The organism is Paenibacillus sp. J22TS3, assembly GCF_018403205.1.
GTDB classification, from domain to species: Bacteria; Bacillota; Bacilli; order Paenibacillales; family Paenibacillaceae; genus Fontibacillus; species Fontibacillus tuaregi.
This window is the reverse complement of record NZ_BOSF01000002.1, coordinates 749,562-807,232: the sequence shown is the minus strand read 5'-3', so window position 1 is coordinate 807,232 and position 57,671 is coordinate 749,562. Positions and strand designations below refer to the sequence as shown.

The 57,671-nt window shown below is 50.6% G+C and carries 49 protein-coding genes and 1 pseudogene (1 of these 50 only partly in view); 5 read left to right on the top strand and 45 right to left on the bottom strand.

Going from position 1 to position 57,671, the window contains the following annotated elements:
* Positions 1-66: 66 nt before the first annotated feature.
* A complete protein-coding gene (locus KJS63_RS09595; RefSeq protein WP_213618878.1) occupies positions 67-1,323 on the bottom strand; it encodes an MFS transporter in 1,257 nt (418 codons plus the stop codon).
* Positions 1,324-1,585: 262 nt separating this feature from the next.
* The gene (locus KJS63_RS09590; RefSeq protein WP_213618877.1) at positions 1,586-2,026 is read right to left on the bottom strand and encodes a GNAT family N-acetyltransferase; all 441 of its coding nucleotides are present in this window, start codon (positions 2,024-2,026) and stop codon (positions 1,586-1,588) included.
* Positions 2,027-2,166: 140 nt separating this feature from the next.
* On the opposite strand from KJS63_RS09590, the gene KJS63_RS09585 reads away from it, so the two are divergent.
* Positions 2,167-2,469, top strand: coding sequence for a putative quinol monooxygenase (locus KJS63_RS09585; RefSeq protein ID WP_213618876.1), 303 nt, complete (start codon positions 2,167-2,169; stop codon positions 2,467-2,469).
* A 217-nt stretch (positions 2,470-2,686) separates the two neighbouring features.
* Here KJS63_RS09585 and KJS63_RS09580 read toward each other — a convergent pair.
* The 7 genes and pseudogenes from KJS63_RS09580 to KJS63_RS09550 form a co-directional block, all read right to left on the bottom strand.
* A pseudogene (locus KJS63_RS09580) lies at positions 2,687-4,215 on the bottom strand (choice-of-anchor Q domain-containing protein).
* Positions 4,216-4,274: 59 nt separating this feature from the next.
* On the bottom strand, positions 4,275-5,171 hold the full coding sequence (locus KJS63_RS09575; protein ID WP_244862549.1) for a carbohydrate kinase family protein: 897 nt from the start codon (positions 5,169-5,171) through the stop codon (positions 4,275-4,277).
* A gap of 50 nt (positions 5,172-5,221) precedes the next feature.
* Positions 5,222-6,523, bottom strand: a complete 1,302-nt coding sequence (gene melA / locus KJS63_RS09570; RefSeq protein ID WP_213618874.1) for an alpha-galactosidase — start codon at positions 6,521-6,523, stop codon at positions 5,222-5,224.
* A 20-nt stretch (positions 6,524-6,543) separates the two neighbouring features.
* Positions 6,544-7,368 carry a carbohydrate ABC transporter permease gene (locus KJS63_RS09565; protein WP_213618873.1) on the bottom strand — a complete coding sequence of 275 codons (825 nt, stop codon included), beginning with the start codon at positions 7,366-7,368 and terminating at the stop codon, positions 6,544-6,546.
* Positions 7,369-7,385: 17 nt separating this feature from the next.
* On the bottom strand, positions 7,386-8,321 hold the full coding sequence (locus KJS63_RS09560) for a carbohydrate ABC transporter permease (protein WP_213618872.1): 936 nt from the start codon (positions 8,319-8,321) through the stop codon (positions 7,386-7,388).
* 15 nt (positions 8,322-8,336) lie between these two features.
* The gene (locus KJS63_RS09555) at positions 8,337-9,626 is read right to left on the bottom strand and encodes an ABC transporter substrate-binding protein (RefSeq protein WP_213618871.1); all 1,290 of its coding nucleotides are present in this window, start codon (positions 9,624-9,626) and stop codon (positions 8,337-8,339) included.
* A 69-nt stretch (positions 9,627-9,695) separates the two neighbouring features.
* Positions 9,696-10,499 (bottom strand): DeoR/GlpR family DNA-binding transcription regulator, encoded by an 804-nt coding sequence (locus tag KJS63_RS09550; RefSeq protein WP_213618870.1) that lies wholly within the window; start codon positions 10,497-10,499, stop codon positions 9,696-9,698.
* A gap of 403 nt (positions 10,500-10,902) precedes the next feature.
* Here KJS63_RS09550 and KJS63_RS09545 point away from each other — a divergent pair, with 403 nt between their 5' ends.
* Positions 10,903-11,949 (top strand): SIS domain-containing protein, encoded by a 1,047-nt coding sequence (locus tag KJS63_RS09545; RefSeq protein ID WP_213618869.1) that lies wholly within the window; start codon positions 10,903-10,905, stop codon positions 11,947-11,949.
* Between the two features lie 96 nt (positions 11,950-12,045).
* Here KJS63_RS09545 and KJS63_RS09540 read toward each other — a convergent pair whose 3' ends face one another.
* Positions 12,046-12,888 (bottom strand): aldo/keto reductase, encoded by an 843-nt coding sequence (locus KJS63_RS09540; RefSeq protein WP_213618868.1) that lies wholly within the window; start codon positions 12,886-12,888, stop codon positions 12,046-12,048.
* A 375-nt stretch (positions 12,889-13,263) separates the two neighbouring features.
* Between KJS63_RS09540 and KJS63_RS09535 the strand changes: the two genes are divergently transcribed.
* Positions 13,264-13,839, top strand: coding sequence for a PadR family transcriptional regulator (locus KJS63_RS09535; RefSeq protein WP_213618867.1), 576 nt, complete (start codon positions 13,264-13,266; stop codon positions 13,837-13,839).
* An 18-nt stretch (positions 13,840-13,857) separates the two neighbouring features.
* Here KJS63_RS09535 and KJS63_RS09530 read toward each other — a convergent pair whose 3' ends face one another.
* From KJS63_RS09530 to KJS63_RS09460, 15 genes are all read right to left on the bottom strand, one after another.
* Positions 13,858-14,844, bottom strand: coding sequence for a dihydrodipicolinate synthase family protein (locus KJS63_RS09530; RefSeq protein WP_213618866.1), 987 nt, complete (start codon positions 14,842-14,844; stop codon positions 13,858-13,860).
* A 14-nt stretch (positions 14,845-14,858) separates the two neighbouring features.
* Positions 14,859-16,154: a beta/alpha barrel domain-containing protein gene (locus tag KJS63_RS09525; protein WP_213618865.1), complete on the bottom strand. Its 1,296-nt coding sequence runs from the start codon at positions 16,152-16,154 to the stop codon at positions 14,859-14,861.
* Between the two features lie 39 nt (positions 16,155-16,193).
* Positions 16,194-17,447: a M20 metallopeptidase family protein gene (locus KJS63_RS09520; RefSeq protein ID WP_213618864.1), complete on the bottom strand. Its 1,254-nt coding sequence runs from the start codon at positions 17,445-17,447 to the stop codon at positions 16,194-16,196.
* Positions 17,434-18,780, bottom strand: a complete 1,347-nt coding sequence (locus KJS63_RS09515; protein WP_213618863.1) for a helix-turn-helix domain-containing protein — start codon at positions 18,778-18,780, stop codon at positions 17,434-17,436. Before KJS63_RS09515 ends, KJS63_RS09520 begins: the two co-directional genes overlap by 14 nt.
* Positions 18,781-18,806: 26 nt before the next feature.
* Complete coding sequence (locus KJS63_RS09510) at positions 18,807-19,637, bottom strand: sugar phosphate isomerase/epimerase family protein (RefSeq protein WP_213618862.1); 831 nt, start codon at positions 19,635-19,637, stop codon at positions 18,807-18,809.
* Positions 19,624-20,607: a Gfo/Idh/MocA family protein gene (locus KJS63_RS09505; protein WP_213618861.1), complete on the bottom strand. Its 984-nt coding sequence runs from the start codon at positions 20,605-20,607 to the stop codon at positions 19,624-19,626. The genes KJS63_RS09510 and KJS63_RS09505 overlap by 14 nt, the downstream gene beginning before the upstream one ends.
* 12 nt (positions 20,608-20,619) lie before the next feature.
* A complete protein-coding gene (locus KJS63_RS09500; protein ID WP_213618860.1) occupies positions 20,620-21,444 on the bottom strand; it encodes a carbohydrate ABC transporter permease in 825 nt (274 codons plus the stop codon).
* 39 nt (positions 21,445-21,483) lie between these two features.
* Positions 21,484-22,437 carry a carbohydrate ABC transporter permease gene (locus KJS63_RS09495; protein ID WP_213618859.1) on the bottom strand — a complete coding sequence of 318 codons (954 nt, stop codon included), beginning with the start codon at positions 22,435-22,437 and terminating at the stop codon, positions 21,484-21,486.
* Positions 22,438-22,828: 391 nt separating this feature from the next.
* Complete coding sequence (locus KJS63_RS09490; protein WP_374706276.1) at positions 22,829-24,157, bottom strand: ABC transporter substrate-binding protein; 1,329 nt, start codon at positions 24,155-24,157, stop codon at positions 22,829-22,831.
* Between the two features lie 617 nt (positions 24,158-24,774).
* Positions 24,775-26,844, bottom strand: coding sequence for an alginate lyase family protein (locus KJS63_RS09485; RefSeq protein ID WP_244862548.1), 2,070 nt, complete (start codon positions 26,842-26,844; stop codon positions 24,775-24,777).
* A 6-nt stretch (positions 26,845-26,850) separates the two neighbouring features.
* Positions 26,851-27,765: an L-serine ammonia-lyase, iron-sulfur-dependent, subunit alpha gene (gene sdaAA / locus KJS63_RS09480; RefSeq protein ID WP_213618857.1), complete on the bottom strand. Its 915-nt coding sequence runs from the start codon at positions 27,763-27,765 to the stop codon at positions 26,851-26,853.
* A gap of 24 nt (positions 27,766-27,789) precedes the next feature.
* Complete coding sequence (gene sdaAB / locus KJS63_RS09475; protein WP_213618856.1) at positions 27,790-28,455, bottom strand: L-serine ammonia-lyase, iron-sulfur-dependent subunit beta; 666 nt, start codon at positions 28,453-28,455, stop codon at positions 27,790-27,792.
* Positions 28,445-29,524 carry a dihydrodipicolinate synthase family protein gene (locus KJS63_RS09470; RefSeq protein ID WP_213618855.1) on the bottom strand — a complete coding sequence of 360 codons (1,080 nt, stop codon included), beginning with the start codon at positions 29,522-29,524 and terminating at the stop codon, positions 28,445-28,447. The genes sdaAB and KJS63_RS09470 overlap by 11 nt, the downstream gene beginning before the upstream one ends.
* Positions 29,524-30,540 (bottom strand): NAD-dependent epimerase/dehydratase family protein, encoded by a 1,017-nt coding sequence (locus KJS63_RS09465; protein WP_213618854.1) that lies wholly within the window; start codon positions 30,538-30,540, stop codon positions 29,524-29,526. The genes KJS63_RS09470 and KJS63_RS09465 overlap by 1 nt, the downstream gene beginning before the upstream one ends.
* A gap of 208 nt (positions 30,541-30,748) precedes the next feature.
* The gene (locus KJS63_RS09460) at positions 30,749-31,189 is read right to left on the bottom strand and encodes a VOC family protein (RefSeq protein WP_213618853.1); all 441 of its coding nucleotides are present in this window, start codon (positions 31,187-31,189) and stop codon (positions 30,749-30,751) included.
* Positions 31,190-31,782: 593 nt separating this feature from the next.
* Between KJS63_RS09460 and KJS63_RS09455 the strand changes: the two genes are divergently transcribed.
* Positions 31,783-35,574, top strand: a complete 3,792-nt coding sequence (locus KJS63_RS09455) for a S8 family serine peptidase (protein WP_213618852.1) — start codon at positions 31,783-31,785, stop codon at positions 35,572-35,574.
* Positions 35,575-35,766: 192 nt separating this feature from the next.
* On the opposite strand, the gene KJS63_RS09450 is transcribed toward KJS63_RS09455, so the two are convergent.
* From KJS63_RS09450 to arfA, 20 genes are all read right to left on the bottom strand, one after another.
* Positions 35,767-36,414 (bottom strand): MOSC domain-containing protein, encoded by a 648-nt coding sequence (locus KJS63_RS09450; RefSeq protein ID WP_244862547.1) that lies wholly within the window; start codon positions 36,412-36,414, stop codon positions 35,767-35,769.
* Between the two features lie 80 nt (positions 36,415-36,494).
* Positions 36,495-37,019 (bottom strand): sigma-70 family RNA polymerase sigma factor, encoded by a 525-nt coding sequence (locus KJS63_RS09445; protein WP_213618850.1) that lies wholly within the window; start codon positions 37,017-37,019, stop codon positions 36,495-36,497.
* A 23-nt stretch (positions 37,020-37,042) separates the two neighbouring features.
* The gene (locus KJS63_RS09440; protein WP_213618849.1) at positions 37,043-37,993 is read right to left on the bottom strand and encodes a D-alanyl-D-alanine carboxypeptidase family protein; all 951 of its coding nucleotides are present in this window, start codon (positions 37,991-37,993) and stop codon (positions 37,043-37,045) included.
* A 222-nt stretch (positions 37,994-38,215) separates the two neighbouring features.
* On the bottom strand, positions 38,216-39,310 hold the full coding sequence (locus tag KJS63_RS09435; protein ID WP_213618848.1) for a sensor histidine kinase: 1,095 nt from the start codon (positions 39,308-39,310) through the stop codon (positions 38,216-38,218).
* Positions 39,300-39,995, bottom strand: a complete 696-nt coding sequence (locus KJS63_RS09430) for a response regulator transcription factor (RefSeq protein ID WP_213618847.1) — start codon at positions 39,993-39,995, stop codon at positions 39,300-39,302. Before KJS63_RS09430 ends, KJS63_RS09435 begins: the two co-directional genes overlap by 11 nt.
* 345 nt (positions 39,996-40,340) lie before the next feature.
* Positions 40,341-41,036, bottom strand: a complete 696-nt coding sequence (locus KJS63_RS09425) for an MORN repeat-containing protein (RefSeq protein WP_213618846.1) — start codon at positions 41,034-41,036, stop codon at positions 40,341-40,343.
* A gap of 198 nt (positions 41,037-41,234) precedes the next feature.
* Positions 41,235-41,972 carry a nucleoside phosphorylase gene (locus KJS63_RS09420; protein WP_213618845.1) on the bottom strand — a complete coding sequence of 246 codons (738 nt, stop codon included), beginning with the start codon at positions 41,970-41,972 and terminating at the stop codon, positions 41,235-41,237.
* Between the two features lies 1 nt (position 41,973).
* A complete protein-coding gene (locus KJS63_RS09415; protein WP_213618844.1) occupies positions 41,974-42,651 on the bottom strand; it encodes a sulfite oxidase-like oxidoreductase in 678 nt (225 codons plus the stop codon).
* A gap of 13 nt (positions 42,652-42,664) precedes the next feature.
* On the bottom strand, positions 42,665-43,540 hold the full coding sequence (locus tag KJS63_RS09410) for an ABC transporter permease (RefSeq protein ID WP_213618960.1): 876 nt from the start codon (positions 43,538-43,540) through the stop codon (positions 42,665-42,667).
* A 28-nt stretch (positions 43,541-43,568) separates the two neighbouring features.
* Positions 43,569-44,636, bottom strand: a complete 1,068-nt coding sequence (locus tag KJS63_RS09405; protein WP_068619040.1) for an ABC transporter permease — start codon at positions 44,634-44,636, stop codon at positions 43,569-43,571.
* Entirely contained in the window at positions 44,623-46,128 is a 1,506-nt protein-coding gene (locus KJS63_RS09400; protein ID WP_213618959.1) for an ABC transporter ATP-binding protein, read from the bottom strand. The genes KJS63_RS09405 and KJS63_RS09400 overlap by 14 nt, the downstream gene beginning before the upstream one ends.
* 90 nt (positions 46,129-46,218) lie before the next feature.
* Entirely contained in the window at positions 46,219-47,256 is a 1,038-nt protein-coding gene (locus KJS63_RS09395; protein ID WP_068619044.1) for a BMP family lipoprotein, read from the bottom strand.
* A gap of 342 nt (positions 47,257-47,598) precedes the next feature.
* Complete coding sequence (locus KJS63_RS09390) at positions 47,599-48,564, bottom strand: glycoside hydrolase family 43 protein (protein WP_213618843.1); 966 nt, start codon at positions 48,562-48,564, stop codon at positions 47,599-47,601.
* Between the two features lie 37 nt (positions 48,565-48,601).
* Entirely contained in the window at positions 48,602-48,781 is a 180-nt protein-coding gene (locus tag KJS63_RS26180) for a DUF6171 family protein (RefSeq protein WP_244862545.1), read from the bottom strand.
* A 100-nt stretch (positions 48,782-48,881) separates the two neighbouring features.
* Positions 48,882-50,363: an alpha-N-arabinofuranosidase gene (locus KJS63_RS09385; RefSeq protein WP_213618842.1), complete on the bottom strand. Its 1,482-nt coding sequence runs from the start codon at positions 50,361-50,363 to the stop codon at positions 48,882-48,884.
* A 23-nt stretch (positions 50,364-50,386) separates the two neighbouring features.
* A complete protein-coding gene (locus tag KJS63_RS09380) occupies positions 50,387-51,787 on the bottom strand; it encodes an arabinan endo-1,5-alpha-L-arabinosidase (protein ID WP_213618958.1) in 1,401 nt (466 codons plus the stop codon).
* 32 nt (positions 51,788-51,819) lie between these two features.
* Entirely contained in the window at positions 51,820-52,662 is an 843-nt protein-coding gene (locus KJS63_RS09375) for a carbohydrate ABC transporter permease (RefSeq protein WP_213618841.1), read from the bottom strand.
* A gap of 28 nt (positions 52,663-52,690) precedes the next feature.
* A complete protein-coding gene (locus tag KJS63_RS09370; RefSeq protein WP_068619050.1) occupies positions 52,691-53,635 on the bottom strand; it encodes a carbohydrate ABC transporter permease in 945 nt (314 codons plus the stop codon).
* 85 nt (positions 53,636-53,720) lie between these two features.
* Entirely contained in the window at positions 53,721-55,070 is a 1,350-nt protein-coding gene (locus tag KJS63_RS09365) for an ABC transporter substrate-binding protein (protein ID WP_068619051.1), read from the bottom strand.
* Positions 55,071-55,134: 64 nt separating this feature from the next.
* Positions 55,135-56,649: an arabinosylfuranosidase ArfA gene (gene arfA / locus KJS63_RS09360; protein ID WP_213618840.1), complete on the bottom strand. Its 1,515-nt coding sequence runs from the start codon at positions 56,647-56,649 to the stop codon at positions 55,135-55,137.
* 337 nt (positions 56,650-56,986) lie between these two features.
* On the opposite strand from arfA, the gene KJS63_RS09355 reads away from it, so the two are divergent.
* A protein-coding gene (locus tag KJS63_RS09355) for an ArsR/SmtB family transcription factor (RefSeq protein ID WP_068619053.1) crosses the window boundary here: on the top strand, positions 56,987-57,671 show its 5' portion. It continues 233 nt past the right edge of the window; 685 of the gene's 918 nt are visible here — the first part of the coding sequence; its start codon is at positions 56,987-56,989; its stop codon lies off the right edge, out of view.

The following is a 57,671-nucleotide window of genomic DNA, read 5'->3' as shown; positions in this document are numbered from 1 at the left end:
TGTGGCCTGGCATAACGGTTGTCAAACGCAATTTTAAGCCAGCCGCACCCGATTCAGCCCTTTTGTTTAAGCCAACTCATGATCCTTCGGCAGGAAGATCGTAAGCAGACCGATCAGCGGCAGGAAGGCGCAAATTTTCATTACAGTTTCAATACTCGTGGCATCGGCATAATGACCCAGTATGGCAGAGCCAATTCCGGCAAGACCGAACGCAAGCCCGAAGAATAAGCCTGATACCAAACCGACCTTGCCCGGAAGCAGCTCCTGGGCGTAGACCACAATAATCGAGAAGGCTGAGGATAGTACGAACCCGGCGCACACAACAAGCACTCCAGACCAAAACAGGCTGGCATATGGCAGCAGCAGTGAGAATGGCGCCGCTCCCAGGATGGACAGCCAAATGATTTTCCGTCTTCCATAACGGTCCGCAAGCGGCCCGCCGAAGAAGGTTCCAACCGCAGAGGAAGCCAGGAATGCGAACAAGAACCACTGCGCGGTCTGCTTCGAGATTCCGAAGCTGTCAATCAGGAAGAAGGAATAAAAGTTCGTGATGCTGACCATATAAACGTTCTTGGAGAAGACCAGCAGAACCAGAATAATCATGGCTCCAACCACGGCCGCTTTGGATAAGGCTCGTCTTGTGCCCGCATGTTCAACAGAAGTCTTTTTCTTACGGGGCTGTAGATCCTGAGCACTGTACCATTTGGCTACCCGGTATTGGATTCCGATGGCAATCAGCGCAGCGATGCTGAACCAGATCACGCTGAATTGCCCCAGCGGAACAAAGATCAACGCGGTCATCAGCGGTCCCAGTGAACTGCCGAAATTGCCGCCCACCTGGAAGATCGACTGGGCAAGCCCCCGGCGCGGCCCTGCGGCCAGATAAGCAACCCGCGAGGATTCCGGGTGAAAGACCGACGACCCAATTCCAATGAAGGTGACAGCTAACAGCATCCATATGTAACTTGGAGCAAACGCAACGAGCACAACCCCAAGCAGGGTGAAGATGACCCCGAAGGGAAGAATAAAGGGACGCGGCCTGATGTCTGAATAGACACCCACTACAGGTTGAAGAACGGATGCTGTAACATTCATGGCAAACGTAATCCAGCCGATCTGTCCATAGGACAGTGAGAGCGAGTCCTTAAGCACCGGGAACAGCGCCGGTATGGCGGATTGCATAGCATCATTCAGCAGATGCACGATACTGACGGCGAACAAAATTGGATACACTGTGGCCTGATTTACGGCCGACTTAACAACGGCAGCTGCCTTGTTCAAGAAATCTCCCTCCCATTCCTTCTCTCTGTAAATAAAATCCATAACAATGAACTTATGAAGGTTACCCTTTAGAAGCGCTGCGAAGCCGGGTGTTCTTTAAGGCCACTGTTGTCTCCGAAATGCTTGAACTAATATCCAAGTAGGGGCATTTCGGAGACAAAGGCGGACGCTCCGCTTCTTCAGAATCCCTCGTCCTCTCCGCTGAGATCGGTTTATTCTAAAGTTCATTTTATACAGCCTATTTTTAGGTTTAAATGGAATCATGCCACAAATTCACAGCAAAGAAAAGAGAAACTGTATAAATTTACAGTTTCTCTTCATTAAAATTTATTATCGCATTTAATGTTTTGGTAAAAATTATTTCCATCGGTTCGTTCTGGAGCAGCAGGCTCCCCGCATCCATATATCCAAGCTGCCTGTAGAAATGCTGGGCCTGCTCATTCGATAAGCTTGACGTCATCACGAGCCGGAATCCCTTAGCATACATCTCCCGTTCCCAGTGAGTAACCACGCTTCTGCCCATCCCCTGCCCCCGGTATTCCTCATGGATCCAGAGCATGTTCATAAAAGGGATGTTATCCCAGAAGTATCCATATCTAAGCCAGCCTATTACCTGATCTTCTTCATCACGAAGCATGTAGATTTCCTGCTGCTCGATCTTCTGACGGACCATCATTGGCGGAAGATGCCTATCATGCTCAAGAATATATGGAATATCCGATATCCCCGCAAGCTCTATTCTCATGGTGCTCCCCCTTTAACAATTGCCGTTTACAAAGAAGTTCTACACAGGGAGCAGCCACTCCTTCTGGAAGGATTAGGCTAATGATATAATACATAAGAGCATGCTATGATCCAAAAATTCTTAAGAGAGAAGTGACGATCATGAGTAAATATGGGATGAATGTGAAATTCACGGCTGTCCCCGGGGAACGGAACAATCTTGCCCAAATTCTTCTGAATGCGGCTGATTCCCTACAAACTGTACCCGAGTGCCTGATTTACGCGATTCATGTCACGGAGAATGAACCGGATACGGTGTGGGTCACCGAGGTCTGGAGCAGCAAAGTCGCACATGACGCCTCCCTGCAGCAGGAGGACACTCAAGCTGCCATCGGACGGGCCAAGTCCTTGATTGCAGGCATTGAGGCCGTGCAGCTGACCTCCCTTGGCGGGAAAGGACTCTAGCTGTAGCAGAGGGTTAATAGCTAAATGAGCAGCAGCGCCCCGGCGGTATTGGTTGGATTTATCCACCAATAACATCCGGGGCGCTCTTTTTTACCATAATAATTACATTTGAGGTGACCCGCTTATTTAGTGTGGCCTGAATCTGCAGCGTTCACGTCCATGTGTACGTGCACTCCACAGATGGCCGTGCATATCCTGTAAGCTCTATGAACGGAGCTTACTCGTAAGCGCCAATATTCACAGCGGTTCCCTGAACTCTAGGCTTCCCGTCTAAATCCAAATCTCCGATGATCGCACGGTCCGTGTCGCCTGCATCAACTGCCGGAGACGAGGATTGAAGATGGTAATCGTCCCCCGCTGCATTCACAAATTTAGGATCGCTGAACAAAGAATGCGCATCATTGCCGGTTCCCGTTTTATATGCAGAGAAACCTGTGTAGCTTTTATTTTTCCATGTCCAGATCGCTTTACCGCTTCCGCTAGGGGAGAAATATAAATTATAATCCACGATGTTCCCGGAATTCTTGGTGTAATCATTTTTGATAAGTATGTTTGTGGAACTGGCCACAAAGATGTTGTTCTTAATGATGTTATTTCTCGTATCATACTGGAGCAGCAGCTGGCCGTTCTCATCACCCAACGTATCATTTTTATACAGGGTATTGTTCACGATCTTGCAATCGGCCGTGGAGCCGCGCTTGGTGTCATATCCTCCCATGGCGATTCCAGTGACCCGGTTGCCCTTCACCAGGTTGCTGCGCACCGTTATATTGCTGGTTGATTTGCCGGCATGCTCGGAAGCCACCTCGATGCCAATATCGTTGTTGTAGCTGTAGTTCTGTTCAATGATGCTGTCTTTGCCGCCATCCACGTATATGCCGCCTGCCGACATGTCCTCATAAGAAGGGTTATTCTTCGTAGAAATATTGTAGATCCGGTTGCCCTTCACCAGACCGTTCCGCACCTGATCATAAGCTGTATTCGGGGCTTTCCCCTCGAAGCCGATAAGGTCGATTCCAATGTTGTCGTTATCATGTATAAGATTGCCGGTCACTGCAAAGGAGTCCACATTGCCATTCAGAACCAACGATTCGCTGGAGCCCAGCACAAGGTTGTACAGCTCATTGCCCGAGATTGTAATGTCGTGAATGGATTCAGGGGCTTTTGTTCCATATACAGCGATCCCATGCGCATCCCGGCCAAGCAAATCGCTGCCGGTCGGGGTGGCGGTGTTTTTGATGTCATGGATTTTGTTCCCGGATAAATCGATAAAACTGCCCGATCCGCGCACGTAAATGCCCACCGGCATCACGTTCTTGGTAGAAGTAGTATAATTGCGAACTTCAAAGCCCTTAATCGTAACATAGTTCACATCGGCGAGTTCGATCAGCCCCTCAATCCCCTTCACCGAAAGTCCAGTGCCGTCAAGGATTGGAGCCTCGTTGCCTTCATTCATAAAAACAATGGGACCTTGCGAGGCCGAGCCGGAACGGGTGATCTTCAGCTTCTGATTGTACTCCCGCCCCGGACATGAACCGTACTGCCCGCAGGAACTGTGTCAGCCGCATGCTGAAGTGTCTTCCATGGCGCGCTGCTCGTACCCGCGTTGGAGTCATTACCATTTGTCGCCACGTAGTAATCCGTGCTTGCTGCGGAAGCTGCTGCCGATAACCGCTCAGGCCCGGCTGCCAGGCCCAGCCCAACTACAACGCTTAATCCAAGCGCCAGCATTTTTCCGAATTTCATCGGTTCCCTCACTCCCTTGATCAACTTGATCCCGCAAATTTGAACCACGATTTCACAGATCATTCTCCGGCTTGCAGACGAAGTACAGCCTCTACCGTCGGCAGGCTGCCGGTGCCCCCAATGCCAAGCGTAGACAACGCCCCGCACGCATTGGCGAACCGCAGCAGCTCTTCGCCGCGCCGGCCGAGCAGATAGCCATATATGATCCCGGCATTAAAGCAATCCCCTGCTCCCGTCGTGTCTACAGGAGTCATGGCATACGGTCCGGCGGATATCGTGCTTCCATCAGGCTCACGAAGCGAAGCTCCTCTGGAGCCCTGCTTGACCACAATCAATCCTCCTGTGGAAGGAAGCTCGGATTCCAGCACATCGGCTACCCGGTCAGCCGGAAAGATATGCAGCAGTTCATCCTCACTCGGAATGAACAGATCGGTCTCCTTCAACACGGCAGAGATTCCCTCGCGATCCCATTGATTAGCCACATCCCATCCTGTATCAAAGGACGTGCTGATCCCGTCCGCACGCAGCCTTCTAAATAACTCCGGCCAGTGCGGCCTCATTCCGTCCTGCAAATAATAAGAGCCGAAGTGCAGGTGTGCAGCCTGCTGCAGCAGCGTCCTTGGAATATAATGCGGAGTCAACAGCGGGATGCTGCCGGCGTAGGTTAACAATCCGCGGTCTTCCGGTGTGGACAAGCTCAGGGTCACCCCAGTCTTGACACCCGGAAGCCGGGTTACATGCTCCGTATTGACTCCCATGCGCTGCAGCTCATCCGTGCAGAATGTACCGAAATCGTCGTCTCCCACCACACTCACGAACCTCACATCCGCTCCAAGGCTGGCAAGCGCACAGGCCGTAATGGCCGAGGATGATCCAAGAACGATCTCAAAGCCGTCAACCATCTTCTCCCGGTTCCATTCCGGCATGACATCCCTGCCGGATATAATGATGTCCACGTTAAGCTCTCCGGCGACGACAACAATTGGCTTTGATTCAGCGTTTTGCATCATTTCAACACCGGAATAAAGCCTTGTTCCGCCTCATACAGCTCTTCGAACATGCTGCTGATTTCCTCCAGGGAGCAGACGGCCGCAGATAGCGGGTCCACCATCAGCGCATGGCGGGCCATTTCCTTGTCCCTCTTCAGCACGGCTTCCACAGCAAGTTCAAAGAAAGCCATGTTCGAGCGGCACAGAGCAGCCAAGTGCTCAGGGAGGCTTCCGAATCTGGTAGGCTGCACGCCCCTGCGGTCAACCAGACAGGCCACTTCAACCACGCCGTTCTGCGGTAGATTCTCGATTAGCCCCCGATTAGGAACGTTGCCGTATATGACCTTCGGCTCGTTCTTCAATACAGCTTCGATGATAACCGCCGCATATTCATTGCTGGATTTCAGCTCAAGCGGCTGCCTGCCCTCCAGCTGTGCCAGGATCCTCTCATCGTTCTCCTTGCGCCAGATCGGCCAGTTGTCAGCGTAGAAACCCGTGGCGCCGTTGTAGCCGGAGTTGCAGTGCTTGTCGATCAGCGACTGGCGTTTCCGGTAATATGGAATATACTCCGAGAAGTGACCGCTGGATTCCGAAACGAAGGCACCCAAATATTTCATGGCGTCTAGACGGACCGGGTCCTGCTTCAGCAACTCGGGGTCCTTCATCTTATCGAGCAGAACGGGATACAGGTCTTTACCAGCATGGGACAGCTCGACAAACCAAGACATGTGATTGATGCCGCCGGCTTTCCAGTTCATTTCATTATACGGAACACCGGCATATTCTGCCAGCTGAGCAGACGTGTTCTGAATGGAGTGACACAGCCCGACCACTGGAATATCCGTGATCCGGGAAGTCAGAAGCGTTACGGCGGACATCGGATTGGTATAGTTCAGAATCGTGGAGTCCGGACACAGCTCTTCAATATCTTGAACAATCTCTATCCAGCTAGGAAGCGTACGCAGCGTCTTGAAGAGACCTCCGGGTCCCAGCGTATCCCCAATACATTGATTAACCCCGTATTTCAACGGGATTTCATATTCGTAACGAACGTTCTCCAGACCCCCAACTTCAATCTGGTTAATGACAAACTGGGAACCTCCTATGACCTCCCTGCGTTCTGTGGAAGCGATCACTTCCCACCGTTTCCCCGTCAGCTCCACAATCTTGAGCACCAGCTTGCGGGCAATCTCGAGCCGCTGTGCGTCGATATCTACCAGAGCAATGGTGCCTGCCTCCAAGTCTTCAATCATCAGAATATCCATAGCGATGTCTTGGGTAAACGCACTGCCTGCGCCAATAATTGAAATTTTAGTCATAACTCGTCGTCTCCTTACCTTTATTTCATGCCTGTCATAGTCAAGCCCTTAATAAATTGCTTTTGGAAAATCAGGAACATAATAATAACCGGTATGGTAATCATAACTGCCGCGGACATCACCACGTTGTAATTGACCTGATGGGTTCCGTTAAAATATACAAGTGCGAGCGGAACGGTCATTTTGCTCTCGTCATTCAATACGATCAGCGGCCACAGGTAATTATTCCAGGAGTTCATAAACGTAAAGATCCCCAAGGCCGACAGCATTGGCAGGATAAGCGGTGAAATGATGCGCAGCATGACTCTGAACTCCCCGGCACCATCCAATCTTGCAGCCTCCAGTAGTTCCTGAGGGATCTCCTCGATGAACTGTTTGGCCAGAAACACACCGTAAGAGCTGACCAGATTCGGTAAAATAATTGCCATGATGTTGTTAACCAACCCAAGCTCGGATGTAAGCAGATAGGTCGGAATCATAATGACCTGAAACGGGATCATCATGGTCGCCAGAATCAGGATGAACAACAGCCTCTTACCTTTAAATTGATGTTTGGCAAAAATATATCCGGCCACAGAGCTGGTAAGCAGAGTGATCACCGTAATAACCACGGAGGTCACCAAGCTGTTCAGCATCCATGTGACAAACGGCGCATCCTGCAGAACCGTCCGGTATCCCTCCAAGCTTGGCTGCCGGGGGAACATTCCACCGGAGCCAGAGACGATATCCATATTGCTCTTCAGGGAAGACAACACCATCCAGACATAGGGCAGCAGCATGATACAGGCCGCACCCGTTAATACGGCGATAAGAATGATGTCAAATAGACTGTGTTTACGGGGCATATCTTCCCCCTCCCCTCTCAATGTTCCCACTGCGTACGTCCCAATCTCAGCTGCAGCAGGGTCACCAACAGAATGACCACTAGAAACACCGTTGCCATAGCCGAAGCATATCCCATATTCGAATTGGAGAAGGCCTGATCATAGATGTGCAGCGACAGCACCCGGGTCTCGTTGAAGGGCTCCCCCTTCGTCATGATCTGGAATTGGGCAAAGGCCTGGAAGTAAGAAACAACTGTAGTTACCGAAACAAACAGCAGGGTTCTGCGGAGCAGCGGCAGTGTAATATGGAAAAATATATGCCAACGGCTCGCGCCTTCCAGAATCGCGGCCTCATAGTACATGTCGGGAATGGAATCCAGCCCGGCAATAAACAGAACGATGTTATAGCCGATGTCTGCCCACAAGGTCATCATAATGACGGAATAAAGCGCATAATGCGGATCGCTGAGCCACTGAACCGGTTCCATATGCAATTTGGCCAGCACCATGTTGAACAAGCCGTTGTTGTAATTGAACATCGTACTCCATACGATGGCTGTTCCTGCCAGCGGTGCGATCGTCGGGAGAAAGAATACGGTCCGGAACAAATTCTTGATCCATGGAATGCGAACCCGCTGAATAGCCGAAGCGATTATAAGCGTAATGACAATATTCACAGCCACGGCGATAATTACAAATTTGAAAGTTACCCATAGTGACTTCAAGAATATAGAATCCTGGGCCATGCGGATATAGTTGTCTGCTCCTACGAACAATGCAGTCGAGCTGAGCGGGTCATATTTAAATACGGACAAGCCCAAGCTCCACCCAATGGGAAGGAAAGCAAACACCCCGAACAGGAGCAGAATCGGCACCAGAGAGATGATGATGAATCTCCGTTTTGCCTTGTAGCCCGCCCCTCTGACGGCCGGTTCAATCTTATCCGCCTTCTTGGTTGATACAGATGTACTCATGCCCCAGCACCCCTATCACTTGTGTTGATCCTGACTTTCGTTGATGATCCGTTCGATATTCGCCAATCCATCCTCCACACTCATCTGTTTGCTGACCATCAACTGAAAATTGTCGTTGACCTGCTTGAAGAAGAGATCGCGATCCGCTACAGGCCCGATCCATTGGCCGAGCTGCAATATGTCCAGCGAAGCTTTGATCTGAGGATTGCTCTTCCGGAACTCTGGATCTTCGGCGATTTCCTTTTTGGCCGGTACGGTAAAAGTGTCCGTATTCCATGTTGAAAGATTGTCTTTCTCCGAGATGAAGCGGATGAACTCAAGCGCAGCCTCCTGCCGCTTGCTTTGCTTGGACACGGCAAGACCCCAACCAGATTCAGCCGCAAAGGCAGGCGGGTTCCCTGTAAATGACGGCACGGGGACGTACTCAAAATCATTTACTTTATAGTTGTTCAGTCCCGCAGCAATCGTCCAAGGGCCTCGATAGGTCATGGCCGAGTTCCCCCGGAAAAAATAGTCGGAGGTGTCCAGCTCCCCACCGAAGGTGGTCAGATCCGCCACCTTGTCATCGGCCACAAGCGACACCATGGCGGACATCGCCTTTTGCGCTTCTGGAGTGTGGAAATTCACATGTCCGTCATCTCCCCAGAAGCTTGCGCCTTGCTGCAGAATTAGCGATAAGAAGGTAAACGTGATATTGTCTGTCGATACAAAATCAAATCCCTTGACCTTGATGGCACTGCCCTCACGAACAGTCAGTTTTTTGGCGTAATCCACAAGTTCCGCCCAGGTGGACGGAGGATGATCCAGGCCTTTATCTTTCAGCATTTTCGGGTGAATCAGCATCCCGCCATTTTCAATGTTGTATTCCAGCGGAAGTCCATACAGCTTGTTATCGCGCATATATCCGCCTAGGGGTGCATCATAATAAGCCTTTTTTGTGTTCTCGCTATCGGGGATTTCAACGAGCAGCCCATTCTTGGAATATTGCGGAACCCAGGTGCCGAAGAATTCGGCGACATCGGGCGGCTTTTTCGCAGAGAATGAAGCTTTCAGCTTCTGATTATAGACATCATACGGGAAGGTCTGGTACTCAATAATTACATCGGGGTGTGAGGACTGATACTTGGAGATCAGCTTCTTGTATGCGTTTACAATTCCGTCTTCTTGATGGCTCCAAAAGACCAGCTTCACTTTGCCTTGCGGGTCTGTAGATTCGCTGCCGCTTGTGGAAGGGCTTCCACAACCTGCTACGGCAAATACAACGCAAACAGCCGCAATGAACTGCATAAACCTAGAAAACTGCATTCGCATATCCTCCCTTGATCCTGCAAAATTTCCAGCATATCTAGAGGAGATCAGCTTGAGAATAAAGCGTTATTGTATCGAAGCGGTGTGATCTCTGGCTGTGTGTATGGCAATCTGCTGCTCCCGGCACGCTTGCTCAAACCATCCCTCCAGCTGCATATCCGTAATTACCCCAGTTACCTGATTTAGGGGTACAATTGTAAACAAAGCGCTCTTCTCAAGCTTGCTTTGATCAAATACAGCATAGACCTCGCTGGAACGATCCATCATGAATTGGGCTATACGGGCTTCAAGCTCGGAATGCATCGTAAAACCGTGATTCTGAGATACGCCGTCCACCCCGAGAAACATTCTGGTAATGTTAATTTTATCAATTACGTTCTCCGCCAGCGGACCGCTTAGCTCATAGCTTTTGGCCCGCATTACTCCGCCGATGACTACAACCGTAATGTCTTCCGCATCGGCCAGCTCATAAGCGATATTCACCGCATTGGTCACAATCGTTATATTGCGATGTTTTTTAAGCGCTTTCGCAATAAAGAACGTTGTTGTCCCCCCGGTTAGGCAGATAATATCCCCTTCCTGGACCAAATCTGCTGCGGCTTCAGCTATCCGTTCTTTATCCTGTCGTCTGTAATCACGCTTGGCGGCAAAAGGCAGCTCTGCGGCTGAAGACAACAGCGCCCCTTCATAAATGGCTCCGCCAGATGTGCGGATAATCGCGTCTGCTTTCTCCAGAGCATCCAGATCCCGCCTTGCCGTAGCTACCGAGCAGCCAATGACCTCAACGATCTCCTGCAGCGATATTTTGCCGTGCGATTTAATTAGCTCCAGCGTTTTCGCTCTGCGCAGCTCACCCTTTGAATATTGCATACTTCTCTCCTTTGATATATCTGGGCGTTCAGCCCGTGTTAGCTCTATTGTGTAGGATGAAAGGATGAATTGCAATTGGACGAAACGAGCCAGCATCCCTGGCTGCACCTGTTTTTTCCGGCTCCTTCACAGAGCTACAATCCGGCGGCGTTTCAGAGAATTTGCACACCTCCCTCGGCTGGCCGGACAAGTCCCGGCTGATAAATGAATGATTAGCTTGTGATCATAATAATCTTTTATTTTGATTAAATCAATCATTTTGTAAAAATTTCTTGCTCTTTTCGCTAATATATAGTCATAATTATGATTGGATACATCTTTTTATGCTATACTTTTGATTATAATGATCATGAATATGAAGAAAGTCATCATCATTTCACTTTAATTTCAGGAGGTACATTGTATGAGTTTGACGTATCGTGAAGTAAAAGACCAATATAAGGCCCTGCAGATGACTTATGATTATATGCTGGCCAAACGCGATGAATTTACCGCCTTTGTCCGAGCCCAGAAGGTTACCTCTGTAACCTTCATTGGCTGTGGGTCCAGCTATTGTCTGAGCGAAGCGGCTGCGTTCTCCTTCCGTTTGCGCGCCGGCCTGCCTGCAATCTCCTTGGCGGCTGGGGATCTGATGCTCCATGCCGACCGCTATCGCTCCATGCTGTCCGGTACCCTGGCCATTGCGCCGTCACGGTCCGGCAGCACCAGCGAGGTGGTTGAATCTTTGCGTCTGCTCAGGTCAGGCGGCCAGCATATTCCCGTATTAACGATTTCCTGTGTCGCGGATTCTCCTTTGTCCGCAAGCGCTGACTTTTCCCTCGAACTGCCTTGGGCCTTCGATCATAGCGTCTGCCAAACCCGTACGGTGACCAATCTGTATGCGGCCAACCTTCTGCTCGCCGCTTTTCTTGCCGGAGATGAAGACCTGATTGCTGATATGCAGGAAGCTATTAACCAAGGCGAAGCTTACATGGCGCGCGTGGAGGACAGTATCCGCCGGACCTCTGACTATAACTGGACGAACGCCGTCCTGCTTGGAGACGGGGAGCTGCACGGACTTGCTGCCGAAGGCGCCCTCGCCATAACTGAGATTGCCAGAACCCAAGCCCATGCTTACCATTTCCTGGACGTGCGGCATGGTCCGATGGTGACGGTAGGATCGAACACCTTGGTTATCGCCGCCTTTTCAGACAGCGGCATCCAGCATCAGCACAACCTGGTGCGTGATATTAAGGAGCGGGGAGCTACCGTCATCGGATTCGCCGATCGTGCGGGGGTGCTGCCGCATGAATTCCTTGACCTCGCGTTTACGACAGAACAACCGTTGGACACAGCGGTACGGGGCATCCCGTTCATTTTCATTCCGCAAATCGCCGCTCTGGCCAGCGCCGAGCGCCAAGGCATCAACCCGGATCAACCCGATGGGCTTGTTGCCTGGGTCAAGCTGTAAATAAACCATCGATCCACGTAAATCGCTGATTCAACAAAAAAGCTGTGCCCAAGATCGCTACGATCTCAGGCACAGCCTCTTGCAATTGAACTGCAATTAAAAGTTAAAATTGTCCGGGTCCGGTCCGGTACGTTCATTAAGATTCAGCGCATCAATAGCAGCCATGTCTTCAGGACTCAGCTCGAAATTGAATATGTCCGCATTACTGATAATCCGTTCTTCATGGACCGACTTCGGAATAGTGATGATCCGGTGCTGGAGATCCCAGCGGAGAACGACCTGGGCCGCAGTTTTGCCATATTTCTCACCGATCGCTTTCAGCTTCTCGTCCTGAGGGACCTTTCCCTGTGCAAGTGGTGACCAAGCTTCCACTACAATTCCTTTGGAATCGCAGAAGTCGCGGATTTCCTTCTGGCTCAGGTACGGATGAAGCTCAATTTGGTTGACGGCTGGAGTTACTGAAGCATCGACAAGCAGATCTTCAAGATGATGAACGTGGAAGTTGCATACGCCGATCGCCTTAGCCTTGCCATCCTGATATAACTTCTCCATCGCCTTCCATGTATCTTTATATTTGCCTTTAACTGGCCAATGAATCAAGTACAGGTCCACATAATCCAGGCCCAGCTTGCTAAGGCTGGTGTCAATCGCCTGCAGGGTGGATTCGTATCCTTGATCGGAGTTCCATACTTTAGTTGTAATGAAGAGATCTTCACGCTTAAGCCCGTTCTCCTCCAGCGCCTCGCGAATGGCTTGTCCAACGCCTTCCTCATTCTTGTAAGCAGCAGCAGTATCAATACTGCGGTATCCGTTACGGATTGCCGCCTTCACCGAGCTAACCACCTCGTCGCCTTCCTTAACCTGCCATACGCCAAGACCAAACCACGGCATTTGTACTCCATTGTTTAGTTTCACTGTATCTTGTAAATGGTTAGGCATGTAAATCCTCCTTAAGTGTTTTCATTAGTTCTGCCATGTCTATTATAGGAAATCCATATGTGAAATAAAAGAAGGCACATATTTGATACTTACCCGCGAGAAGGATAATATTTCCTATGAAATGAGATTTTCATAATTTATACTAGGTATAAAATGAACTTTAGAATTAACCGATCTCCGCGAAGAAGACGAGGGATTCTGAAGGAGCGGAGCGTCCGCCTTTGTCTCCGAAATGCCCCACTGGACAGCTAGTTCAAGCGTTTCGGAGACAACAGGGGTCGTAAGGACACTCGGCGTCGCAGCGTCCCGAATAGGGTAACCTTCATAAGTTCATTTAATATATATCAAAATGTAATTAATTAGGGGAACAGCAACATGGAGAAAAAAGACCACTTAATTGAAAATACCCGCAAACACGAGCGGAAGAAACGTTTTTTTGGTAGAGGCGGTGTTAAATATGCCCTGCTGGAGCTGTTAAGCCAGGGGCCTAAGCACGGGTATCAAATGATCAAAGCGCTTGAAGAAGAATCCGGAGGCATCTATGTCCCCAGTGCCGGTTCAATCTATCCTACGTTAAATATGCTTGAAGCACGGAAGCTGATATCCTCCGAGGCGGTTGAAGGCAAAAAGGTATACAGCCTGACTGAGACTGGACGCCAGTTCCTTAAGGATACACCGATTCAGGAACTGTACGGGGCCTCAGCCTACCGCAAGGAACTGTACCGGATTGAACGCGAAGGCCACGGCAAGGAATTCAAAGACGAGCTTTCCGAGCTTCTTCTGCTGATCGGTAAAGCCGAAAAAGCCACGGTCGGGCACCCTTTTCATTGGGAACGCTTCCGCAGCGCACTGGATCAGCTGAAAGAACAAATGAATGAAATTGTTGATGACCTGGACCGGACAAGAAAGCCGGCATCCCGGAGAAGACAGCCAGACGATACACAATCGTAAAATATATCCCATTGTGGGTCAATACAGCCGGTTCACCAAGACAGCCTCACGCAGGGACTTCACTTCATCTTGGCTCATCTCGTAACCCGTGATATCATGCGCCGCTTCCGGCGGTATGACCTCCGCAATGACCAGCACCCATAACATCCGCAGAATATATTTATCCATTGGGGCCTTAAAGGCCGCCTCCGCATATCCGTCCACCCTGGAAGACAGCTCCAGAAACCGATCTGCCTCTCCATTCAAATACGCCTTGATCATATCCGCTTGAATATTAGGGTAGGCCGCGCCTAGACCGGCTAGCGCCCCTTTGGCTCCGCGCATCACTGAATACCCAAACATCCGGTCTTCCCCGGTAATGAACAGCTTGTCCGGGAACTCCCTTCCCAGCAAGGATGCCACATCCTGCATCGTCATGACACTGTCGAGTGAAGCCATTTTGATACCGATGGTCTGAGGAAGCTCCATCAATCTCCTCAATACGTTCGGGGTATAAACAAGGCCTCCGGCTTCTTCATACAGATAGAACAGAATCAAAGGATAGCCCTCATTTGCCAGGCCGATGTGGTACTCCACGATCGCTTCATCCCGGACCTCGGGCGAAAGGTCCCGGAAGATGACCGGGGGGAAGACAAGGATCGCATCCGCCCCCCACCTCATTGCCTCCTCCACCATCCTGCGGGCAGATTCCTTCCATCTCTCCACTCTGCTTTCCTCGGGCCAGATAGGGTCAATCCTTGCCCCGGCACCCGCGATGACCAGCTGGTCCTCCCGGAGCTGCTTCCTCCACGATCGAAGCACGTACTCGCGCTCATGGTACGGTAAATGCAGTCCCCGCCCTGTATGAACCCATACGGCAACCCCTGCAACCTGCTGCCCGGCCATATAACGGACATACCGGTCATGGGCCTCCAGGTGAATGGCGCCATCCGCCGAACGGGGAACCGGAACAGCAGGAATCAGGCCCCCCATAATTCGTTCTTTGATCCGCTGATAATCATGCATAGGCTTGATCCCTCCTACAGCAAGTACAAAAAGTATTCCTTACCCTGATTCCGGTACCACGAAGCCACATCGCTGAACCTTATAACTCCTCCCGGACCGGTAATATCCTGATGTTCCTTCACATGCAGCATCCAGGTGATAAGCCCATCCTTCGGATGGAAATACAGCTCATGCAGCGCACGTTCCGTCTTGCTGCCGGTGCGCATGCCAAAGGCGGAGTTCGGACGCTGAAATATTGTATGCATTTGCAGGCTCTCGGCTCCCCGCAGCCCGTACTCCACGGCCATTTTACCGGAATGAATGTTGCCTGTGCCTGACAGAGGGGGGACCGGTTGCTTCAGCTTCCCAAGCACTTCCATCTTGCGCAAGCGGGAGAGAATGCGGAGATTCCGTGTGCTCAGATCCGGTCCTCCGTAGGCAGCGCCTTCCTTGCCTAGAAACTTGAGACGCGAGTCGTAGAGCCTGTTGGCATAGATCACATAGTCAGGCCTGACCGATCCCTCTTCAAGCAAAGTGCGGATGGATTCGAGCTGAAAGCGGTCGTCAAACATCGTGTTCATCAGCTTAATGCCCAACTGAAGATCGGCGTCCCCTGCGGCCGTTTTGATGAGGTAGGGCACCTGTCTAAGCCATTCCAGCACTGTATTCTGCTGCTTCGCCAGTCCCGACCCTGCTACTGTCGGGCTGAAATCCTTCTCCATTTGAAGCGGTCCTGCGCCAGACTGCTCATTCCACACTTGAAGAAGCATCCGTGTGGTGTGCCGGTATTCATCCAGCGCATAGCCGGCCTCTTCCCGGCAGGGCAGATGATACTTGCATGACGGGACCACAACCATTCCGTGGGTCCTGCCTACAGCAAGGGCAGAGCGGAAAAAGTCCAGGTAGGCCGACAGCGTACCGTACCATCCTCTGCCTCTCCAGGTTACATTCCATCCCAGCTCACCGGTCTCCTTGCCGGTAATCTGGTTCACCACCATGCGCGTTTCTTTCACCGCCCATTCCTTCATGGAACGCTGGCCTTCCTCATTCTCGGCAATCACGGTCTTGAGCACAACAAAGCCCAGACCTGCTCTGGCATCCGCCTTGACCTGCTCCAAATTCACCGACAGCTGGCCAGACGCTTTGCCGAACGGATTCTTAATCCGGGTCGTTCCATATCGTGATGAGACATCCACACCATACTTCTCCAAAATGTACTGTTCAATTTGATCTGGCATACCTTCCCGGAAGCGGTCATAATCCGCCTCGATTCGGGATACCGCCTGTCTGCCGATTAGCGGCTCGGCCGGTAAGATAGGGCCATCCATCATCTTCAACCCCCTGTAACATGATCAAGGTCCTTGAAGACTCTATTCCACATGCTGCATGCTGTCTCCTGTCCCCGAGGCTGAAATTTCTTCCGTTACTGAAAATTTGTTCTGAAATTCGCGGAGCAGCCTGACCGCATAGTCCGCCAAGAATGCGGCTCCCAGTGTCAGCGAACGCTCATCAATCATCATTCGGGGATGATGAAGCGGAAATTCTCCAGGACCGTCCCCTCCGGTCCCTACAAGCACAAAAGCTCCCGGCACCCGCTCCATATAGTAGGCCATGTCCTCGCTTGTCATTTGGGAATGGGCGAGGCGCTTCACAGATGACCTGCCAGGCCCTTCTTCCAAGGTCAGCTCAGCAAGGCGGACCAATTCCCCGTCATTCACCGTTGGCGGGTACCCGAATTCATAGCGGACCTCGGCCCTCGCGTTCAAACCCCTGGCCACACTCTCCGCCAGTTCCGGAATCCGCTGCGCCATATACTCCCGGGTCTCCCGGCGCACCGCACGGACCGTGCCCTTCATTTCGACCCGGTCGGCAATAATATTTGGCAGGCTTCCACCATGCACGGAACCCATGCTCAGTACAACCGGATCAGCCGGATCACTCTCCCGGCTGATCAGCGACTGCAGCGCCGTAAGAACCTGTGACGCCGCATAGATTGCGTCGACGGCCTGATGCGGGGCGGCCCCGTGGCCTGCCCGGCCGTGAACCGTAATGTCGACATGGTCCATGCTCGCCATGATCGTGCCCTCCTTCAGGCCGAACTGGCCTGTCGGGAAATCCGGCCACAGATGCAGGCCGATAATCGCATCAACGCGGGGCGATTCCAGAGCCCCCGCTCTAATCATATGCCGGGCACCGCCCAGCATTTCCTCGGCCGGCTGGAAAATAAACTTGACCGTTCCGGCAAGTTCCCCCTTGAGGCCGGCCAGCAGCTTCGCTGCGCCAAGCAGCATGGCCATGTGCCCGTCGTGGCCGCAGGCATGCATCCGGCCTTCATGGACGGATGCGAATGCAAGCCCGGTCTGCTCCTTCAGGGGCAGAGCATCCATATCCGCCCGCAGGGCAATTACCGGGCCGGGACTTGCCCCTTCCAGCAGGGCGATAATTCCCGTGCCCGCCACCCCTGTGCGCACAAGCAGGCCAAGCTTACTCAACTCCTCAGCCAAGTAGGCCGAGGTCAGCACTTCTTCGAAGCCCAGCTCCGGATATTTATGCAGATAGCGGCGTGCCGCTGTAATCTCTTCACCTAGTGATACGGCTTGTGCCCATAGACTATTTCTGTTCATGGCCTGCTCCTTCTAAGGTTAAGTGATAGATTTGACGGGGTCGGCCGCGGCCGGCCGGCTGCTCTTCCCCTACGATGCGAGCAATCTCGAACTTCTCCAGCACCGCCATGATACGGCGTGCGCTGCGCAGCGTAATGCCGAAACCTTCGGCAAGCTGCGAGGCCGTGAACGTCGTGGTTCCCAGCCGGTTGCAGAAGGATTGCAGCTTGTTGATGGTTCCCACGCTGAGTCCTACCTTTTTGGCAATGGACAACAGCCGGGGGTCCTCGCTGCGGATGGAATATTCCAGAATCAGCTCGGAGCCCATCGGACCGTATACAAGTCCATCCTGCATGATCAGGAAGCAGTTGCCTCCACCGCTCAGCTTCGCCTTGAGCAGCGCCTCCCTGGCCTTGCCTTCCGCTTCATTCGCCGTGCGGCCGATGCCGATACCGATGCTGGCTTTCCACTGCAGCTTCTCCATGATTTCCAGCAGCAGGGGGGCCTCCTGAAACCTCTTTGTTGTCTGTTCAATAATTCCGCGTGTCGTTATGAAGGAAACCTCGTCCCCGTCCGTCCATTTGATCAGCGCCTGCGTTTCCTCCCCGTAATCCAGCAGGATCTGTTGAAGCACAAGTTTTTTGCGCTGCAGCTCATATTCCGAGGATACTTCCTTGGAGACCTTCATAAAATTATCAATATTCATAATTCCAACGGCAATCTGCGAGCTGCTGAACTTCAGGCTTTTTGCCTCAAGCAGGGCCCGGTTCAGACAGTCCCGGATGGAGGAACGGGTCGGCACGACGCGGTATACCGGAACATTCAGCTTCTTCAGCCGTTCATAGACCGAGGTAACCGAAGTCACGGTGACCTTGACTTTGCCTTCAGTCCACAGATCATGATGAAAAGACACAAGTTCGTCGGTCTCCTGACCAACCTTATATGACTTCACATACAGCTCATTGTCGCTCATTCCGATCTCGGAGAGCCTCTCTTCAATCTCTTCCCGCTCCAGTACGTCCACACTGATCTGAAGGCCTGAAGTATCGCCGGCATGAAGCACCCCGCTGCGGATGAGATCGAACAGGACCTTGTACAGAGCTGTCCCGGAATAATGAACATGAACCATAGGTTTATCCTTGATGATCTTTAAGGCCATCTGATATGGAATCGGACCGGTGAACAGAAAAATGTCGGCCTGGTCGGCCAAATCCGCGACCAGCTTCACGGTATCCCTCTCATGCTGATAAGCCGCCGGAATCATCGTGAATCCCTCGTATTTCAAGCCGAGTTCCATAACCGCCTGTACCAAATCCTGCGGACCAATGACAGCAACCTTCAAATTAAGTGACATGGTGGTCATCTCCGTTTCTTTGTCGGCTATAGGCGAGGGGGACAGGACAGAAAATTACGAATCTCTGTTAGAGAACGACTGGCCAGATCTGCGCAGCCTTCTCCGAAATATTCAAATGAAATAAATCCTTCATATTGAAGCCCCGCCAATCGGCTGATGATCAGCGAATGATCGCAATCCCCTTGAAGAATCGGAACCGGTACGCTCAGGCCCCAATTCTGATGATTCCACTGGTAATTTTTGAAATGCACATGCTTAATCCAGGGGTACAATACCTCCAGCGCCGGGAGAGTATCCTGGTGGTCCACGAACAGATTGAAGGGATCATAAATGAGCTCAAGGCTCTCCTCATTCACGTCATCCACGAGGCGCTTGATCCGGTCCAGCCGGTCCACGTAAGTACGGTTATGGATCTCGACCGCGAGCCGGATTCCCGAAGCCGCGCATATACAAGCAGCTTGCCGGATGCCGTTCACAGCCGCCTCCCACTCCTTCAGTCCCGCTTCCGCCGAAGGCACATGGCCTGCGAAGGTGCGAATACGCGGGCTTCCAACCCCCCGGGCCAGCTCTGCTGCACGCTCGATCTCGCGCAAGTCTGCCGCGATCTCCTCGGGTCCCTTGGAGAAGCTGGTATATGCGGCCAGAGCCGGCACTTCAAGATCAGTCTCCTGCAGCCGAGCCTTGATCTGGTCCAGACTTTCCCCGGACTTCAGCGCATCCTCAACGTGCTGGGTCCATAATTCAACCCCATCCAGCCCCACATCCCGGGCAGTGGACATCACCTCAGACAGGGAACGGGATTTCAGCCCTGTCGAACACATACTGTACTTCCAGACAGGCGGATTATTCAGGCTCAAGGAATTGTTCCACTCCTTCCTCAGCTGATCGGTATACAGCTTCAATTGCGGCAATAACGGACCGGGCATAAATTCCGGAGCTTTCCGGGTCAGCCCCAGAGCGGATGGCTTCAAGCAGGTCACGGAACTGCAGGACGAACGGGTCTTCCTGATCTTCAGGCTCCACCTGCTCGTATTGTCCGTCGCGTGAGACCCACAATCCCTTGCCCGGACTTAATCTGGCCATGCCCTGTGTGAAGATCAGCTCCGTCCTGTCACCGGATACGCCCTCATAGCCGGATTGGACAATAGTGGCGGCAAGCCCACTTGTAGTTTTAAGGAACACCACACCGCTGCCCTCGACATCACCTTTCGTTCCATAGAACGTCAGGTCCGCACTGATCCGACTGACCCGGCTCCCGGTCAGGAATTGGATTTTATCGATCGAGTGAGCGCCCAGATTCATCATGATGCCGCCTCCCGATTTCATCTTCTCAAAAAACCAACCCGGACGCTCATCCCGGTAATAATACAGGTGACGGGTATCTTGAATCGCGATCAGCTTGCCAAGCTGCCCGCCCCGGATCAGCCGCCTGGCCTGGATATTGGCGGGCAGATAATGCTGGGTATGCCCAACCATGAGGGCCATTCCGGCACGGGCGGCGGCATCAATAATCTCGTCGCATTCCTGAACACTCAGTGCCATCGGCTTCTCCAGCAAAATATGACATCCCTGCGACAAGCACCAAATCGCACATTCCTTGTGCAGATGGTGAGGGACCGCAATCACCGCAATGTCCGGCTTCTCCCGTTCAATCATCTCCCGGTAGTCCTTATACGCCCGGACTCCGTACTGAGAGGCCAATGCCAGACGCTTATCCAGATTCGGATCGGCTACGGCCACGCCTGCCAGCTCAGGCAGCTGGGCTATCGCATCCAAGTGATTGCGGGAGATGATGCCTCCTCCCACCAGCGCAACCCTGTATTCCATGAATCGTCCCCCCTATTTAATTCCCGCAGAGTTGCTGCCCTGCACAAAATACTTCTCCGCGAACAGAAACACCAGCAGGATCGGTATCAGACTAAGCAGCGCAGCGGCAACCACGTACTGCTCACCCCCGCTGTATTGACCCCCCAAAGACAGAATCCCGATTGGAAGAGTAAAGTTCTCCTTGGAGGTCAGGAAGATCGCCGGTGACAGAATCTCATTCCATTTGGTCATGAATGTGAAGACCGCAAGTGTGGCAAAAGTCGGCTTGCACATGGGAATAAAGATTCTCCAGTAAATCTGGAACGGATTGCAGCCATCAAGCTTGGCGGATTCCTCATAATCCTTGGGGATCGCCAGGAACGCCTGACGCATCAGAAAGATGCCAAAAGGTTGTGCCAGCCATTCCAGCAGCCATAGTGGAGTAAGGGTATCCAGCATCGCCATGGATTTGAAAATAACGAATTGCGGGATGATCAGCACTACCGACGGAATCATCATCGTTCCCAGCACAACCATGAACAAGGTATTCCGGAACGGGAACTGAATCCGGGCGAACGCGTAGGCCACCATGGAACAGGAAATGAGTCCCCCAATTACGGACAATACGGTAACGATGGCGCTATTTGAGATATATTGCGCGAACGGCCCAAGCTTCCATACCTCACTGTAATTGCTCCACTGGACCGGGTTAGGAAACCATTTGGGAGGCACCGAGGTGAATTGGGCATACGTTTTCAATGAATTGAACACCGTAGACAGGAAGGGCAGAAACATGACTAGCGAGCTGATCGTCATGACAAGATAACTGACAGTCTTGCGCACCTTGGATTGAGTCATTTGAGGAATCTCCTCCTTGCATCATCTGTAGTCAAGCGCTTATTCATAATGCACCCACTTCTTCTGCAGGGTGACCTGTATGATCGTTAGAACAAACAGAATCACGAACAGCACCCAGGCAATCGCAGAAGCATATCCCATCCGCAGGAAGGAGAATCCCTCACGGTACAGGTAGATCATGAGCACAAGACTAGAATTGTTAGGTCCCCCGGCCGCCGTCGCATCCTGAGCACCACCCGTCATCACATAGATCTGCTCAAATGCCTGGAAGGTGGAGATGGTGCTGAGCACAATGACCAGGAAGGTGGTGCCTGAAATCAGCGGGACGGTAATGTGGAAGAACTTCTTCAGCGTACCTGCCCCATCTATCTCCGCGGCCTCGTACACATCGGAAGGCACATTCTGCAAGCCAGCCAGGAAAATAACCATAATGTAGCCGATCCCTTTCCACACCGCAATCAGCACAAGCAGCGGGATAACCAGATGCGGATCCTGTAGCCATGTCTGCGGGCTCAGACCCATCCGGGTCAGCAAATCATTCGCCAGACCAAACCGTGTATTGAAGAACGTATCCGACACATACAAGATAACGGCCCAGGAAGAAATAACCGGAAGAAAGTGAGCCAGCCTGAACAGTTTAAGACCCTTGAGCTTCTGGTTAAGCGCGGTGGCTAGAATCAGCGCCAGAATGGTCTGCAGAGGAACAAAAAGCACCGCGAAATAGAGCGTGTTGCCCAGCGACTTCCAGAAGATAGGTTCATTGAACAGCTTCGTATAATTATCGAGTCCCGTCCATTTTGGCGGGTTAAGAATATCGTAGTCCGAGAAGCTGAAATACAAGGAAGCCAGCAGCGATCCCAGAACAAACACGATAAAGTGAATCAGGTAGGGGGCAACCATCAGAAGTCCCCATTTGCCGTCGTTACTCAGCTTCTTTCTGCGTGCGCGGACACCCGGTTTGCCTGGGGTAGGCGCAAGTTCTGTATTTTCCATCACATTCTCTCACTTTCTTAAGGATATACCGGCTGATTCTGTACCCGCCGGACACCTAATGGAGTGGTAGGGTCTTTGGTTATATAAAATGAACTTATGAAGGTTACCCTTTAGAAGCGCTGCGATGCCGATTTTTCTTACGTCCCCTGTTGTCTCGGAAATGCTTGAACTAGCTATCCTGTAGAGCATTTCGGGACAAAGACGGACGCTACGCTTCTTCAGGATCACTCGGGATCGAAGCTGAGATCGGTTAATTCTAAAGTTCATCTTATATAACTTGGTGTTCATGCTTGATGATGATGCAGATCCCTCCATATGCCTAAATGGATACGGGCAGCCCTGTCAGATGCTTGTGACAGGACCGCCGGGTACCCGGGATATTACGGATTCATCATTTCTTCTTATAGAATTCGTCGAGCACCTGCTGCACATCTTTATCCGCTGAGGACAGAGCTTGGTCTGGAGGGACTTCACCTTGGAAGGCCCGGTTGATATTGTCATTGAATTTGCCTACCCATTCACTCCATACCGCATTAACGTCCAGTGTGCCCGCAAATTCAAAGCTGTCCAGGAATGCCTTCTTGTTGGCCGGCTTGCCGTTCAGGAACTGCTCGGAATTCGCAACGGATTTCTTCACCGGCACGGCTTCACCCAGAGAAGCCCATTCCTTCTGAGCCTCATCTTCCGTAGCCCAGTATTTCACCCATTCCCAGGCTGCATCTCCCAGCTTGCCTTCTGCTTTCTTATTGATCACCCAGCTGTTCGCGATAACCGGGGAGAAACGCTTCCCTTCAGGACCTTTAGGCAGGAGCGTCACATCATAGTTAAGACCGGCGTTGTTCGCATCGAGTGTTCTCGCATAGATACCGATTCGCATCGCTGCCGCTTTGCTCGGGAACGGTGCCATATTGCTCTGGAAGCTCTTGAGATCGGCCGGAGTCGGGAGCAGATGACGCTTCATTCCGTCAACAATCCAGTCCAGGGCCTTCTTGTTCTCTGGTGAGTTGATCACTGACTTGGTCAGGGTCGGATCAAGAACCCCGCCACCGAACGATTTGAGCACCGGCATCCAGCCTTCAGTGATACTGAAGAAGGTCAAGCCGTACTGGGCTACCTTTTTACCGTCAAATTGCGGATCTGTCGCAGGTTTTCCCGCTGCGTCCAGCGTCAGCTTCTCAGCTGCAGCTTTAAGATCATCCCAAGTCCAGTCTGTGGTTGGATAAGTGACCTTGGCTGCGTCAAACATGTCTTTGTTATAATAGAGAACTCCGATTTGAATCCCTTGCGGCACTCCCCAATATTTGCCCGCAGCGTCTTTATTGAAATCGAGTCCGTAGTAATCATCATGCTTCAAATCCTTGCCAATAAGCTCGGTCAGGTCCTTAAGCGCGCCGCGCTCCGCATATTTAGGGACAAGTACCCCATCTGACAGCCAGACATCGGGTGCATTACCGGCAGCAATCTGTGTATCAAGTTTCTGAAAGAACTGCCCGTAAGGAGAGGACTCCGTCTTGACTTTGATATTGGGATGGGAATCCTGGAATTTCTTAACGAGCTCCTGCATCTTGGCATCGGTCTGTGCTGAAGAATAATACCCTAGTCTGAGTTCCACCTGATCCCCAGAGGCGCCTTTCTTATCGCCTCCACCAGAGCAAGCTGACAAGATCATGGATGATAACATGAGTACCGCAAGGATGAGAACACCGCGTTTGTAAGTCAGATGTTTCATGGTAAGCCCCCTTAATAAATTTATAAATAAAAGTAATTCCAAACTTTTTTTGTTAATTACTTTTATCCACGACGCTAAACTTGCTTTAATTCATATTTATGGGTCGAGGTCCATAATCAGACCGTAATGAAGCTGTGCCAAGCCTAAAATTTTTGTACGCTAATATGCTGGGAACCGATCTTTAACGAGAATTGAGATCCCTGACAGCAGCGTGTAAAATGGGACATGCTGAGAATGAAGCGCTTCCAAATCTTAGAGGAAAAGAGAGAGGAAGTCTTCGTCCCCTCGTCTCCTCACGATGACCACCTGCAGCCCACATTTGTGTAGAATCTTCCCACCGCAACTTCTGAAGTTCTCTTCTATATAGAAGGAACTTATGAAAGTTATACTTCTCGGGTGCTGCGATACCCAGTGTTTCTTACGACCACTGTTGTCTCCAAAATCCTTGGAGTAAATATCCAATGGAGCATTTCGGAGACAAGGGCGACGCTTCTCTTCTTCAGAATCACTCGTCCTCTCCGCTGAGATCGGTAAACTCTAAGGTTCATTCCACCTTCTAATGTTGATTCCACCGCATCTATTCACGTGAGCGAAATTCCCCTTGCTTCCTACACCTTAAGCACCCAGCTCTCCGGCAATTGGCCATCATACTGCCGTGCGGCAAGCACTTCCCCTGTGAGGTGAACCCCGGCAAACTGAAATCCTTTAGGTCCCTGATGGGAGAGTAAAAGTGTATCCACCCTATTCCCGTGTTTAATTTCAATTACCGACGCATCCTCCTCTCCAACCGTACGCCCATAGCTGTCCGCACACTGGACAAGCCGGGCTTCAAGATCCGTCTGTTCATCCGGCCTTTCCGGGTAGAACAAGGTAATAAACCGGGTGGTGCCTTGACCGTATTGCCCCAGAACTGCCTTCACGGCCGGCGTCTTCTCGTTATAATTCCGTGATACCCATGATGACTCGATGCTAAGGTTCACCGGAGTCAGCGGGATAACCCGCAGGACAGGACTGGCGCAGGCTCCATTCAGATCGGCGGAAGCGCTAATCTCCCCCGACTCTCTGAGCTGGGTAAGCGTTAAACCTTCAGCAAAATGCAGTGGCAATTCGTACTCGTGACCCCCGTGCGACCGGAGGGTATCCACGATCACCCAGTAATTCGGCTTGACGAACACAATCTGCCGTTTAATCTGAACCGGCTGGTCAAGCCGCCAATAACCGTCATGTCCGGCCTCCGCATAATCAAAGGCATCACTGCTGCGCCAGATTGCGCCGAGCGGCTGGGCTTCGTGCTTCCATCTCCATGAGTCCACATACTCGGAAATGGTCCTGCCATCCACGGAAATCGTGTTGTGCTGCAGCGATTCTTTGAAATACCTCCGATCCTCATTCTCCATATATGTGCATCTGCCCGGATCTATGAGGAACTGCTGGCCGTAAGCCGATAGACTGAAATGCAGCAGATCGTCATGGCCGTGGGCCCGGATCACATCCATATGGCCGGCATCAAACAGCAGGTACCTCGCATCCCTGGACCAGTCGCTGCGCATGAACGCATAGCCACTGTCCTGAAGCCACACCGAGCAGAATGCTGGATCAACTGGATTCAGCTCTTCATACCGCTGATAACCGGTCTCTCCAAAATACCAAATCCCATCAAGATCAAGATGCTGATATGCCTGGCTCTTGAGGTCGCCCCGTCCAAGCAGGCAGGCTCCCCGGCTCAGCACATCCCGCACATCGGTGCCATCGCTGTCGCCAAGCATCGGCTGATGACCGTCCGGCTGTACAAAGGCGAGTGTAGCCGTATACATCCGGTCCAGCGTCGAGCTCAGGCGGTCCGGCAGAGTGTAGTCGTTCAGCTCAGCCAACCATACTGATTCGAAGATACAGTGAAGGACCTCATGATGATACATCGTGCACTGCTCATTATGCATGCCGTCGCTGAACACCTGAATCTCGGCCATCTCATGAAGCCGTCTGACCGCTGTTTCACGCCACACCGCCGACTCCTCAAATTCCGGAAACAAAAGCGCCAGCTGGAAGAGACCGTTGGTCTCCAGGTAGCCCCAGTTGCTCTGCCTGTCATGGGAGGTATATGCCCGGTTCAGGTATACGCCGTGAAGGTGTACGGCAGACCGGAACAAAGCCTCTTCCTCTTCCCCCCATAAGGAAGAGCTGCGGATACAGAAATACCCTTTGAGCCAGTGGGTGATACGGATTCCGCTGTCCAGCTTTCTCCAGGTGTCTTTTACATTGAAGAAACGGGATTCGCTGGCTTCCAGCTCCTCCAGCGTAAGTGGATTCTGCCGGATCCAATCCTTCATAATGCGAATATAACCTTCCGCATATTTATCTTCCTTGGTCAGGAGGTACGCCTGACCCAGCTCACCCATATATCTGGCCCGGTTCAGCATCACCAGCCATTCCAGATCATCATGGTGCCTGTAATTCCAATTGATCTCCCCTTCAAAATGCACGGGCTCCGTACAACGCTCCATATCCCAGCGGTGGGTAAAAATAAACGTCTGATCCACGGCTAGATCGGCACGCCGCAGCAGCTCCGCCACCTCATCCGGCCAGTCTCTCAGACTGGCGGCAACCAAAAAGTCATGATCCTGCTCTGACCAGTAGTATCGAGGCAGAGCAAGCCCTCCCTCTTCAAGATCCTTATGCACGAATGGTCAGCCCTCCTCTCTCTCAGTCGATGAATCCAGCGGATTGCTGCCGCCAAATAACTGCTGCTTGATTGCTCTTCCGGTCGGGGTGTCCGCAAGCCCGCCCATGGCGGTCTCCTTCAGGGTACCCGGCATCGCCTGGCCGACCCGGTACATCGCCGCGACGACCTCATCCGCCGGGATCACACTGTGAACTCCTGCCAGCGCCAGGTCGGCCGCCACCATCGCATTGGCGGCTCCCATCGCATTGCGCATCACACAGGGAACCTCAACGAGGCCTGCAACCGGGTCACAGACAAGGCCGAGCGTATTCTTCAGCGCGATGGCAGCGGCGGCGGCGGCCTGGCGGGGAGTTCCGCCGGCCATTTCCACAATAGCGGCCGCAGCCATGGCCGATGCGGAGCCAACCTCGGCCTGACATCCGCCGGCCGCTCCCGAGATGAACGATTGGTTCGCAATCACGAAGCCGATGGCGCCCGCCGTGAACAGGAAGCGGACCATCGCCTCCCGGGTCGCGCCAAGTTCTGAGGCCAGCCCGAAGAGGCAGCCGGGGATCACCCCGCAGGCTCCCGCCGTCGGAGTAGCCACAATCGTGCCCATGGCGGCGTTCACCTCATTGGTGGCAATAGCCCGGCTGACCACATTCAGCACCCGCGAGCCGGAAATGCTCTGTCCAGCAGCGGCATAAGCGGAGAGCTTCTTGCCCTCTCCTCCGGTCAACCCGCTGCGTGAGCGGACATCCTCGGTGATTCCCCTCTGAGCCGCCTGTTCCATTGTATCCAGATGCTCCAGCATTTTGCCGATGACCAGCTCACGGGTAAGCTCAGAAGCGCCCATTTCTTCCCGGATCATCACCTCGGAGATCGGGATTCCCCCCTGCTCGGCGAGCTGGACCAGCTGTTCAATCGACTTGAAGTTCATACTCCGCAGCTCCTTTCAGCAAGTTTATAGGGGAGGAATGATCCGAGCCCCAGCGACATGGGGGAACTGGGCCACCTGCTGCCCGATCAGATCATCCATAGGCTGGTCGGTCTCAATCATTAACAAGGCTTCCTGGCCTTTGCCCTTGCGGGACATCTGCATGCGCCCGATGTTGATCTGGTGATCGGCCAGCACCTGAGCCACGGAGGCTATCATGCCAAAGTGATCTTCATGGAACACCAGCAAGGTCCAGCTGTCCCCCGTAAGATTAACCTCGAACCCGCCGGCTTCCTTAATCTCGATTTTACCGCCGCCGATCGAGATGCCTTTAATCTCCAAGCTGCCTTGATCATCCTCCAGGATCACCCGGGCAGTGTTGGGATGCTCCTCCGGATCTTCTTCAGCCGTAATGACAATATCCAGGTCCGTGTCCTTGGCCAGAATGAGCGCATCTTTGATTCGCGGATCAAAGGTGTCGAACAGCTGGACCCCGCCCGCGAGGGCCACATCAGTTCCGTGGCCTTTATATGTTCCAGCGAACGAGCCGTACAGTATGAACTCCGCTCTGGCGGGCGGGCGGCCAAACAACAGACGGGCCATTCGCCCAATCCGCGCCGCCCCGGCGGTATGTGAACTGGATGGGCCAATCATGGCGGGGCCGATAATATCAAACACCGATTTAAATTTCATCGCCAAGCCATTCCTTCAGATGCCCCTTGACGAAAGCATCGTCGTTAAGATCAGGGTACTGCCGGTACACCCGGTCAATCTCCTCCATTTGTCCTGGCGAGAGCTCTTCCTCTGGGTTCAGGCACCATCGGCCTTCCAGAAGCCCCTGTCTTCGCAGAACTTCATGAATTCCCGGGATACAGCCATGAAATCCATGGGAGGGGTCGAACAAAGCCGCATTCACATCCGTAATCTGTGCTCCCCGGGTCAGCAGCTCTGCCGGAATATCCGCTCCGCTCTCGCGCAGCTGGATAATCTCTTCCAATAGTTCAACCGCGGTCTTGGTCCATACCGCCCAATGTCCGAGCAGACCGCCGACGATCTTCTTCTCATACACCGTCCCGTCTTCCGTGAAGCGGAAGGTAGTCAGCAAATCCGCAACGATATTATCATCGTTCCCCGTATAGAGGGCGATCTCATCTTTGCGGCTGGATGACATGACGGCCCTGACCACATCCAGCGTCTGGTATCGGTTGAAAGGAGCCATTTTGATTCCCTGAACCCCAGGAATCTCCGCAAGCTCTCTCCAGAAGGAATAACTTAGCGGCCTTCCTCCAACAGCCGGCTGCAGGTAAAAGCCAAACACCGGAATGATATCAGCGATAGCCTCGGCTCTCCTCAGCAGCTCACTTTCACTGTAATCCTGAAGACCCCCAGTGCTTACCAGCCCTAAGTCATAATTGTATTTGGCTGCAAGCTCCGCTTCCTTCAGCGCCTGGTCAGTCGGGCCGCAGATTCCGGCCACCTTGATCAGCGGACGGTTCAGCCGCGCAGCCTCAACCTCGTCTGCTGCAAGCCGCAGCACGGTCTCCAGCAGCCCAACGGATGGATCGCGGATTTCGAACTGGGTCGTATGCACGGCAACCGCGATTCCACCTGCCCCCGAGCCCAAATAATACCGGGTCAAGGCCCGCTGTCTGCGTTCATCCAGCTTCAGGTCCGCATTCAAGGCCAGCGGGTGGGCGGGAATTGCGGTTCCCCGATGCAGCAGGCGGTGTACAGACGATTCGAGTTCACGCACGCCAGCCATCAGAATGCACCTGATCTTTCCTGGAAGTGGGTCGGCTTGCCTAGCGTCTCGCCGCCATGCTCCACCCATTCAAGCGTCCACTCAATCATCTGCCGCAGGGAAACCCTTGGATATCCGAATAATTTATGCGCTTTGGACGCATTGCTCAGCAGAGCGGTATCTTTCTCTACACCCGTAAAGACAGGTGTCTTCCCGAGCCCTTCCCCGAATCTCTCCGCAAGCCAACGAATGGAAACGGTTTCAGGACCGGTTACATTAAGAGTAACTGCAGGAGAATCACTGATCAGCAAGGAACGGATCGCCATTTCATTGGCATCCCCCTGCCAAATTACATTCACCTGACCCATATTCAAATCCACAGGGCGGCCTTCATTCACCGCGCTTGCGACTTCCAGCAGAATTCCATAACGCAGATCAATTGCATAGTTCAGCCGGAAATTCACTACCGGTGTGCCGTTCTCCCTGGAGAAGTATTCAAACACCCTTTCCCGGCCCAAGCAGGACTGCGCATATTCGCCTATTGGCCCCGCCGGATGCTCCTCAGATGCCCCTCCAAGAGATATAGGGGTAAGGGGGTAGACATTCCCTGAGGAGAAAGATACGATTCTCGAATTGCGGTACTTCTCAGCCACCCGGCCGGGCAGATAAGCATTCATGGCCCAGGTGAAATATTCTTTTCCCGTAGTTCCAAATTTGTTCCCCGCCATATAAATAACATTAGGCACATCTGGAAGCGCATTCAGAGCTTTGTCATTGAGCAGATCCGCCTGCAAAGTCTCAATTCCTGCCTGTTCCAATTCCTGTTGAAGAGGTCCTGAAGAAAATCTGGACACTCCAATGATTCTCTTCTTCACCCCGGCAGCTTCGGCTCCCCGCTTGGCTAACTTCGCCAGACTGGGTCCCATTTTACCGCCAACACCAAGCACGAGAATATCTCCATCCAACCGGGCCAGATCTGCGGCCAATTCAGCAGACGGTTCGCTTAAGCGCTTCTCCAATTCGGGTACTGTTCTCACTACCAATCACCTCATCTGATCTTAAAGTCGGCTGAGCTGGTCTTTCTAACCCCCATAGTAGGGGGCAGGCATTTAAAAGACAACGACTTTAAATGGTCCGAAATTGAGGTGGGATATTTATACATCTCATTTCATACGATTACACACAAAAAAAGAACGTCCCCAAAGTACCAGTTTTGGCAGACGTTCTACTCATTTTTAAATAGGGTTAAATTGAGATCATGGCACCGCTTTCGTCAAAGAGGGCTGAAGGGTTCCAAGAAACCTCCCACACATGATTCTCCGGATCGGCAAAATACGCGGTTCGGCCGCCCCAGGACGCTTCATGGGGACTGCGCAGAACCTTGGCTCCTGCATTCGCGGCTTGTTCCATCACCTGATCAACTTCTTCTGGCTCTTCGACATGAATGGCGAGAACCATACCTCCGAAGCTCCGTCCTGGCTCTGTCTGCGCAGCAGCCTCAAGCCCGGCATCTCGTATCAATTCTTCCTGCGGAATTAGGGACAATAGGACTCCCGCAGTAGTAAACACACTGATCTGATCATTGCTTGCCGGCGTTTCTTCCCAGCCGAGTGAACGGTAGAAGGCTCTGAGCTCCGGCATGGATAATGCTCCCAAAGTCACTAGGGTGACGCGCTGCGGTACCATACAATATCCCTCCCTAAAAGTTGTATCATTTATCATACCTCTAACAAACTGAAATATCTATAGAGTTCCTGTCTAATTTTGTTTAAGCGGACACCTGTTTATTTACCTTTGGTAAATTTTTTTGCTCTCCGCCCTTATTTCAATGGACCCTTGCCAAGGTCCTGTGGAACTATGAATCTAGTTTAAAATGATACCTCCCCCCTAAATTCCCTATTCAAAGCTGCAAGAAAAGTGTCCAACCAAGTTCGTATAAAAAAGGGACTTTGGTAGGTTGAGCCCGCCGTTTCGAGCCAGAGAGTCCGAGTATTCGACTTCTTCTGAGCATAAATCTTAAATTCTCCCCTTATCTGCTTCCATAAATAACATAGTTAACCAGTAGGATTCGGTTTCTGTCAAAAATATGTAAACTCTTTATATCTTAACTAGCCATTCATATACCAGGCACCCGCGAAATATGCCCAGATTTCTTCCTTGTCCAGCGTACGCGGATAAGCTCTCCAGAGAAAATCTGTGCCCTTCATTCAGCGTTATACCTGGCCGTATGTCTGCCTTGTAAATTTTAAAAGAATTCAATTCAAGAAGGAGGAAACCCATTGAAATCCCATTCACGTCAGCAATGGTTAGTCGGAATTCTTAGCGCATCGCTCATTCTTGGCTTGGCTTCCCCTGGTGCGGCTCTCGCGGCACCTGAACAAAAGCCTCAGCTCAAATCCGAATCCAAAGTACATTCCAGGCTTAATCCTAAACTGAATCTGCCGCAGTCGAAGGTGGAGGCCTCTCTTAAGGCAGCTGAAGCCTCAGACCTTGCTCCCCGCAATTTTGTGCCCTCCAGTGACAGCAGCAGCCTGACGACGGTCATCGTTCAATTGGAGAACGAACCGATTAAGGTCTATGAGAAGCAGTCCCCTGGAGCCAGTCTCACCGATCATGCCAGCCGGGTTCGGGTGGAACATAACAAGTTCAAGACCGCCGCCCAGGCGTACCGCAATCTGACGATCAAACGTGAATATTCCAAAGCATTCAACGGGTACTCCGTTCAACTCCCTGGCAATCAGGTGGATAGCCTGCTCAAGCTTCCTGGCGTCAAGGCGGTATATCCGAATCTGGAATATCACGCACTTCCGGATGAATCAACCGGAGAAGTGGGACCACTTCTTGATAACAGTGTTCCCCACACGGGAGCTCCCGTCTGGTGGGATGCGGGTTACAAAGGCAAAGGCGTTAAAGTCGCCGTCATAGACACAGGTATCGATTATAATCACCCGAGCATTAAAGGAGCCTATAAAGGCGGATATGACTTCGTTGACAATGACAAGGACCCGTTTGAAACCAAACCGGACCCTACGAAGCCTCCAAGGGACGGCAAACCTTATGAAACCCAGCACGGAACCCATGTTGCCGGCACTATTGTGGGCCGCGGGAATCCTTCGGACCCAAGCGGCAAGGAAGGCTGGGCTAGGGGTGTGGCTCCTGAAGCGGATCTGTATGTCTACCGGGTGCTCGGACCTTACGGCAGCGGAACAAGTGAGAATGTCATTGCTGCTGTGGAAGAAGCTGTGGCAGACGGCAACGATGTGCTGAACCTGTCGCTAGGCTCAGACTATAACAACCAATATACAGCGGATACAATCGCTCTTGATAATGCGGTCAAAGCAGGTGTCGAAGTTGCCGTGGCCAACGGCAATGACGGACCCGGAGACGCAACTGTAGGCAGCCCTGGCGGCTCGCAGCTGGCGATTTCCGTTGGCGCTTCTACACCGCCTTTGGATACTCCAATCTTCAAGTCCGATGAATTGAGCGATCTGTACGCCTACCTTACCACTTATTCGCCAGAGCTTACGGATACCAAAGAAGGCTGGGAGGTTGTTTCCGCGGGCCTTGGCAAGCCATCGGATTATGACGGGATTGATGTCAAAGGCAAAATCGCGCTTGTGTCCCGCGGTGAAATCTCGTTCCATGATAAGGCGGTCAATGCCAAAGCCGCAGGTGCGGCCGGTCTCATTATATACAATAATGTCCCTGGCGAGATCCAAGCCACACTAGGCAATCCTGGTGAATATGTGCCAACTTATACGATCATTCAAGCAGATGGATTGAAGCTGAAAGAAAAGGCTTCGAAATCAGGCTATCGTGTCCACATCGGCTCCGTCAGAGAACAGGATCTGCTTGCCGATTTCAGCTCACGGGGACCTGCCCTGCCGGATTATACCATTAAGCCGGATATCACTGCACCAGGCGTAGCTATTACTTCTTCCGTGCCTTCCTGGAACGGCGATTACAGCAAAGCTTATGAATCCTTACAAGGCACCAGCATGGCTTCCCCGCATGTTGCCGGCGCCGCTGCACTCTTGATCGAACGCTCCAAGTCCGAACGCAAAGAGAAGCATCTTGATCCTGAACAGATCAAGGCCCTGTTGACGAACAATGCCGTACAGATCCACGATCGTTCAGGCACGCCATACCCTGTTCAGCTTCAAGGGGCTGGACGAATAGACCTGGCTAATGCTCTCTCTGCTGAAGCCATCGCTTCCGTTAAAGAAACGCTCCCTATTGATCTGCAGGGCTCGTCCACCCGGGATTATCAGACCGGCAGTCTGTCTTTCGGACAGCGGGCAGCAGGTGTGTCCGTAACCAAGGAGATTACACTGAAGAACATTGCCGGAACCAAACAAACATATGATGTGCAGGTGAAATGGAACGGGCAAGGCAATAATGCACCTACCCTTGTGTCGGCTAAGCAGCAGGTTACTTTACAGCCCGGCCAGAATCAGACCACCTTCACCGTGAAGCTGGATATTCCGAAAGGAACACCGGAAGGCCAATTCGAAGGACAAGTACTTCTGGTGAAGCAAGGTGATGGTCATACTCTGCGTCTTCCGGCAAGTGTATATGTAGGCGAGTCCTACAAGGTTGACGAAATCACAAATATAGGTTTCTCTAACGACATTTTCTCACCAAATGGGGATTATCTGGCAGACGCAACGGATGTTTCCTTTGACGTTACGTTCCCGGTCAAGGACTTCGACCTCATCGTCCGCAGTGATAAAGAAGGCGATCAGGGGATTCTTTATAACGGCCTTCATGAGAAGCCCGTCCATAACCCTGATACCTATAAAATCATAGATTGGGATGCCAAGGTCACCGCCCAAGGCAAGGAAAAGACGCTGCGGGACGGCTTGTACTGGCTGACTCCTGTGATCCATGATTCAAATTCCCGTTTGGAAAAGCAAAGCTCCCCGTTTGTCGTTGACCGGGAAGCTCCAAAAGCCGCTGTGAACAAGCCGGGGCTGGTCATCCACGATGATGGCAAGACAGGAACGATCTCTGGGCAAATTCTCGGTGATACTCTGCTCGATGTGCTGCCGAATGTGAAATATTCGGAAGTCATCGGCGTGGCCGTCCTGGCCACCGATCCGGAAGGCCACTATAATCAATACGATGGAGTTATCGGGGATGACGGACGCTTCAGCGTGGAGGTGCCTGTCTATGAAGGTGGCAACAACACCTATGAAGTCTATGCCTACGATGCTGCTTCAAACGGTCTCTTGACACCATTTGAAATCGTCAAGCAAGAACAGCAGCAGCCGGCTACCGTGTACGCAGACCCTGCAGTCCAGGAAGTGAAGACAAATACCAGCTTCAACGTTGGAATCAAATTTTCAACTAACGCAAGCGCCAATGCGGCTTCCTTCAGCGTAATTTATCCGGATAATCTGAAGCTGGGCGAGGTCAAGCTGGACCCTGCCACATTCCCGGATGTACAGGATGCTGTCGTCAAGCAGGAGATTGTGAATACGCCAGCTGGTGGGAAGCAGCTCAACTACTCTGTAACTTTAAATAAGGGCACCTTTACTGGAACGGGCCAACTGGCAGCTTTGAGCTTCCAATCGCCTGTGGCGGGTGATTACCAGGTTAAACTTGATTCTGCTGTAATTAAGACTCCAACTGGGCAAATTCCGGTTCAGGGCTTAAACAGCGTCCAGGTCGTTGTCAAGCCGGGCACTCCAGACCCCGGCACTCCTGAAGGCACTTTCTTCCTGGATTCTGAGGATTACTCCCTGCTTGTAGGTGAGGAATTCGAGACCGTAGCGCTGTTCAAGGATAAGAATGGCAAGATCTCCAATGTGACCTCAGATACAGTATATACTTCCAAGAATCCAAAAGTAGTCACCATTAAGCCGGATGGAAGCCTGGTGGGCGTAAGCAAAGGCGTGACTCAAATTACCGCGGTGTATCTAGGTCATACCTTTACCGCCAATGTGATTGTGGTCAAGCCGTATACGAAGCCAGCGGACAACGTATCCGGGCAAGATAATCCCCAGCCGGATGCTGCAGAGTCCACTCCGGGAGCGAACGATGCCAAGCAGCAGCCTTCAGCCAATTAACAGGAGACTGAAACCAATGAAACTTTGTAAATAACATCCCGCATGGTATTATCTCATAACAAAATTAAGGGGGCTGTCCCTAAGCCGCAAATGGCTCAAGGGACAGTCCCCTTAATCATTTATGTAGGAAATTAATGATTTCTGTATCCAGGTTAGCACGCGTCCCATAGATACCACAACAAAGCTGGAATTTTAATCTTTGAGCCGCTTGGCCAAGGAATCACGCCACGAATCTGCCAGAATCTCGAGATCCACCAGCCGCTTAGCTCCTTCAAGATCAAACTTGTCATGCAGCGTAATGCGGTTAACCTCTGCAATGGTAATCCCGGCATCATGACGCTGTAGCCGCACCAAAGCTTCTCCTGCCGATACCATCCCCTGTTTCAAAACACGAAGATAGAATCCGGTATACCCCGTGTTTGTCACCTTAAGAGTAAACTGGGGAATATTATATCTGGCTGAAATCTTATAACAGGGTCTTCGCGGCTGGCTAACCTGCACCACAGCCTCCCCCCACTGGAAGGTATCTCCGATGCATACCTGCTCCTCAGTCAGACCTTTGACAGTTAAGTTCTCACCGAAGGCCCCGAGCGGCAGATCAATATCGAATTCCTTCTCCCAGAATGGGTAATGGTCAAAGGAATACACACAAAGCGCTTTGTCCACTCCCCCATGAAAGACCAGATCCGCCTGTTCATCCCCCTGTAAATTCAGCTCGGACAAGAACAGTTCTTCCTTCGTCGGCTGCTTGACAATTGCCGAGTTCGCAGGCTTAGAGTGGTTCATGAGCGGCTGTACCTTGCCGGTATTCACGGACACAATTTCAAATTGCTGATTCACCCATATCCTCCTCTCAACTATATAAATCAACTTAGCTTGGTTCATTAAATTATACACGTTAAGAAGAACATGCGAAATCTTTAGATTGCATCCGAATATAGACTCTGAAATACACTCTGATTATGCTGCTCTTTACGAAGTTTTTGCCGGGCACGATAGAGTAGGATTTTGAATCTCGATAATCCAATCCCCATCATGTCGGCTGATTCCTGGTAAGAGAAGCCTTTGAAGTCATAGAGAAGAACGGATTGTCTCTGAACTTCCGTCAAAGAGCACAGCATTTCACATACGGCTTCATGTTTCTCTTTTTTGATAAAACTCGTCTCCGGTGTCTCCACCTCGGGCAGATCATTGAAATATTCCGCATCAAAATACTGAATACGGCTCTCTTTGCGCATCTTGTCAATGAATACCCGGTAGGCTACTCTTAACAGCCAGGGCCTTACTCTTTCCGCGTGTTCCGGTTTCAAATGAACATAGGCTCTTGCAAACGTCTCCTGCATCAAGTCCTCTGCCAAATGATGATTCTTGCCCAGGTATAGCAGATACCGGTAAACATCCTTCTTATAGTCTCTATATATTTTCTCGAATTGAATACAGTCCATCGTTCTCTCCCCTTTTGCTTAAATCATGCGTGATGTCTAAGTTTCCCTTTCTTAACTTGGCTAAATCCGTACTCAAGCAGCTTGCCAGAGTCCTTCCATACCCCTTCGGCTGTGGAGTGCAGGACTACACTGATAAGCCTTTGGCCCCCCCTGGTTGCCGAAGCTGCCAGACAATAACCTGCTTCATCCGTATGTCCGGTCTTGATTCCATCCGCGCCTTGGAAATAATACTCGCTTCCGCTCTGAAGAAGCTTGTTGCGATTCATATACGAGACAGCGGATTCGGACGCTTTATGACGCTTCTCTGCCACAATGCTCTTGAATACCTCATTTCTCATGGCTTCTCTGGCAATCAGAGCCATATCCTTGGCGGTTGAATAATGGTTCGCGTTGTGCAGTCCATGCGGGTTGACGAAATGAGACGAATCCGCACCTATTTTCCGTGCCCTCTGGTTCATTAGTTCTGCAAAATACTGCTCCGCTTCTTCGGGTGACATCTGCTGGCCTGAATCAATACGTGTTATGTAGGATGCGGCGGTCCTGGCCGCATCGTTGCCTGAAGGAAGCAGCATCGCCGCAACCAGGTCCTTCAATCTGAGCTTCTGGCCTTCCTCCAGTCCTGCCGAGCTTTCGTCCGGTGTTCTTAGCCGGGCTTCTTTTCCTACTGTAATCAGATCGTCCGGATTTCCTTTCTCCAAGGTGATCAGGGCCGTTAGAATTTTAGTTGTGCTGGCCGGATACAATCGTTTGGTCTCATTCTCGGCATACAGGATGTCCCCTGTGTCCTCATCCATTAGAAGCAGCCCTTCCCCCTCAAGCCCTTGCAGGGGAGGACCGAATATATGGTTCCATTGCTGATTGACTTTGTGTACTAAAGTTGAAACATGCGTTTTCAGATTACCTGAGCTGATTTCAATAATGAGCAAAAGAAGAATAAGAATTGCTCCGACTCTCACTACTTTGCGGTTTATCAATTGTGCTCTCTCCTTAACCCGAACCTTTTGTTACCCTTATTATCAGGGTTATAGCTTTCGGCCCAGCTAAGAAAATATTAAGAATATATTAAGAAAGTTCTAAAAGTGTATCGATTCCCAAAAAGCGGCGTTTAGCGGCAATCCAACAAAAAAAGCATGGTTCACCCTAACAACGGTGAACCATGCTTTTTCGTTTTACAAACTTAACATTCTCGTTTATTCTTATTCACTCTGCTGAATTCTTACAGTAAATACAGTCCTCTCCTCGTCACTCTCCACCCGGATCGTCCCGTGGTGCAAATCCACAATATGCTTGGCAATGGCAAGCCCAATCCCCGAGCCCCCCGTATTCTTGTCCCGGGATTTCTCCACCCGGTAGAACCGCTCGAACACACGCGGCAGATCGGCATCCGGGATAGGTTCGCCGTAATTAATGACATCAATAACGGCCTCGCCCCCTTCAATCCGGCCCTTAATGTCCAGATAGATTCCGTCATTCCCATAACGTATCGCATTGGAAATGAGATTCTCATACACCCTTCTCAGCTTATCTCCATCGGCAATAACGATCATCTGGGGACTCCCGAATGATAATCTTGCTTCCATTCCGCTCTCATTAAACTGCCATTGGAACTGAGCCGTGATCTGATGCAGCATCTCCACCAGATTAATCCGGGTCTTGTTCAGCGTCATCTCCCGGTTGCGCAGACGGGTATATTCGAACAAGTCCTCAAGCAGCTGCTTTAATCTCAAAGATTCTTCATAAGCCATATTGTTATAATATCTGAGCTCCACCTCATCCCGGTACCGATCCTGATCGATAAGCCCAAGGTAACCTGTAATGGTCGTTAACGGTGTGCGAAGATCGTGGGATACGTTGGTAATGAGTTCATTCTTGGTTTGCTCCGCACGCCGTTCCTCCTCAAGCGAGATTCTTAACCGCTCCATCATCCGGTTGATATCCGCCGCCAGTTGACCCAGCTTACCAATTGAACGGACGGTAACTTTGCGGTCAAGCTGGCCTTCTTCGAGCTCATGAACCTCCTCGATCAATAAGGTAAGATACTGCTGCTCCTGCCGCCGGCTCTCCCTGCGCCACAAATAAATGGCTGTAACCACCACCACAGGAATGGAAGCAACATAATAAATCTGCGGATTTCCGATTCCATAGTAGAATCCGCGAACAATCCTTCCCAATGTAAGGGCCCCGTTGTTGTAGTATAAATAATTAACCAGTGCATAGAGGAGCCCGCACAGGATTGCGGATACCACCACGGTCCAGAAGAACCACTTAAAAAAACTTAAGCTAGATCTCAATTTTGTAGCCAACCCCCCATACGGTGCGAATCAGCTTTTCTCCGTGCATTTCCTTCTCCAGCTTGTCCCGGAGCCGGCTGATGTGCACGGTCACTGAATTATTGTTCTCGAAGTATTTGTCTTTCCATATGAGTTCAAAAATATCCTCTGAACTGAATACCCGCCCAGGTTGGCTGGCAAGTAGGAAGAGGATGCTGAATTCAATCGGGGTGAGCTTGACGGTACGGTCATCCACCTTAACCGAATGGGTCTCTTTATCAATTTGAAGAGAGCCCAGCTCGATCAGATGGTCCCTTGCCGTAATCGCAGGTTGGGCGCTGTAGAACGCTCTCCGAAGCAGAGATTTCACTCTCGCCACAAGCTCCAGTGGATTAAACGGCTTCACCATGTAATCATCTGCTCCGGTCATCAGACCGGTGATTTTATCCATATCTCCGTCCTTAGCACTAAGCATAAGGATAGGAGTCATGTTGGTCTCGCGGATTTTAAGGCATACCTCGATCCCATCCATACCCGGCATCATAATATCAAGCACCACGAGATGTATGACCTCGTTTTGCATAATTTCAAGCGCTTTATAGCCGTTCTCCGCTTTAAAGACAACGTAACCTTCATTAAGCAGGTAAATTTCAATCAGCTTTGCAATTTTGTCATCGTCATCGACGATCAGTATGTGTCTTTCCATACTCTTCATCCCTTATCATTGAGTTTGTCTGAAATAATCATAACATGATTCCCTATTGCGTTCTCAAACAAAAGGTTAAGAAAGCGTTAAGAAGTTCTTAATAAATACATTCTGAAAGCAAAAGAGATCCATCAGCCGCGTCCTCATGCCATAGTAGACCTGAAGTCGTCTAGAATGCGCGCAATTGAAGTTTATAAAGTGATCTTGAGAGCGTCAGGCGGGAGTTGACAACCAACGCTGATCTTTAAAATGAGTTTAAGTGCTGGTTGGATCATTACAAACTTAACAAACAAGGAACACCCTCGCCGGAATGGCGGAAAGTGTTCCTTGCTGTCTAACCTGATTTTATACCTGTGCACCGAGCTTCTGGAACATCTCCAGATACGGCTTAATTTCCTTGCTAATGCTCTTCAGAAATTTACCGAATTCCACGGTATCATACTCATCCCCAACACCCACATGCCGGTGTATCTTCCCTTTCTTATACTCAAAAGAGAAGAAGTTCTGCTTGTCCACAACCTGCTTGATCCCGGACAGATCGCCCAGTATCCGTAGCAGCATTTTGTCATCCTTATACTCGAAGTAGTAAGGCGGATCGAATTCGCCGTGTCTTATAACAAAGCCCGATAACAGTGCATCCTGCTTGAATTTCCCCTGCTGAACAGCATTCTCGGAAAGCCTAGAGTTTTTGGCGCTCTTCATGATGAGCCTGCCCTCACCCTCTTTCTTGTCATTCACCCAGCTGCCTATGTATTCCTGCTTAATGAGAATTCCGTTCTCCTTCTTGACCTCTGTCAGCTTGCCAAAACCTGATCTGCGTCCGTTCACCCAGCTTCCTGTGTAAACTTTGTTCTTGCTCCAAGTCATGGTTCCCTGGCCGCTTGGCTTCCCGTTCTTTGTTTCTCCGTAGTACACCGCCCCGGAAGGATACTTCACCGTCATTTTTTTAGCCTTTGCTTCCACCGGGCTTGTGGAGGCCACGTTGATTAGAACCATTACGGCCACCAGCAATGCCGCAAATAATCCCCGTTTAAGTCTCATTTCCTACCCCACTCCTTCACTGCTGTGTCATCTACAGCTTTTATATCGGCTGAAGCTCATCTTTATTTCAGACTGCCCCGGATTACCTACTGTCCCCGGTTGATTGAAAAAGCCCTGATCCGCAACATTCGAAATCAGAGCCCTATTTCAGTAAGTCATTTCCTGTTCATATTAACCATTACCCAAGTGGCAAAAGAATTACTGCCCACCCTCAGTCCGTGCCAGCTTGGCAAGCGTAATCAGAGCCGCATCGATCTCCCGCTCCACGGCTAATGCCACTTCGTCGGTATGAGGATTATATGGCTGCTGCTCCGCACTTTCATTTCCATCAAGCGCCACAATGGCTCCAGCCTTCATCCCTCTTAAAGAGGCAATAACAAACAGAGCTGAAATCTCCATTTCTACCGCAAGAACCCCGGCTCTCTTGTAGACTTCCGTAGGCAGCTCCAGAACTCCTGGGAAAAAGGCATCAATTGTCGCCGTAATTCCCTTGCCTACGATTCCCCCTAATCCCTTGGCTGTATCATAAAGCGTATCCGTCACAGTGCTGTCGGATACCGCCGGGAATGCCAACGGAACAAGCTGCCGGGTCAATCCGTCCTCACGGACGGCAGCTGTGCTTACGATCAAGCTTCCTTTCGGAAACTTTTGACTGAAGGAACCAGCTGTTCCTACTCGAATCAGGGTTTTGACTCCAGCCTGTGCCAGCTCTTCGAAGCAGACCGCTGCTCCAGGGCAGCCTACGCCATGACTTACAACACCGAGACGAACGCCATCATATTCGCCTACAAATGTTCGGTATTCTCTGGCGAACGCCAGCTCTTTCGCGTTATCCAGCTTCTCCGAAATTTTCTTGGCGCGGTGCGGATCTCCGCATACAATCACATGCTCCGGAAGATCCTCCGGGTTAATTAGCAGTATAGGCAGCAGGGCCATCTTAATCAAACTCCTTTCGTGTCCATTCATCTTCCGGAATCGGGATCGATTCGCCGGAGAACCGCTGCTCCTTGAACGGATCAGCCGTATTATGAAACCCGTTGCGCTCCCAGAAGCCAGGTCGGTCTTCTTTCATAAATTCAATGCCTTGAATCCATTTCGCACTTTTCCAGAAATACAGATGCGGCACAACCAGACGCAGAGGCCAGCCATGCTTCTCGGTCAGCGGCTTGCCATCATACCGGTAAGCCAGCAGAACATCATCCCTCATCAAATCGGCAACCGGGATGTTGGTGTCATAATCATGATCCGCATGAATCATGACATGCGCCGCCTCCGGCTTCACACCAAGCTCACGGACCAGATCGGAGAATTTCACACCTTCCCATTCGGTATCAAATTTGGACCACCGGGTAACACAATGGATATCACACCGAACCTTAGTCACCGGCAGGGCCAGGATATCCTCCCAGGAGAAGGTCCTCTCTTCTTCAATTTCACCGTATACTCTCAGCTTCCAAGTCGAAGTATTATAATGAGGGACTTCACCTTCATGCAAAATCGGGAATCGGTCTGTTAATGCCTGGCCAGGCGGCAGCCGATGGGCAAGCTCTTGGCTGACCGGCGCTGCCTTGGCGGGGGACTTCACTTTTTTCAGGCGTTCCGCTTTGTTGTGCATATGAGTAACCTCCCTATGACCTGCCATTAATTTTATTGGAGTGCTGCAGGTAACTTTTATCCTTGAAGAAGAACATAGCAATCAGGGTCACGACAAAAGGCAGCATCAATGTGAAATGAGTAGGCAGCGAGAATCCTTGCAGCCGGATGCTTATCGCGTCCATGAATCCAAACAGCAGACTGGATGCGGCCACTCCAAGCGGATTGTTCTGTCCGAGCATGGTCGCTACGAGTGCAATAAATCCACGGCCACCTGTCATCCCTTCGGAGAACATCGTCACCTGACCGAGGGAGAGCTGGGCTCCAGCCAAGCCGCACAACAGCCCGCTTGCGAGAATGGCCCCATACCGGATCCTTCTCACCTTAATCCCAAGGCTCTGGGCCGCTACGGGATTCTCACCTGATGCCAGCAGACGAAAGCCGGATTTGGTCTTGAACAAATAGTACTGCATCACGGCAGCCAGCAGAAAAGCCAAGTACACTAACGGAGAATGGCCCGAGATAATTCCGCCAAGAACCGGGATATCCTGAACCCCGGGGATATTCCAGGTAGGCAGGCCAGTCATGTTCTTGTCATAATAGGCTCCCTTCACATCAAACAGCGCCCTTAGTGTAAACGTGGTTAGTCCTGCGGCCAGAAAATTGAAGGAAATCCCTACAATAATTTCGTTAGCCTTCAGATGAAGGGATATAAAAGCAAGCAGCCATGAGAACAAAGTTACACAACCCGCAGCAAACAGCACGGCAAGCCAAACGTTCCCGAAGAAGTGATTCCCTACGATTGCCGTAAATGCGCCGGTCAGGATCATTCCCTCTAGAGCAACATTGAAAAAGCCCACGCGTGCACACAACGCCCCGCCCAAGGCCGCCAGCAAAATAGGCGTCACCATGCGTATGGTTGAATTAAATAACGAAATATCAAGAAACTGATCCACTCGCTGCTCCCCCCTTCCTGCGCTTAATAAAGCTGTAACTGATACGGGCCGTAACAAACAGGATCAACACGGCCTGTATGACACTGGAGATTTCCAGAGGGACGTCCGTATTTCGCTCCACACCCATTCCGCCTGTCTGAAGAGCAGCAAGAAGAACCGCCGCCAAGGCTGTTCCAATAGGATTAGAACTGGCCAGCATCGCGGCCATAATTCCGGTGAAAGCATAGTTGGGCGCCGAAAGTGCCCCATCCAGAAAACGATACTGGGTGCCCAGCACTTCCACCGTACCCGCCAGACCCGCAAATGCGCCGCTGAGAAGCATGCTGAACAGCATCAAGCGGCCCCGTTTAACTCCGCCGTAGGCGGCGAAGCGGGGATTGCTGCCCAGGGAACGGATCTCATAACCGGATACGGTATACTTCATAAAGACATACAGGATCAGCGTAGCAGCTATCGCGATAATGAAGCCGGTATGTACGCTCATGCCCTTAAACAGCTTGTCGAGCCATAGGCTCTTGTCCACCATCTGAGTCTGTGCCAACGCGGCCGAGCCTGTTGTATCCTTGAAAGGATAGGACACCAGGTAGCCCGTTAAATACTGGGCAATATAGTTAAGTAGCAGCGTGGTAATGATCAGGTTCATCCGGAACCGGGTATCCAGCCAGCTGGCAAAGGCCGAGTACAGCCCTCCTACGATCATACCCACTGCAAAAATTACAGGAATCTTGATCCACACAGGGCCTGGCATATAGATGGCTGTCAGGGAGGCAGCCAAGGCGCCAAGCAGCATCTGTCCTTCTGATCCCATATTGAGGAACCCCGCTCTGAACGCAACCGCAACGCCAAGCCCCACAAGGATAATCGGAGTTGACCGGGCAAGTGTATTGGTGAAGAAATAGAAATTACCGAAAGCCCCCTTCCACATTTCTGCGAAGGTCTCAGTCACAGATCCTCCCACTACCAAGATCGCTGCGGCACCCGCTAAAAGCCCGAGCACAATGGCTACCAGAGGATGGATCAGCTGTTTGGCATTTTGCTTAAGATTGTGCATGAATGTCTCCCCCCGCCATCAATAAACTGATCTTCTCTTCTGTCGCTTCTTCGGTCCGCAGCTCCCCTGTAATGCGGCCTTCGTACATGACAACAATTCGGTCAGAAAGCTTGAGAATCTCCGAGAGCTCTGAGGAAATCAGCAGAATACCGCCCCGTTCTTCCCTTCTTCGCAATAGCTCCCCGTGAATCGTCTCCATCGCACCGATATCCACTCCCCGGGTTGGCTCCGCCGCAATCACAAAAGGCGTTCCATGTCCAAGCTCACGGGCTACGATTAATTTCTGCAGATTCCCGCCCGACAAGTAACGGGCCTTAGTCTCCTGAGAGCTTGTCTTCACGCCGAAAGTGCGAATGAAATCTGCAACCATTTTCCGGCTGCGCTTGCCTTGGATAAAGCCAAACCGCTGATGCTTGCGCTGATAACCCATCAGCCCGTTCTCGAACACGGAAGCTTCGCCTGCAGCCCCCCACATATACCGGTCTTCCGGAATGTGCGCAAGCCCCCGATTCCGGATCTCCCGCACAGAGGACTCTGTCACATCCTGCCCGGCAAGCCTGACCCTTCCTTTATCAATCTTGGCAAGCCCGGTAATGGCTTGAATTAATTCGGATTGTCCATTACCAGAAATGCCAGCGACCCCTACGATCTCTCCAGCACGGACTTGGAGAGAGATCTGATCCAGCAGAGGTTTTCCTTTTCCCGCCTGCAGGGTAACCTGGTCCACATCCAGAACGACATCTCCTGGAACGGACGGCTGCTTCTTAAATTCAGCAAGCTCCCTGCCCACCATCAGCCGGGACAGCTCCTCCGCATTGGTGTCTGACGTATTCAGCACACCGGTTACTTTCCCATCGCGCAGGACGGTAATCCTGTCCGCCACGTCCATGATTTCGTGCAATTTATGGGTGATCAGAATAAAGCTCTTGCCCTTTGCGGCAAGTCCCTTGATCGCTGCAAGCAGTTCCTTCACTTCAAGTGGCGTCAGGACGCCCGTTGGTTCATCTAATACAATAATATCCGCCCCTTGATACAGCACCTTCAGAATTTCCACGCGCTGCTGTACGCCAAGCGAACAATCCCCGATTTTCATCAGAGGATCAACAGGCATCCCATATTGCTGAGACAGCTCTCTGACCACTTCGGCGGCCTCTTTGCGGTCAAACCTCCCTGCCGTACCCGGCTCCCGGCCAATCACAATGTTCTCCGCAATGGAGAAGGACGGGAACAGCATGAAATGCTGGTGCACCATACCGATCCCGCTCTGTATCGCATCAGCAGGAGTCCCAAACTGCCGTTCTTCACCGTCTACCTTAATAACCCCTGAGGTGGGCTGCTCCATGCCGTACAGAATTCGCATGAGCGTTGTCTTGCCTGCCCCATTCTCACCAACCAAGGCATGAATCTCTCCTTTGCGGAGGTTGAAATCCACCTCATGATTTGCCGTCAGAGATCCGTATTTCTTAGTTATCTTCTCCATCTCAAGCAGCATGTCCAACTGGTCTCCTTTCTTCTTAAGCTTGGACCACACCAAAAAGGAAGCCATCTGCTGGATGAGCAGCCGGCTTCCTTAGAGGGATTCTTATTGCAGTGGGTTTTTGACTACAATTTTGCCGGAGACGATATCGTCACGAATTTTCTTCACGTCGTCCACTACCTTTTGTCCGATAAACGGACTGAGCGGCGACTGACTGTCACGGGTCACATAGGTCAGTCCGACTCCATTTTCCTTCAAACCGTAATCCACAGTACCGAATTTAAAGCTTCCGCTTGCGAAATCCTTCACGGTCTCATATGCGGCCGTTGAAGTCTCTTTCAACTGGGAGAGCACCACGTGTTCCGGGTCTACTACGGTCTGATCCGTATCTTGACCGTTTGTGTAGAACCCTTTCTCCTTAGCAGCTTCGAATACGCCCAGGTCGGATACAGCTGCCGCACCGGCGATAAAGTCAGCACCTTGTCCGAATTGCACCAGAGCAAGCTCCTTGGCTTTAGCCGGATCATTAAAGCTGCCGACATAGTTAACCAGATACTTGGCTTTTGGATTCACAGATTTCAGTCCTTCTTCAAATCCGACCGTGTATTTCTTCAGAAGCGGAACATCTTGGGCCGCAACCAAGCCTACAACATTGGTCTTTGTCGCAAGACCCGCAGCAGCTCCAAGCAGATAAGACGCTTCATATTCGCGGAATACGACGCTTCGAATGTTGGGCGCCTCGATAGACGTATCAATAATGGCAAAAGACTTGTCTGGATTCTCAGCAGCCACCTTCTTCAGAGCATCCTCAGCTGTAAATAATGAAGTAATGATCAGATCATAATCTTCCGCAACCGCTGTGCGCAGATTTTGTTCAAATGCTGCTGGGTCGGTGGATTCGATGGTTTTCGTGTCCACTTTGAATTCTTCTCCGGCTTTCTTGAGCCCTTTGTCCATTTCTTCAAAGAATGGATTGACACCGATTTTATCGGGGAGTACCAAGGCAATTTTCTTTTTCTTGCCTGTGTCTTCTTTTCCAGATGCAGCGTTCGCATCGGATTTCGTATCAGCACCTCCAGATGAGCATCCCACCAATGAGATGAACAGAACTGCCGCGAAGATGAACATGATCGATTTCTTCATAAAATAACTCCCCCAATATTTTCATTTGTCTAGTAAATTTATTATATCCTATTTGATTACTTGGTATTTGTCAACGCAAATTTATAGTTATTCACTGAAATAGAAAATATAGACTGTATAATATGGTAATATGTGAAATTATATATAAAATATCTAATAAAGATACATTTTGTCCCATATGAAATGCATCTCTATTGACTTCAGTTTCTTTTCATAGATAACAAAAAAAGGAACACCTTCACCCCATAGAAGAGAAGGTATTCCTTGTCGCAGAATAATATTTATCTCATTTAATAGCTATAGCTACAGCTGCTCATAACCTGTTGAGCCAATCTTCCAGGCTTATCTGATCTGTGTATCTTTAACCGGCGTACCAAAATTCGGCATCCCATCCTCATTCCAGTCAAATACCTGTGCCCGGGTATGGCGGTTCGGGTCGTACAGCGGGTCCCCGGTGATTTCTTTATAATTGCGTGCATGGTAGATCAGGACATCCTGGCCGTCCTCTGACACCGTAAAGCTGTTATGCCCAGGTCCATACTGCCCTGTCTCTTCGTTGGTCTGGAATACGGGCACCGGCGATTTGGTCCATGACGCCGGATTCAGCAAATCCGAGGATTCGTCGGCATACAGGAGACCCATACAATAATTATGATCCGTTGCGCTTGCCGAGTAGCTGATAAAGATCCGTCCGTTCCGCTTGAGTACAGCCGCTCCCTCATTGACTCGGAAGCCGATAATCTCCCAGGGATATTCCGGTGTCGAGATCATGACCTGCTGTCCGCTTAGCGTCCAGGGGTTGCTCATCCTGGAGATATACAGGTTGGAGTTGCCTTCGATCTTCGGATCTTTCTGGGCCCACACATAATACAAGCTTCCTTGATGCTCAAATGTAGTCGCATCAAGCGCAAAAGACTCCCAAGCCGTCTTGATTTGCCCCTTCTCCACCCACTGCCCTTCAAGCGGATTGGCCGATTCATTCTCAAGCGCATACATCCGGTGGTCGAACAGGCCATCCTGGGTCTCTGTAGTTCTGGCAGCCGCAAAATAGATATACCATTTCCCTTGAATATAATGAATTTCAGGGGCCCAAATGTTGGCACTCAGCATGCCTGTCTCATATTTACGCCAAGCCACCACGGGCCGGGCATCTCTCAGCCCTTCAAGTGTAGCCGAACGCCGGATTTCAATCCGGTCATATTCAGGAACCGAAGCGGTAAAATAATAATATCCATCACTGTGCTTGTATACCCATGGATCAGCCCGCTGCTCCACCAATGGATTGTTGTATTCTCTGGTTCTGTCCATTTCCCTTGTCTCCTTATACATGCGAAATTTTATGTTTCTACCATCTTGATTGCCCAGGATATGGGCAGATGGAATCGCTAAGCTTGGCTCTTACCGCAACCAGACAGCCACAGTGCTTGCAGGTTGATTCATATTGAAGTGACGGGCAGCTCCAGCACGTATCCAGACGCCGGGCATATTCCTCATTAGATACGGCAACCCGGTTCTGCACAGCCATTTGAATTATTCGTTCCAGCTTTTCAGAGCTTACCCGGACACTAGCTGAACAGCCTTTGCACCCATCAATGCCATGTTTGACTCCAGTACTAATAGTCATCTTAGTTAAGTGTGAGCACTAGAATGGAAGCGGGAGGCAGTTCAAATTCAAGAACCCCGTCCTTCAGCTCAGCATCTTCAAAATAAACAGGCGCCACAAGGTCCGGCTGCTCAAACGTGTTATGTGCGTTTAGTGAAGTATGAGTCAAAATTTTGCCATACACTTTGCTATAATTGGAACCTTCAATACGGCAGCTAAAGCTCGCTGCTTCTGCGTGATGCAGGTTGCATGCCGTCAGGTGAATCGCTCCTTCCCCATCCATGGAAGCTGAAGCGCTAATCTGTGGGATGGATGCGCCGTTATAAATGTAATTTGGACTTACGAACTCCAGCTCGAGCAGCTCATTATCCATGTGGACCTTGTACATATCGAACACATGATACGTTGGGGTCAGCAGCATACGATCACCCTCGGTAAGGATCAAGGCCTGAAGCACATTCACCAATTGGGCAATATTGGCCATCTTCACCCGGCTGCAGTACTTGTGGAAAATGTTCAGATTGATGCCTGCCACAAGTGCATCACGCAGGGTATTCTGTTGGTACAAGAAACCCGGATTCGTTCCCGGCTCCACATCACACCAGGTTCCCCACTCGTCGATAATAAGCCCTACCCGGCGTTCCGGGTCATATTTATCCATAATTTCAGAATGCTTAATGATTAATTCTTCCATATACAGCGTGTTTTTGAGGGTGGCAAACCACTCGTCTGTGCCAAATTCCGTAGCCGAGCCTTTGCTGGCGAACCAATTGCCCGACGGGATGGTGTAATAATGAAGACTGAGTCCATCCATGAGCTCGGCGGCTTCGCGCATCAGCACTTCAGTCCAGTGGAAGTGATCCGTATTTGCACCACAGGCGATTTTATATACCTTATTCCCACCATAGTTACGTACGTAGGTAGAGTAATGCCGATAAAGATCCGCATAATATTCCGGACGCATATTCCCGCCACAGCCCCAGTTCTCATTCCCTACCCCGAAGAAAGGTAGCGCCCAAGGTTCATCACGGCCGTTGCTCCGGCGTAGGTTGGCCATCGGCGACTCACCGTCAAAGGTCATGTACTCCACCCACTGCTGCATTTCACGAACAGTGCCGCTGCCTACATTACCACTGATATAAGGCTCTGTATTCAGAAGTTCGCACAGACGCAGAAATTCATGTGTGCCAAAATGATTGTTCTCCTCAACCCCACCCCAGTTATTGTTGATCATTCTTGCACGTTCTGAAGCAGGACCAATACCGTCCATCCAGTGATACTCATCGGCAAAACACCCGCCTGGCCAACGCAGGACCGGGATGTTCAAGCGCTTCAAGGCCTCAAGCACATCATTCCGAATTCCTTCCGTATTCGGTATTGGAGAGTCTGGCCCCACCCATAGTCCCTCATATATACATCTGCCCAAGTGCTCGGCAAAATGTCCGTACAAGTGACGGCTTATCGTCCCCTTTTTCTCTCCGGCATTCAGCTTTACGTTAATCATTAGTTGTCCTCCCCACTCTATATTTATTGGTTAGAATCTACTTGTTTGCCCCAGACCGCAGTCCCGTTCCCATCCATTCCGGTAAAAACAAGCGTCTGCCGGTTCCTCTCCCAATCCCAAGATGGCAGCAGCTGAACCCGCTGAACCTTACTCCGGTCTTCCACCGGGTTATTCCACGTCAATGTCATTGTGAACTTGCCATCAAAAGACCATTTCCCCTGTTCCGCCGATCCTTCGATTGTGCCATCCGCTCCAAGCTTGATGTGGCTGGACTGGATCTGACCATCAACGGACTTATCCATAACCAGATACTCCCAACCGCCCGGAATCAGAGACTTAGGGATATCCTGCTGCGTCTCTCCCGCATAGCGTTCGGGCGATACAACCGGCCATCCGTCTTCAGTCCAGAGAATTTTACGCACATGCAGATAGGACCAGTTCTTATCCAACTCACCTCGGGCATGGTGAACGATGAAGTAATTGTCCCCATCCTTGAGCACTGAATTATGCCCTGGTGCAATCCATCCGGCATCTTCACCAAGCCTGTAACCACCGAGAATTTTGTTGCCTATCTCATACTGCGGCTCGTAAGACGTATCTGTCATTTTCTTCCCGTTGTAGTCTACATAGGGACCTGTGATGGAGTCCGACCTTGCAACACGCACATTGTAATCTTCAAATAAAGAGTCATACGAGACGAATAAGTAATATTTCTTATATTTCTCGTTGTAAATGATATAGGGGCCTTCCACTGCCCCATCCTCAGTAACACGGTCACGGGCCGCAATCAAGGTGCCGAAGCCGGGTTCCGCAGGCTTGCCGGTTTCAGGATCGAGCTGAGTGATGTGAATTCCGCCAAAGAACGAGCCATACACCATCCACATTCTGCCGTCCGCATCTGTTACCACATTCGGGTCAATGGCATTAAGTGAGTCCTCGTTCCGGGTCTGCATGACGGCCCCCTTATCGGTCCAAGGCCCTTCAATGGAAGGGGATGTTGCCAGACCAATCATCGACTGCCTACTTCCAAAGGTGGATGCTGAGTAATAGAGACGATAGGTGTCTTTATATTTCACAACATCCGGTGCCCACAGCCCAACAGCGCCACTCCATGCTTTGGCTTCAGAAGGCACATCCGGGAGAGCCTGCCCCACCCATTTCCAATGAATGAGATCGTCAGATTTGCGTACCATCACACCCGGCTTCGCTTCACCTCCTACCTTCACATCTGTGGAGAATACGTAATATCCTTGGTCCGTCTTAACAATGCCTGGATCATGAGCATTGTTAATCGTCCAAGCAGCAGCGTTATCGATGGCCGAAGTATCATACATTTTGATTTCCCCTGGGGAAGGTGGAAATACAGGTTGAGCGGGATTATCCGCCGTACATCCGCTTGCCCCGAACAATAGAAACATAGGAATAACCATAATCGCCCTCCATTTAGCCTGAGGATTCATCCCTTAACTCCGGAAATCGCTACAGACTCAATAATTTGCTTCTGGAACACCAAGAATGTAATAAGAACAGGCAGCAGCGCGATAATTGAAGCGGCCATGATCAGAGGATAGTCCGTCTGTATGGCATAGGTTGCATTATAATTAGCAATCACAAGCTGGAGGGTCTGATTCTCCGGTGAATTTAGATAAATAATAGGTGCCAGATAATCATTCCAGATCCCCATAAACCAAAGAATAAGCTGGGCCGCAACCGCAGGTTTGATTAAGGGGAACGTAATCGTCGAGAACAGCCTGAAGTACGAGCTTCCATCAATTTTGGCAGCTTCAATAATTTCGTTAGGCACACTTACCAGGTACTGTCTGATGAAAAAGATCATCACGATATTCCCGAACAATCCCGGTACGATCAAAGGCAGCAGCGTATCCACCCATCCCAGCTCTGAGAACATAATAAACTGGGGAATCATGACTGCCGGATATGGAATCATAATCGCAGACAACAGCAGCAAGAAAATCTTATTCTTATGCGGAAATTTGAGCTTGGCGAAGGCAAATGCGGCAAGACTCGATGTGAAAGTGCCCACGACCGTTACACTCACCGCTACGATTAAACTGTTTGTAATCCCGGTAAGCAGCGGCCCCTTCTCCCAGATCTCGACGTATGTATTAAAGTGGAATACATCCGGAATCCATTTGGGTGGAAGTGCAAATACATCCTGTTTATCTTTAACAGAGGTGGTAAGCATCCATAATAGCGGGGCAATCATCACGATTGCGCCGATAGCCAGAACGATAAAAATGATCGTATTGGCCAGCCGTCTCTTTTGTGAATGGGACATATTCATATTCGCTCCTTTCTCCTTGTGATCAGTCCATCTCGTAGGACGATTTCTCGTTCATTTTGAATTGGATCAGAGTTACAACAAATATGAAAAGCCCCAAAACGACGGCCATAGCGGATGCGTAACCCATTTGCAGATTTCCAAAGGCTTTCTGCCAAATATAGAAGACAACAGATGCGGAAGAATATTCTGTTCCGCCGGTGGATGTCATGATATTGATTTCCGTAAAGATTTGAGATCCGCCGATTATGCTTGTAACCACAATGAAGAAGGTTACCGGCTTAACCATTGGCCAAGTAATATGCCGGAACGACTTGAAGCCGCTGGCCCCATCCAGCTCTGCTGCTTCGTAATAAGTTCTTGGGATACTCTGAAGCGCAGCCAAATACAAAAGCATAGTGTAGCCAAGACCCTTCCAGACCGTCATGATGATGATGGCCGGCTTCACCGTGTACTTATTGGCCAGCCAGTTCGGTCCGTCAATACCGAAGAGATCCAGAAACTGGTTCACAAGGCCATAATCCCCGTTGTAGGCCCAGTTCCAAAGAATGGAGATCGCAGCCAGGGAGGAGATTACAGGCACGTAATAGATAACCCGGAAAGCTGTTGTGCCTGGGATTTTGCGATTGAGTCCAAGGGCTAGGAGCAGTGCCAGGAACAATCCGATCGGAATCCCGATCATGAGATAGATGGTGTTGAAAGCCGCCTTATAGAACAACTCATCCGAGAATAATTCTTTAAAATTACCGAGCCCTATAAAGGTCATCTGTCCCAAGCCATCCCAATCAGTGAAAGCCCCATAGACGGAATAGATAACCGGAAACAGCGTGAAAATCAACAGTCCCAGAACAGGAGGAAGGATAAATAGATAGCCATATATCTTTTCTTTTCGATACAATCTGGATTTGGTTGCCCCACGCTTCGTCTGAGCTGCAGGGTCTTGAAGCTGCAGATTTGATTTGGTTTCCATGCCTTCACCTCAATTTCGGATGCCGGAATTGAAAATGATGTTAGCCGGATTCGGCAGCTAACATCATTTATTCTCCGGGTAGTCATTACTTCTTGGATCTGTTCTCCTGTTCAATCGCCTTATCGAGCAGCTTCTGCATTTTTGGCTGTTCCTGCTTCACGTACTCTGCTGCAGTGATTTTGCCATCAAGAACAGGTTGGATATCCGTAAAGAACAAGTTGTACCATTCCGCATTGTAGGTATAGTTGCCTGGCAACGCCCTTCCGTACTCCTCAACGATTTGAAGGAATTCCTCTTTATTCGCCGGCTTGGTTGAGGTATCTGCCGCCCATGTTTTGGCCATATCAACCATGTTAGGGATTTGGACTTTCGCTTTGACCAGCGCATCCATGCCTGCTTTGGAAGTAGTCAGATAGTTAACCAGCTCTACTGCTTCATCCGGATACTTGGTCTTTTTCGATACCCCTATCCCGAGTGAACCGGTCCAGGTCGCTGATTTGCCAGTTGACCCGGCTGGGTAAGGAATCAGATCATATTCGAAAGGCAGCTTCTCATAAGTAGACATATCCCATGGCCCCACAGGGAAGAAGGCCAGCTGCCCTTTCATCCAGCGCTGATACGTATCGAGCGTCTGGGAATCTGCGATCGTCGGAGTAACTTTGCTTACGTTCTGTAAATCGGCAAGGTATTGAAGCGCTTCAGCGAATTTAGGATCGTCGACCGTTACCTTGGTCTTGGAGGAATCCAGGAAGTCCGCCCCATTACTCCAAACAAAGGACTGAAGTGCCCAGTTAATGTTAAAACCGGAGCCGAACTGATCCAACTTTCCATCTCCGTCCGTATCTTTGGTAAGCTCCTTCTGAACCTTCAGGAATTCTTCCCAGGTCATCGGCTTATCCTTATCGGGCAGCGGAATTCCAGCCTTCTCGAACATCGTTTTGTTATAACCGAGTGCAAATGGCCCTACGTCTTTAGGCATTCCATAGATATCACCTTGACCAGCCATTTTTCCGTCATAGCGGTACAGATCAACACCATATTTCCAAATATTGTTCAGATTGATGTTCTTATTCTTCTCGATATATGGCGTCAAGTTCATAAGAACTCCGCTGTTGACATAAGCCTTGAGATCGCCGGATTCAAAATAGAACACGTCGGGAAGTTTATTACCTGTGATGGCGGCTTTTAATTTGGTTGCATATTGGTCACCTGTTGTAATTACAGTTTTGACCTTGATATTCGGATGATCAGCTTCAAACTGCTTAACCACATTCTTGTAGGCAGTTTGTTCATCAGGTCCTCCGCGGAACATAAACGTCAATTCCTTAGTCCCGCCTTCGGCACTGCTTGACCCTCCCTTACCACAACCTGCTAGTACGGTGGAGCACACAAGAATCAGTGAGATCCATGTTAACCAACCTTTTTTCTTTATCACTAGAACCCCTCCTAATAAATCAAAGATTTGGAACCGTATTCAAATAGGCCAATACCTTTGTTCCCTAGACTTTGCGCAGGCGGATCACATTCCATGAAGCTTTAGACAAACGGGCATTTACATATCCGCCATTCCATGTCGAGCTGCCTTGAGTATGAGGTCTTACACTCTCTTCTTCAGCCGTATTAACCGCCTTCAGATTCTCATGTTCCAGGACAATATGCTCCACAATACGGTACCCTTCAAACCCGCGCACATCACACTTCAGTTCAAGCGCCTCTTCCAGATGCCTGTTCACCGCGAATAGGGTTAATTCCTCAAGCTCTTCGTTATATACAACCGCACTGTCCAAATAAGGAATATCCGTATAATCTTGAGCATCATATTTAGGAGAGTCCACCACCGGTCTTAGCGACACCCCCCTGCCGTATTGCGAGGCATGCAGATAAGGGTAGAAAATCGTCTGCTTCCACGCTCTACCGCCGTTCTCGGTCATGATTGGCGCAATCACATTGACCAGCTGGGCCAGACAGGCAATCTTGACACGGTCCGCATTTCTGAGGAAAGTAATCAGCATGCTCCCAACCAGCAGCGCATCTTCAAAATTATAAATATCCTCCAGCTGGGGAGGTCCTACACTCCAGGGTTCAAGCTTGGCGTCCGCATCATTCGAATGGTACCAGACATTCCATTCGTCGAAGCTAAGCATCATGGTCTTCTTGCTCCGCTTCTTCGCTTTGATGTAATCACAGGTCGAGCTGACGGTATGGATAAAATGTTCCATATCCATCGTCCGTGCCAGGAAATTAGCCGAATCGTTGTCTCTGTTCCCGTAATACTGATGCAGGGACACATAATCCGCAATCTCGTATGTATGATCGAGGGTTATGGCTTCCCATTCAGGAAAAGTCGGCATTCCCGTGCTTGAGCTCCCACAGGAAACCAGCTCTATCGATGGATCAACCAGCCGCATAGCCTTTCCAGTCTCATAGGCGAGTCTTCCGTATTCCTGCGGGGTCTTCTGACCAATCTGCCAAGGGCCGTCCATCTCGTTCCCGAGGCACCAGGTCTTAACGCCATGCGGCTGTTCATACCCATGCCGGCGGCGCAGGTCACTCCAATAACTGCCCTCTGGATGGTTGCAATACTCCAGCAAATTTCTCGCCGCATCCACGCCGCGGGTACCGAGATTGACTGCCATCATGACCTCTGAACCTACTTCCCTGGCCCACTTCATAAATTCATTGGTCCCCACCTCATTAGGCTCCGTAGTTCGCCAAGCCAAATCCAATCGTTTGGGACGCTGATCAACAGGTCCTACGCCATCTTCCCAGTTATAGCCTGAGACAAAGTTGCCGCCTGGATAACGTATGATGGGAACATTCAGTTCTTGGACAAGCTGTTTGACATCCTCGCGAAACCCTTCCGGGTCAGCTGTTACATGAGCGGGTTCATAAATACCTCCATAGACCGCCCGGCCCAAATGCTCTATGAAGGAACCGTATATACGGTTGTCGACCTCCGCGATCCGGAAGGCTTTGTCCACAACCATTCCTGCTTTAAGTTCTGATAATGACATGTGCTCACCATCCATTTTAATGAAGTTTAAAATGATTTATTATATAGTTAATGAATCCGCTTACACTTATAAATTATCACATATGCACCTCCTTGTAAACAATAATATCTAAAACATTTTATGTATTTATGAAATAAAGAGGAATAATCTTATATTATTCGTTTTTTACTCATTTTATAAAGCTTTATATTTAGATAAATATAAAATAAATCGAAGAATAATTCAAAAAAATTCTCCGATTCTAAAGTAAATAATAAATTTAGAGCCTAATCTTTATTTTAATTGGAATTTAGTTTATGATTATCTAAAATAATTACTGGAAGAAGGTTCAAGAACCATGATATACATCAAGGACTTAATGAGTGGAATTGATATTTTCAAGGCGTTAAGCTCTGAAATTAGAATTCAGATCCTCGAACTGCTGTCTAAGAACCAAGCTTTGAACTTAAATGACCTGGCTACGAGGCTGAATTTAAGCAATGGGGCTATTACTATGCATATCAAGAAGCTGGAAGAGAGCGGACTCATTGAAATTAATACCTCTGTCGGCAAACACGGGATTCAGAAAATGTGCTATTTGAACAAAGATAAACTGATTATCGATCTGCAAAGCAAAGAAACGGAGAACCTTTACGAAGTTGATATCAAGGTTGGGCATTACAGCGACTATTCTGTCACGCCAACCTGTGGGCTTGCAACCAAAGACAGCATCATCGGGGACTTTGATGACCCAAGATATTTTGCCGATCCCCAGCGGATCGATTCCGAGATCATCTGGCTGTCTGAAGGATATTTGGAGTACCGCATACCCAACTATTTGAAGCCGAACCAGACCTTCCGTGAGATCCAGTTCTGCATGGAGCTTGGCTCCGAGGCTCCGGGTTATTGCGACAATTATCCCTCCGACATTTATTTTTACCTAAACGGGGTAGAGCTGGGATACTGGACAAGTCCTGGCGATTTCGGAGACACCCGTGGCACCTTTAATCCCGAATGGTGGCCGCCTCACCTGAACCAATACG

Excerpts from the sequence above, each read along its gene's own strand:
- KJS63_RS09595 (WP_213618878.1), bottom strand. The coding sequence starts at position 1,323 with ATGGATTTTATTTACAGAGAGAAGGAATGGGAGGGAGATTTCTTGAAC.
- KJS63_RS09590 (WP_213618877.1), bottom strand. The coding sequence starts at position 2,026 with ATGAGAATAGAGCTTGCGGGGATATCGGATATTCCATATATTCTTGAG.
- KJS63_RS09585 (WP_213618876.1), top strand. The coding sequence starts at position 2,167 with ATGAGTAAATATGGGATGAATGTGAAATTCACGGCTGTCCCCGGGGAA.
- melA (WP_213618874.1), bottom strand. The coding sequence starts at position 6,523 with ATGACTAAAATTTCAATTATTGGCGCAGGCAGTGCGTTTACCCAAGAC.
- KJS63_RS09565 (WP_213618873.1), bottom strand. The coding sequence starts at position 7,368 with ATGCCCCGTAAACACAGTCTATTTGACATCATTCTTATCGCCGTATTA.
- KJS63_RS09560 (WP_213618872.1), bottom strand. The coding sequence starts at position 8,321 with ATGAGTACATCTGTATCAACCAAGAAGGCGGATAAGATTGAACCGGCC.
- KJS63_RS09555 (WP_213618871.1), bottom strand. The coding sequence starts at position 9,626 with ATGCAGTTTTCTAGGTTTATGCAGTTCATTGCGGCTGTTTGCGTTGTA.
- KJS63_RS09550 (WP_213618870.1), bottom strand. The coding sequence starts at position 10,499 with ATGCAATATTCAAAGGGTGAGCTGCGCAGAGCGAAAACGCTGGAGCTA.
- KJS63_RS09545 (WP_213618869.1), top strand. The coding sequence starts at position 10,903 with ATGAGTTTGACGTATCGTGAAGTAAAAGACCAATATAAGGCCCTGCAG.
- KJS63_RS09540 (WP_213618868.1), bottom strand. The coding sequence starts at position 12,888 with ATGCCTAACCATTTACAAGATACAGTGAAACTAAACAATGGAGTACAA.
- KJS63_RS09535 (WP_213618867.1), top strand. The coding sequence starts at position 13,264 with ATGGAGAAAAAAGACCACTTAATTGAAAATACCCGCAAACACGAGCGG.
- KJS63_RS09530 (WP_213618866.1), bottom strand. The coding sequence starts at position 14,844 with ATGCATGATTATCAGCGGATCAAAGAACGAATTATGGGGGGCCTGATT.
- KJS63_RS09525 (WP_213618865.1), bottom strand. The coding sequence starts at position 16,154 with ATGATGGATGGCCCTATCTTACCGGCCGAGCCGCTAATCGGCAGACAG.
- KJS63_RS09520 (WP_213618864.1), bottom strand. The coding sequence starts at position 17,447 with ATGAACAGAAATAGTCTATGGGCACAAGCCGTATCACTAGGTGAAGAG.
- KJS63_RS09515 (WP_213618863.1), bottom strand. The coding sequence starts at position 18,780 with ATGTCACTTAATTTGAAGGTTGCTGTCATTGGTCCGCAGGATTTGGTA.
- KJS63_RS09505 (WP_213618861.1), bottom strand. The coding sequence starts at position 20,607 with ATGGAATACAGGGTTGCGCTGGTGGGAGGAGGCATCATCTCCCGCAAT.
- KJS63_RS09500 (WP_213618860.1), bottom strand. The coding sequence starts at position 21,444 with ATGACTCAATCCAAGGTGCGCAAGACTGTCAGTTATCTTGTCATGACG.
- KJS63_RS09495 (WP_213618859.1), bottom strand. The coding sequence starts at position 22,437 with ATGGAAAATACAGAACTTGCGCCTACCCCAGGCAAACCGGGTGTCCGC.
- sdaAA (WP_213618857.1), bottom strand. The coding sequence starts at position 27,765 with ATGAACTTCAAGTCGATTGAACAGCTGGTCCAGCTCGCCGAGCAGGGG.
- sdaAB (WP_213618856.1), bottom strand. The coding sequence starts at position 28,455 with ATGAAATTTAAATCGGTGTTTGATATTATCGGCCCCGCCATGATTGGC.
- KJS63_RS09470 (WP_213618855.1), bottom strand. The coding sequence starts at position 29,524 with ATGGCTGGCGTGCGTGAACTCGAATCGTCTGTACACCGCCTGCTGCAT.
- KJS63_RS09460 (WP_213618853.1), bottom strand. The coding sequence starts at position 31,189 with ATGGTACCGCAGCGCGTCACCCTAGTGACTTTGGGAGCATTATCCATG.
- KJS63_RS09445 (WP_213618850.1), bottom strand. The coding sequence starts at position 37,019 with ATGGACTGTATTCAATTCGAGAAAATATATAGAGACTATAAGAAGGAT.
- KJS63_RS09430 (WP_213618847.1), bottom strand. The coding sequence starts at position 39,995 with ATGGAAAGACACATACTGATCGTCGATGACGATGACAAAATTGCAAAG.
- KJS63_RS09425 (WP_213618846.1), bottom strand. The coding sequence starts at position 41,036 with ATGAGACTTAAACGGGGATTATTTGCGGCATTGCTGGTGGCCGTAATG.
- KJS63_RS09420 (WP_213618845.1), bottom strand. The coding sequence starts at position 41,972 with ATGGCCCTGCTGCCTATACTGCTAATTAACCCGGAGGATCTTCCGGAG.
- KJS63_RS09415 (WP_213618844.1), bottom strand. The coding sequence starts at position 42,651 with ATGCACAACAAAGCGGAACGCCTGAAAAAAGTGAAGTCCCCCGCCAAG.
- KJS63_RS09410 (WP_213618960.1), bottom strand. The coding sequence starts at position 43,540 with ATGGTGACGCCTATTTTGCTGGCGGCCTTGGGCGGGGCGTTGTGTGCA.
- KJS63_RS09405 (WP_068619040.1), bottom strand. The coding sequence starts at position 44,636 with ATGCACAATCTTAAGCAAAATGCCAAACAGCTGATCCATCCTCTGGTA.
- KJS63_RS09400 (WP_213618959.1), bottom strand. The coding sequence starts at position 46,128 with ATGCTGCTTGAGATGGAGAAGATAACTAAGAAATACGGATCTCTGACG.
- KJS63_RS09395 (WP_068619044.1), bottom strand. The coding sequence starts at position 47,256 with ATGAAGAAATCGATCATGTTCATCTTCGCGGCAGTTCTGTTCATCTCA.
- KJS63_RS09390 (WP_213618843.1), bottom strand. The coding sequence starts at position 48,564 with ATGGACAGAACCAGAGAATACAACAATCCATTGGTGGAGCAGCGGGCT.
- KJS63_RS26180 (WP_244862545.1), bottom strand. The coding sequence starts at position 48,781 with ATGGCTGTGCAGAACCGGGTTGCCGTATCTAATGAGGAATATGCCCGG.
- KJS63_RS09385 (WP_213618842.1), bottom strand. The coding sequence starts at position 50,363 with ATGATTAACGTAAAGCTGAATGCCGGAGAGAAAAAGGGGACGATAAGC.
- KJS63_RS09375 (WP_213618841.1), bottom strand. The coding sequence starts at position 52,662 with ATGTCCCATTCACAAAAGAGACGGCTGGCCAATACGATCATTTTTATC.
- KJS63_RS09370 (WP_068619050.1), bottom strand. The coding sequence starts at position 53,635 with ATGGAAACCAAATCAAATCTGCAGCTTCAAGACCCTGCAGCTCAGACG.
- arfA (WP_213618840.1), bottom strand. The coding sequence starts at position 56,649 with ATGTCATTATCAGAACTTAAAGCAGGAATGGTTGTGGACAAAGCCTTC.